This is a genomic window from Chryseobacterium flavum, from assembly GCF_003385595.1.
GTDB classification, from domain to species: Bacteria; Bacteroidota; Bacteroidia; order Flavobacteriales; family Weeksellaceae; genus Chryseobacterium; species Chryseobacterium flavum.
This window is the reverse complement of the sequence record NZ_QNUE01000006.1, coordinates 115343-173013: the sequence shown is the minus strand read 5'-3', so window position 1 is coordinate 173013 and position 57671 is coordinate 115343. Positions and strand designations below refer to the sequence as shown.

Here is a 57671-nt window from a genome sequence, read left to right as displayed (position 1 = left end):
AAGCAATGCTACTGACCTTGATGAAGAACTTTCTGCAGAACCTGAAGAGAATATAGCCAGCATTGAGGAGGCTACAGACCCTAGCCACATTCACACAATAACAGATACTGAAGACACTGAAGATTCAGAGGCCTATGATCTTGATATAGATGATAATGATATTGATATTAACCCAAAACTTGTAGAAAGTATTCTTAAAGAGCTGGAAACATTTGAAAAAAACAGAGGATTTTTAAAGAAAAAGGTAAGCCTGGAAAGTCTTTCCTTACAATGTGGAACCAATACAGCTTATCTTTCAAAGATCATCAATCATTATAAAAAGCAAAATTTTAAAACCTATCTAAATGATTTAAGATTAAACTACGTTATGAATCTTTGGAGAGGCAGTGTAAAAAGCAGAAAATATTCTATCCAGGAAATTGCAAGTAAAGCAGGATTCAGCAATTCACAAAGCTTTTCAAAAAAATTTCAAGAAAAATTTGGAGTTTCCCCCTCATTTTTCTTGAAAAAGCTTAACTCCAACAAAGAATTGGAGAGCGATATAATCGCCGTGGATAATGAATTAAAAAATGATTAATATGTTTGTTAATATGAACTGTGATCTTTTTTATAAAACAAACAGTCAAGTTTTTTTAAGTGGTTCTGTTTTGTTTCTGATGCTAAATTACTCATTCTGTTCAAACATTACACAAACCACCAGCTCCCAGAAGCTTAAAAACTTAAAAAAGAAGGCTTAAAAACTTAAAAAAAACAAAAATAAGATTCTTTTAAACCCTGATTTACAACACCATAAAAAATAAAGACCTATTAATTATCCCAACCATCATACCAGATGTATAATCTAGTATTATAACCCTACTTTTATGGTAGGAAATGGTTTTTCCGAAAGAAATCTGGCTGAACATTTATGATTTTCGACAAAAGAAACAGACTGGTTTGGCAATAATCAATCAGAAAAAATATGTTTTTTAAATAAAAAGGACCAACTTAAAAAGTCGGTCCAAACATTAACTGTTTATTGATTGAATTATGATTTTTTATTTCCAGCCACCTCCTAAGCTTTTATAGATATCCACTACAGTACTCAGTTGTTTTTGTTTGGCTTCAATCAGTTCCATTTTAGCATCCAAAGCATCCCTTTGGTTCAGAAGTACCTCAAGATAGTCTGCTCTGGAATTACGGAATAACTGGTTAGCAATATCAATTGACTGATCCAGTGCTTTTGTCTCCTGAGACTTTAACTGATAATACTGATCTATATTTTTGATCTTTGACATCATATTTGCAACATCCAGATAGGCATTTAAAATAGTTTTGTCATATTCATACAAGGCCTGGATCTGTCTGGCATCAGCCGTTTGAAAATTGGCTTTAATAGCACTCTTATTGATCAGTGGACCAGCCAGTTCACCTGCTATATTATAGGCTATGGATTCCGGCATTTTAACTAAGTAGGATGGTTTAAACGCTTCCAGCCCTAAGGTTGCAGAAATTTCCAAGGAAGGATAAAATTCTTTCCTTGCTGCTTCTACATCAAGTTTAGAAGCTTTTAGTTCCAGCTCTGCCCGTTTGATATCGGGACGATTCGATAATAATTGCGAAGGAATTCCGGTATAAACAGTCTGTGGAATTGTTGACATAAAGCTTTCTTTAGTTCTCACAATTGGCTGTGGATATCTTCCAAGTAGAGCATTAATTTCGTTCTCCTTTTCGGTAATCTGCTGGCGTATTGTATATTCTGAAGCTTTTGATTTGGCCAGTTCCGCCTCAAATTTTTTCACTGCCAGCTCTGTTGCAGCTGCAGCTTCCTTCTGAATTTTAGAGATCTCTAAAGCCCTTTCCTGCAACTTAATATATTGCCGAATAATATCTAACTGATTATCAAGAGCTAATAATTCATAATAATTGTTTGCAACTTCTTCAATAAGATTAGACAGTACAAAATTTTTCCCTTCAACTGTAGAAAGGTAATGAGCCACTGCTGATTCCTTTTCCGTTCTGAGTTTTTTCCAGATATCAATCTCCCAGTTTGCCGTTAATCCCCCTTCGAAATTCCCTAGCGGATCAGGCATTTCTTTACCGGGTTCTATTTCTGTAGTTGCATCACCAGCTCCTTCACTGGTATACCGGCCGGCTTTTTTTAAACCTGCCCCTACTCCCGCAGAAACGGACGGACTAAGTTTGCCTTTTTTTGCCAGAACACCACTTTTTGCGATTTCTATTTCCTGAAGTGTAATTAACAGCTCCTGATTATTTTTTAAAGCAGTTTCAATAAGACTTACAAGGTTAGGGTCGGTAAAAAACTGTCTCCATGGAGTTGTACCACTATTATTATCGGTATTTTCCTGTTCCTGATTAAAATTCTGAGGTATATTTTCTTTTACCTCATCTTTTATGACTGTTGCCATGGGAGCTTTACAACCTGCCAGAACAAGACATAAAGTTATAGTTATAATTATATTTTTAATCTTCATATTTACCATCATGTTCATAAGGTTCAGTTTGTTCTGTTAAAGGATTTTCTTCTTCGTATCTTGCTAATCTTGATTTTTCAGCAATTGTACCGAAAATATAATACAACCCCGGAATGATCATCAGCCCGAAAACAGTTCCGATTAACATTCCTCCTGCAGCGGCTGTACCAATTGTTCTGTTTCCGATAGCACCAGGCCCTGTTGCTATTACCAGAGGGATCAGCCCTGCAATAAATGCAAAAGATGTCATCAGGATCGGGCGGAAACGGATAGCAGCTCCTTCAATAGCAGCCTTCATCACAGGAATTCCTTCTTCCGCTTTTTTCTGCACAGCAAATTCCACAATCAGTACTGCATTTTTACCTAAAAGCCCGATAAGCATAACCATTGCTACCTGTGCGTAAATATTGTTCTCCAGTCCCAGGAGTTTTAAACATAAAAATGCTCCAAAAATACCTACAGGAAGGGAAAGTATCACCGGAAGCGGAAGAATAAAGCTTTCATATTGTGCAGAAAGAATCAGGTAAACAAACCCCAGGCAGACCAGAAAAATAAATACGGCTTCATTTCCACGGCTTACTTCATCTTTGGAAATTCCTGCCCAGTCAATACCAAATCCTCTTGGAAGAGTCTTATCCGCAACTTCCTGAATGGCTTTAATGGCCTGACCACTGCTATATCCCGGAGCAGGAGTTCCGCTTACCTCTGCAGAATTATACATATTATGTCTTGTAATCTCAGACAATCCATATACTTTTTCAAGTCTCATAAAGTCTGAATAAGGCACCATCTGATCTTTATCATTTTTAACGTACAGTTTAAGCAAATCTGTTGGTAAAGCCCGATATTGAGGGCCAGCCTGAACGATTACCTTGTAAGGTCTGTCAAACCGGATAAAGCTCGTTTCATAATTAGATCCGATAAGTGTTGATAAATTATCCATCGCTTTTTCAATCGTCACTCCTTTCTGTTCTGCAAGATCATTATCTATTCTAAGCATATATTGTGGAAAACTGGCAGAATAAAATGTAAATGCAGATCCCAGTTCCGGCCGTTTTTTCAGCTCTTTTACAAAATCATTGCTTACCTGCTCCATTTTATGATAATCTCCGCTTCCTGCCTTGTCCAGCAAACGAAGCTCAAAGCCTCCTGCGGCACCGTATCCCGGAACGGACGGAGGCTGGAAAAATTCAATATTAGCCCCTGGAATATTTTTCGCCTTTTCTTCCAGTTTTTCAATAATCTCAGCTGCAGACTCTTTCCGCTCTTCCCAGCTTTTCAGATTGATCAGGCAGGTTCCGGAATTAGACCCTGTCCCTTCAGTAAGTATTTCATATCCTGCTAAAGAAGAAACTGACTGTACCCCGTCAATATCTTCAGATTCTTTCAAAAGTTCTCTTGCAATCTGATTGGTTCTTTCCAATGTAGATCCCGGAGGGGTTTGAATAATTGCATAAATCATTCCCTGATCTTCTGCCGGAATAAATCCGGAAGGAAGAGAATTGCTCAGAAAATAAGTACATGCACAAAAGGCTAATAACAATGGCAATGTAATGGCTTTTTTTGTTACTGTCTTATTCAATAACTTCTCATACTTTCCAGCACCTTTTGTAAACAGATTATTAAACTTATCCAGAAAAACTGTAACCGGGGTTTTCTTTTTTGCTTTTCCATGATTATTCCTGAGAATCAACGCACATAAAGCCGGAGTCAGAGTAAGAGCTACTACCCCGGATAAAATGATTGAGGAAGCCATTGTAATAGAAAATTGACGATAAAATACTCCAACCGGACCGGACATGAATGCAATGGGAATAAATACTGATGCCATAACCAATGTAATGGCAATAATTGCCCCGCTGATCTCATGCATCGCTTCTTCCGTTGCTTTTAAAGGTGAGAGGTGTTTCTCCTCCATTTTGGCATGAACAGCCTCAATTACTACAATGGCATCATCCACCACCACCCCAATGGCCATCACCAGAGCAAAGAGCGAGATCATATTCAAAGTAATCCCAAATGCTGACATTACAGCAAAAGTACCAACCAATGAAACCGGGACGGCCAATGCGGGAATTAATGTAGAACGCCAGTCACCCAGAAAAAGAAATACCACAATTGCCACCAGCACAAAAGCTTCAAAAAGAGTATGGATCACTTTCTCCATAGAAGCATCCAGGAATCTGGATACATCATAACTGATATCGTAGTGCATTCCTTTTGGAAAGTTATTTTTTTCAAGATCTTTCATTAATGTCTTTACGTTTTTAATCACGTCGCTTGCATTTGATCCATAGGACTGTTTTACGGTAATCGCAGCAGAAGGTTTGCCGTTCAACGTAGAATATATGTCATACATTGAACTCCCGAATTCAATATCAGCAACATCTTTCAACCGTACAGATTCACCATCCGGTTTTGCCTTCAAAATAATATTTCCATAATCCTTTTCATTATTAAAGCGGCCCGGATATTTTAAAACGTATTCGAAAGATTGAGAACGCTTTCCTGAGCTCTCACCTGTTTTTCCCGGAGAAGCTTCTAAACTCTGCTCATTCAGCGCCTCCATTACTTCATCAGCTGAAATATTATAAGCAGTCAGTCTATCCGGTTTCAGCCAGATACGCATAGCATACTCACGGGTTCCCAGGATATCTGCAAAGCCAACCCCACTTACCCTTCTCAATTCAGACATAACATTGATATCCGCGTAGTTAAAAAGAAACTTCTGATCTGCTTTAGGATCATCACTGTACAGGTTAATGTACATAAGCATATTAGGTTCTTCACGTGTAATTTTAACCCCTTCACGTACAACCAGAGGTGGTAATTTATTGACAACTGAAGACACCCGGTTTTGTACATTAACTGCTGCAACGTTAGGATCGGTACCAAGATCAAAGACAATCTGAATGGAAGCTTCTCCGTCGTTTCCGGCATCTGAAGTCATATATTTCATACCCGGAACCCCATTTAAACCTCTTTCTAATGGAATAACTACAGATTTGATCAGCAGCTCGTTGTTTGCGCCGGGATATTCTGCTGTAATATTTACTTTAGGAGGGGAAATCGATGGAAACTGTGTCACCGGAAGTTTAACCAGGGACAAAATCCCTAAAAACACAATAATCAATGAGATTACAATAGACAGAACAGGTCTGCGAATGAATTTTTTAAACATACTTCTTCATTTTAGAGTGTATTACTCTGCTTTTAATTTCAATGATTGAAGAACCTTTTTAGGATCCTGGAACTTTGTTTTTATTTTCTGATCGTCTTTTACTTTCTGAACTCCTTCCAGCAGGATCTGATCTCCTTTTGAAAGACCTGAAGCAACTACATACAAGTCTGGAAGTTCATAGGAAATCCGGATATTTTTAGATCTTGCTACTCCGTTTTTATCAATAACAAATACATATTTCTGATCCTGGATCTCATAAGTAGCTTTCTGAGGAATGATCAGTGCATTATGAATTGGCATAATCATCTGAACTTTCCCGGTTTCTCCATTTCTCAAAAGCTTATCAGGATTTGGAAATTTTGCACGGAAAGCAATATTTCCAGTTTCATTGTCAAATTCACCTTCAATAGTTTGAATCTGCCCTTTTTGAGAATAAGTTTCCCCATTCGCAGTGATTAAGGAAACCTGATCACTACCTCTGTCTGCAACATGAGTCTGATAACTTAGATATTCAGGTTCCGACACATTGAAGTAAGTATATATACTGGTATTATCAGAAAGCGAAGTAAGAAGATCACCTTCATCCACCAAACTTCCGAGTTTTAAAGGAATTCTGTTAATTACCCCTGAAAACGGAGCCTTAATATCAGTGAATGAAAGATGAATCTGAGCCAGTTTCATTTCAGCATTGGCAGCATCCAGCTTAGCCTTCGCCATCGCTCTCTCATTTTTAGATACAATATTGTTACCAGCTAATGTTGTGGCATTTCTCAATTCTATTGACGCCTGTTCTACTTCAGCTTTAGCCTTTAAAAGCTCTGCCTGATATAATTTAGGCATAATGCGGAATAAAGTCTGCCCTGCATGCACGTACTGACCTTCGTCAACAAATATTTTTTCGAGAAATCCTTTTTCCTGTGCCCGTATTTCAATATTTTTTACTGACTGAATCTGAGCTACATATTCTTTATTAATCACAGTATCCATTACTACCGGAGCTGTTACCGGGTATACTGCGGGTTCTTCTTTTTCCTCTTTTTTCTTATTACAGCCAACAGCTAATAACAGGACACTTAATGTAATTCCCGAGGCAACTCTTTTAATCATAATTCTAGAGTTTATATAAATCGTTAATGTTTGAATAGAAATAAATGGTAATTAGAGCGTATATAGTGTGATCATTACCGGTAATCACGGCATAAGGGTCTTTTCCGTCTGAGCTCAGACAGAAAAATAAACAGAATGTGAAATTTTAAATTCTAATGGAACGGATAAGAAGGAATTTCTTGGTAGTAATCCCTAAAATAAAACCGTGAATATTCGGTTTAAATTGTTTATGGCTTTTTAATCCAAAAATATAGACCAGACTGAAAACACTGGCAAAAATGACAATAGCCTGAAGTACATCAGACAGCTGAAAATCATTTTCCGCAAGTTCTAAACTTGAATTATCCATATTATCAGCCATTTGCTGAACAGATAATTTTTCGTATGTTTGATTCAGACGGTTAACTCTTTTCGGCATATGATGAGAAACCTGCCCTGAATAATCATTTCGCAGGGTTTTAACATTAAGTCTGCTTTCCACCACAAACAGCAGAAAAAGACCTGTTAAAAAATATACTATAAAGTTTCTCATTTTGAAGTCGCAAATGTACATTTAGATTATGATACAATCATAACGGATTAACAAAATTTAACGCTCCTTTATATTAACTTAATTCTAAAAAATAAGATTCTGTTACTATATATATTGGTTATAACCATATGTTTAAGAGTAAATCAAAATTATCCAAAGTCAATCATTAAAAAAGCAAAACAAAATTGTATAAATCATTAAAATAATTGTATATTTATAAAAATGCAACAACACAAAGGCATATAATTTAAATTATACCACAATTTATTTCAAAAAAACTACATCTTTAACATCCTCAATCAAATAAACAGAGATTTTTAAATCAAGACCAATATCATCATAAATTAAGGTATTAATGTTAACAATTACAATAACTATAAAATATATTAATAATGAAAAACAATTTATTTTTAGCAGTATTAGTATTTGTATCTGTAATTTCTAATGCTCAAGTAGGGATAGGAGTACCTAATCCCGATCCTTCTGCCATGCTGGAGGTCAATTCAGGCAATAAAGGTATTCTTCCGCCAAGAGTAACCCTTACCTCTGCAAATATGCAGTTGGGTACAAGCCCGAATGCCACAGGATTATTGGTTTACAATATGTCAACAGTTCCATTGAAAGCCGGCTATTATTTCTGGGATGGAATACAATGGCAAAAGTTGGACTCTACTTCAGACAATAGTGGTGGTAATGCAACTGTAGAAACAAAAGCAGTGATGGGTCCCCTGGTTGCAACTGCTGATAATGGGAGGGCCGGGTACGCTATTACTATCACAACACCTGACGGAAGATTCTCTGTACGATGTTTTATTCCTACAGGAAGCTTATTTGCTGATGTTAATTTACAAATCCGAAATAACAATATTTCAACAACAGATATTATTTCCAATGGCCACTATTTATGGTCAGGAGCAGGAGGCTATCAGCAAAATCAGCTCAGGCTTCCTGCCGATGCATGGGCCGGTGATAATGCTACTACTTCATCTTCGCTAATTGATGCTACTACAGGTGCGAGAATACAAACAGCTTCCACAAATCCATATTGGGGAGACCCCGGAGTTTATGCCAGTGGAGTACCTGAACAAAGGTTTTATTCATGGACTACAACCGATGGGAATGATAAAGTTTTTTATAAAATGTATTTTATGATGGGATCTTCTACTCCATCCAGTGCAGGAAACGCCACCACATGCCCCGGGGGCATATGTAATACTACTAAAGCATTTTTCACCATTGATCAGGTTAAAGCCCCATAAATTACAATAGATGCCTGACCTTTATTTATCATGAATAAATCCTGTAATCTTCTGAACGAAAGCTAAATTTTATCATATTAATTATTTGTAATAAATATTGTATTCTCTGTTTTTTGAATTAATTTTGCAAAAAATTTAAAAAACAAATGTTCAATGAAAAAATCTTACTTTATCTCCTGTGAAATAAACGTTAAATAATTTATCCATATTTAAGCTCAATCCTTAGATTTCAACATTTATTACGAATATTTTGTTTCAGAAATGAAATGTTAATGGATATTCACGCCCCTTTAATTTAAATACACTGTTAATTTCACATAAAGTAACATATTTTTATTAAAAAAAACCGTATATTTATATAGCATTAACACCATATTTATGAAACACTTTAAAATCACTTATTCCTATGAAAAAATTATTAGCACTGATTCTTTTAATCATTCTTATCCCAACAGCGTGTAAACATCCCGGCAAAGAGGCTGAAACTATAGCCAGTGCTCTTCCGGAAAATAAAGATAATATTACCAAAAATATATATGTTGACAGCTACGGAGAGAAAATAGAAGTAATTATTAACCATACTAAAAATACTGCAACCGTACATCTGAACGGCAAAACCTATGATCTTAAAAAAAGTGATGCCCTGCCGGAGTACACCGCCTCAAATGAAGAGTATCAATACTCTGAGATCAAAGGTAACATCACTTTTTTGAAAAAAAATGTAGATATGGTTCTCTTCCATCTGAAAAAGAACAAGAAAGACGCAGGTCCTGCAAAAATGGCATCATATTAGCTAAAAGTATTAAACGTACATTTAAAATTAAATTATGAAAAATTTGTATTATTATCTATCAGCCCTTTTCCTGGTTGCATTTCTTGTTGCTTGTAAAGCTCCTGCTTCTGCACAAAAATCTGAAGACATCACCGGGAAAACATGGAAACTTGTTGAGCTCAACGGCCAACCTATTCAATTAAAAAATCCTAAAAATAATCCTCATTTTAAACTTGACATGAATGGAATGAGATATGAGGGACACGCAGGTTGTAACGGTCTGGGAGGTACATTTGAAATAAAACCTGATGTAATGAGAATAAAATTCAATCAGGGAATGTCTACGATGATGGCTTGTGAAGATCTGGATATTGAAAACCAGTTTACAAAAGCATTACTCTCCGCAGACAATTATTCTGTTAACGGAAACACTTTAACGCTGAACAAAGCAAGAATGGCTCCTTTAGCTAAATTTGTTCTTCAGTAATTAAAAATCGACAATAAAGACAATAAATAAAAAGACGTTTTGTATATGCAAAACGTCTTTTTATTTTCTGCTTATTTTTTCTTGTTATATATGCTGTAACAAAATAAAAGACATAAGTTAACTCCAACTGCAAAAGAGTTTGATAAAATTATAGGCAGTTCATCTTTCATAAAGCCATACCATACCCAGAGAGAAAGCCCACAGATAAGCACCAGAAGCATTAGAAGAGAAATATCTTCCACATTCTTTTCCCTGATTACCTTTACAAGTTGAGGAATCATGGAAATTGAAGTCAGAACTCCGGCAATGATACCCAATACGTTTTCATTCATAGTTTTATATTATGCCACAATGTTTAAAGTTACTTAAATCTGTTTAAAGAAACCTCGTCATGAAGTGGAATATCTTCTTCTATGAACTGATAGAGGCTTTTTGAAAAATAGCAGCCGTTCAGTATTCCTCTCGCCCCCAATCCATTAAAAACATACAAATTATTATATTCATCATGCCTGCCAATAATTGGCCTTCTGTCTTTCACTGTGGGACGAAATCCAAAATGTACTTCTTCCACTTCAAAGTCATAAGGATAAAATTCGGATAATCCACTAACCAGCTGTTCTACCGCAGTTTCATCTATATGATGGTGAAGCTGTTCTCTATCATAGGTTCCTCCATAAAAATGAAGTCCATTACCTAAAGGAAACAGAAAATGCTTCTTTTTAATGGTTACATCAGGAACAGTTTGAGAAAGTCGTACTTTTATGTGATGCCCTTTATTAGGATTTACAGCTATCCCCGAAAAATAAGGGTTTTCTTTAACCCCTATCCCCTCACAAAAAATTACATGTTTAAATATGAAGTCTTTATAGGATGATGTAGATGGATAAAGTTTATCATACTCAAATTTTTCTTTCAGCAAAAAGCCTTTTTTTTCAAAAAAACTAAATAAACCCGCAAAAAAACCATTAACATCTAATCTTGCAGACTGATTTACCTTTCCACAGAGAAACTCATTTTTTACGGTATTTAAAAGCTCAAATTTTTTATTAAGAAACTCTGTCAGTTCTCCATTATCCGATTTTTTCAACCATAGTTTCTGTTCATTTTCATCATGAAAAATCCTGTGAATAGCTTTATCGATAAGATAGTTTCCGCCGGTATATGATTCTATTTCCCCGAGAGTCTTCTTAAGCAGATCAATTTGTTCCTGGGCTTTCCAGAACGTTGTAAACTTTTTAAGTACCACAGGATTTATAATTCCCGCTGAAACCTGGGAAGCACTTTTCCTGCCTTCCGAAAATATAACAAAGGACTTATTATTTTTAATTAACTGGTGAGCAAAGAAAAGTCCTGCATATCCATCTCCCACAATAATATAATCTACTTCTTTTTTCATAATAAAAAAACCTGAGTAAAAATACTCAGGTTTTGTATAAATATCAAATGAAATTTAGTAATTCCACATATCATTTTCCATTTCAAGAATCTGTGTCTTGATTCTATCACTTTCTTCCAGCTGATCGTCAGCATCTCTAGGAATATAGTCTTTAATTGTACCGTCTCCTAAGCCATTTGAAGATTTATAAATTACAGAAGAGAATCTTCTTGCATTAATAATATCATCAAAAGATAAATCTGCGGAAGAATTTTTTCTATTGAATACATAATTGTTCGCTAAAACATCTCTTGCATTTGGATAGAAAATCCAGAATAAGTCAATAAGTTCATCATTTCCTGCAATAGGCTTTCCATCAGGACCTATTACACCTTGTACAGCTGGATCTGGTCCCATAGCTGCAATACCAAGAGGTCTGTATTTCATTTGTCCGTCTCTCTTATCAATGAACCACATTCCCATTATTTTAAGAACCTTTACTTTATCAGTAGTTGTTTCAATAATATCGGTATATTCCTTTTTTTCCTGTTCTGTTAGTTGTCTTCCGGAGTTTAAGATATCAATAGCTGCATCACTGATCTTAACGTTTACCAATCTTTTCTTTATTGCTTCAGGTGAAAGTTTTAAAGTAAAGTTCTCATCATCGTAAACCTGTTCAATCTTACCACTCAAAGCAGCATCCAGTAACAATTTATATAAAGATCTTGTAGGAGTTGCAAGAAGACCATCAGGATTATCATAATAAAAAGGCTGGTTGATCTTATCATTCATATCAATGATTTCCCAGACAAACATACTCTTAAGGATATCTTTATCTTCTACAAAACCATATTCAAGAGGTTTTACTGTTTTATCAATAATAGTATCACCAACTTTTTGTTTATTCTCCTCTCTCATCTGTCTGAACTCTTCCGGAGAAGAAGCGTTCAGAATAGTCTGGGAAAAAGCAAATCCCGAAACCAGTACTAAAAGGGTGCTAATATATTTTTTCATAATAAGTTACAATTTTAGTCCTATTGAACATTAATTAATATAGGAGTAATGTTTTTAATCTGTTGTCCTTCCAAGCCTTGAGCTGTTGCCTTAATGTCAAATACAGATACTACATCTCCGCTTCTCAGGTTTCTTATTAACCCTGCTGCTTCGCTTAATGTATTTCCGTGAATCAACAATGCTGCTCTTCCAGGTACTCTAACCATAAACTGTGTTACAGTAAATGAAACCGGGAAATCAAAGTCAGGAATAGCTGCCTGTACGGATTGATTAGGAATTGAAGTTGCCGGCATAGATAATACATTTTGTCCTCTCATCTGACCCTGAGGTGGCGGAACGTTTTTAATTCTGTACTCAAATACCTGAGATACCGTTTTGCCATAAGGGTCTATACCTGATAAGGTTAATTTAACTGTAGTACCTGTTGTAGGCTTAACACTCCATTTTCCTGGACCTGTATTTCTTACAGAAGCTCCCGGAGCTGATAAGGAAAGCTTAGAATTGTCTGCACCTAAGATAGATCCTGAAACAGGATTCTCAAGTCCTCTATACATTACATTCATTTTATCAGCTGAAAGTAGTAATCCTTTTTCAAGTTTTACTTCTCTCGGACCAGCAATTACATTATAAGTATGAGTCCAAGGGAAAGTCTGAGGTTTTCCTGAAGCATCTGTTAATGTAATTGTACCGCCTAATTTATGTTCTCCAAGTCCTGCACCGGAGATTGGAATAATACCTTTTCCATTCTCTACTCTGCTTACACCAGAGATATTGATTTTATTACTGTTAGAATAAGTTCCCAACATTACTTTTACTTCAGCTTGTTTTCCTGCCTGAATATCAACCGGACCGGAAACAATTGGTTCGTAACTTGTAAATTTAATACTCGCATCTACTTTTTCCTGAAGTAGTAATGCCAATGCATCAGATTGTACATTTCTTGCATCATTTTGAATAATTTCCAGATTGGAAATTGCTGCAATTAATGGCTGATGGTAAAATTTATTTTGGAACCAGGTCTTCTCATTCGGAGATGTTCCTTTAGGATACTCTGCAATAAGAGACTTATTAGCTCTTTCAACTAAATCTTTTAGCTGGGCATTATTTCCAAAAGTAGTATTGATGTAGTTTCTTACATCATCAATTTTAGCTTTCAGATCTAATGCATTCTTTGAAGGGGTATTTTCATCTCCTTCTTTAAAGAAATATTCAGTAGTCGCTTCATTATTATTAAGTGCAGCAAAGTTCTCACTTACATCAATGTCTTTTCCTGTTTTAGGATCTTTGTCATGAAACTCAGATTGTTTCTTTAAAAGAGTTTTGATTTCCTGAGCAGAATTTACCAACACATCAATTTTGGTTTTCAATACTTTGTACTGAGCCCAAGGCTGTGCATAGGTATCCGGAACTTGCTGGGCCTTAGCTTCCAATGTTCTTTCAAAGATCTTCTCGTTCTTCCTTTCTGTTAAAGTTCTAGTTTCATTCAGCGCTCTGGTGGAGTCATAGTATGACCTGATGATTTCTGCATCAATATTGAGGGCCATCATCGCGATGAACACCAGATACATCAGGTTGATCATCTTCTGACGAGGGGTCTGTTTTCCTTGTGCCATTCTCTTTTCTTTGTTTTTTGATTAAGTAGTTAAATTTAGAAATGGTTAGGAATTAAGACTTCATCGCAGTTAGCATACCACCATAAACTCTATTTAAATTATTCAGATTAGATGTTAAACCTTGTAGCTCTTGATTGAACTTTTCAGAATGCTCTACGGATCTCTGCATATCTGCAACATATTTAGTTGCAAACTCAGCCTGCTTTTTACCGCTTTCAAGTTGCATCGCATACAATGCATTCATGCTTTCCATATGTTGGGCAGCTTTGTTTAGCTGATCATTATATTTATGAGTAGAAGCTGAAACATCAACTGTTTGGTTAATCTGGTCAACAGAACTTGAAAATTTATCAATTCCCGTTCTCAGTCTTTCAAATAATTGAACGTCTAATTTAGCGTCTTCAAGCATTTTGTCTAATTTACTGGAAAGAGAATTTTCCAATTCAGCAAATTGAGCACTTGTATTTTTAGTAGTTATATTAGAATGCAGAGGGTTTGGATTAGCATGTTTGTCTAGCAGTTCAGGATAAACATTTTCCCACGCATAAGACTCTTCAGTTTTTGGAGGGTCAAATGCAAAGATAATAAAGATAATAGCCTCTGTAATAAGCCCTACGGTAAGGGCAATATTACCGTTAATTGGTCCCAGGGTAATGTGAGTAATTTTAAGCCAAGCTCCAAGAATTACAATTGCAGCACCGAATGAATAAAAGAAATTCATCCAAGCATCTTTAGTCTTAAACATATTGAGTTAGTTTTTTTTAATGTTAAATAAAATTGTTATTGAAAAATAATTATCTGGTTATTATCTGTTAACTCTTCTTGGTTTAACAGCTGCTTCAGGAATATCCTGTACAGTCCTGAATCCGATATAACTTCTTGCTGAATCTTTTCTTTCCCAATCTCTGGCCCCTGTCATTAATGCATATCCTATATCTTTCCAAGATCCACCTCTTACAGATTTTTTAGTATCCTTTTTATCTTTTGTAGAAGGATTTAATGTAGAAGAGAATCCATAAGATGAGTTGTTATATGCAGATTCTGTCCATTCAGAAACGTTTCCAGCCATATCAAATAACCCAAATCCATTTTTCTTAAATTTCTTAACTGGAGCGGTATATGTATAAGTACCTTTTTTCTCGTCTTCCATATAGTTACCTCTCTTAGGTTTAAAGTTTGCTAAATAGCAACCTCTGTCATCCATTAAATACGGACCTCCCCAAGGGTAAGTAGCATTTTGCATACCACCTCTTGCAGCATATTCCCATTCGATTTCTGTAGGAAGACGGAACTGCAATGGTCTTTGTTTTTTTCTTTTTAAACTTTCGTTATAATCAGTTTTCAATTTAGATCTGAAGTTACAATAAGCTCTTGCCTGATCCCAGGTTACTCCAACTACAGGATAGTCTTTGTATGCTTTATGCCAGAAGTATTGCTCAAATAACGGTTCATTGTAAGCAAAGTGAAAGTCTTTTACCCAAACTGTGGTATCAGGATAAATTGCAATACTTTCACTTTTCAAATAATTAACTCCTCTTTCATTATCTGCAAGTGCAGCGTCCATATCTCCCCAACGGTATGTATACTTTAGCTTACTTACATCTAAAATTCTTTCGTTTCCTATTCTGGATGATGCAGGTAAATACATAGACTCCAAAACTTCAGCATATTCTACATCCGGATATTTTGATGTATTCCAATGTAAAGGAATTTTCCAGTCTAATCTTTTACTTGCATCATAAGTTCCGTCTTCACGGCCACCCTGGCCTTCCATATATTCCTGATAAGGTGTTAAATTTTCTTCTTTTTTAGCAAGGTATGCATAATCTCCTATGCCTGTTCCTCTACCACCTCCTTCGTCACCACCTTCTCCGGCAGCTTCAGCGAGTAAAGTTCTTGCGATAGAATCTCTTACATAATTGATAAATACCCTGTATTCTGAATTGGTAGTTTCTGCTTCATCCATGAAGAAAGAAGAAACAGTAACAGTCTTCAATGATGCTTTTTCAGGTGTATTTGTAGGATCCTGGTCTGCTAAACCAGCAACAAATGAACCTGCAGGAATTGCAACCATTCCGTATGGTCGTTCCGCAACAAATGATTTCGTTTTTTCTCTTGGTATCAATTCTCCTTTTGTTCCTGGCTTCCCTACAGAAGAGCTGCCACCACCTGAACAAGATACCGATGCTACCGACGCAGACAATAATAAAAGAAATATCCTTTTCATGTTAATTTTTATAATTAAGCCGTAAATATATAATTTTTTTAAGAAACTTTTAAGATTTTTTTTGAAATAACGGAAGAAATCTAAATTTATTTTATTTACAACAACTTTTTATTCCACAGTCACAGATTTTGCTAAGTTTCTCGGCTGATCTACATTCGCACCTCTGTAAACTGCGATGTAATAAGCAAGCAACTGTAGAGGCACTGATGCTACAATTGGAGAGAAACATTCTGAGGTTTCTGGAATTTCAATAACATAATCAGCCATTTCGCTTACCTGGCGGTCTCCTTTATTGACTACAGCAATAATTTTTCCTTTTCTCGCTTTAATTTCCTGAACATTACTTACAATCTTATCATAATGCCCTTTTTTAGGAGCAATAATAACAATTGGCATATTTTCATCAATCAAAGCAATTGGGCCATGCTTCATTTCAGCTGCCGGGTAACCTTCTGCGTGGATATAAGAAATTTCTTTTAATTTTAATGCACCTTCTAATGCTGCCGGATAATTGTATCCTCTTCCTAAATAAAGGAAGTTTGTAGTTTCTACAAAGTCTTTTGAAATTTGCTGGATCTGCTCATGAGTAGAACTCAGAACTTCTTCAATTCTCTTAGGAATAGCATCTAATTCAGCAATTAAACTCATAAATTCAGCATTTCCTAAAGTACCATTATGCTTTCCTAATTTAAACGCAATCAGTGTAAGAATAGTAAGCTGGGCAGTAAATGCTTTTGTAGAAGCAACACCAATCTCAGGACCGGCATGAGTATATGAACCCGCATCTGTAATTCTGGCAATTGAAGAATCTACAACATTACATATACCGTATATAAATGCACCTTTCTCTTTTGCTAATTTTAACGCTGCCATGGTATCAGCAGTTTCTCCTGATTGAGAAATAGCAATTACTACATCTTTATCTGTAATGATTGGATTTCTGTATCTGAACTCTGAAGCATATTCTACCTCAACAGGTATTCTTGCATATTCTTCAATCAGATATTCTCCGATAAGACCGGCATGCCATGAAGTACCACAGGCAATAATAATAATCCTGTTAGCATTTTTAAATCTTTCAACATGATCCCAGATTCCTGCCATTTTAATTACCCCTTCATCTACAAGCAATCTCCCTCTCATCGTATCATGTACAGACTTAGGCTGCTCAAAAATTTCTTTAAGCATAAAGTGCTCATACCCTCCTTTTTCAATTTGCTCCAGGCTTAATTTAAGCTTCTGGATTTCCGGTTCTATTTTAGAGTTATCATTAATGGTTCTGATATCCACCCCTTGTTCAAGAGAAATAGTTGCCATGTGCCCTTCCTCAAGGTAGATGGCTTCTTTTGTAAATTCTACAAAAGGAGAAGCATCAGATGCAATAAAATATTCTTTATCCCCAATTCCTATAGCTAAAGGAGAACCTAATCTTCCTACCACCAATACTCCCGGATAATCTTCATGAAGCACTGTAATTGCATACGCTCCATATACTTCATTCAAGGCATATCTTACTGCAGTTGGAAAGTCAATTTCAGGATTCAGATCCATGAAATACTGGATAAGGTTCACCAATACTTCAGTATCTGTTTCCGACTGAAAAGTAAATCCTTTTTCAGTAAGCATTGTTTTAATAGTATCATAATTTTCTATAATACCATTATGTACAATTGCAATTTTTCCGTTGTTTGACAAATGCGGATGAGAGTTTCTGTCACTTGGTACTCCATGAGTAGCCCAACGTGTATGTCCCATTCCTATGTTGGCTCTTCCCTTCAGCTCCTTAGAGATATTAACCAAATCATCTACTTTTCCTTTTGTTTTTTCTACTTCAAACTTATTAGCTGAATCTTCCAAAACAATTCCAGCACTGTCATAACCTCTGTATTCTAATCTTCTAAGACCGTTGATTACTATATCGTAAGCGTCCTGAAAACCTGTATATCCTACTATTCCGCACATATTTTTATTTTGTCTAGTGTTTATTTATTTTGTTCTATTTTTTCGTACCGTAAGTGACTTTCAATTGAATTCTGTTAGCATTTAGTTTGTCAGTCCCTGTTAATATCACCCTGTTCATATCAAATGCTCTCGTTGTATATTTAGCTCCAAATGCTGCCCCTGTGCTTGTTCTTACAAAAGATCCGAGATTAACAAGCAACGGTTTGTTCTCCTTAGCATTTTCAATGATGTCTTTAACCGTTTTTGTAACCACAAAGTCATAATAAACCGGTTTTTCATTTAAGTTATATAATGGGAATCCTGCTAAAAAATCAGGTGTAAAGTCATTTGAAATAAGTTCTCCTTCTTTTCCTTTTTCATCAATCGGCAGAATTGTGAACTGACGGTCTCTTAATACAGAATGTTTGTTTTCCCAGCTTAAAGGATCAACATACATCCTTATTCGGGCACTTACAATTCCCGTCTTGTCTTTCTGATATAAACTCTTAAGCTTATTAACAGCATCCTCTGGAATTTTAATTCCGATAGAAGGACCTCCCATACCTTGAGCAAAAAGCTTTGAGTCTCCATTTATTTCACTGCTTCCTGCTATTGCAGATGAAACTGCAGAGCCAGTTCTGTCATACGTATATTGTCCTATATGTATATTTTCACTTCCCAGCTTAAAGTTAAGGGAAGTCTGCGGTCTTGTGACTGCACCATTATCTGTCTTATCATATTTATAATACATAATAAGTTCCATATTATTAGGTAAAAACTGGAAAAGATAACGATCTGTCTCACTTACAGAGATTCTGAGTCCTCTGAAATACCGGATAAAATTAGCAGTATTCTGAAGCTCCGGCATACCTTTCTTATCAATAATTTTAGTCTGAAAGAAATCTTTATCCAATTTCATTCTAAAATCATTACTTGATGTAAAGACACTGGTATTATCAGATTTCTTGGTAATTGATATTGAACTTACAGTTCCGTCAAAAACTGCTGACCCCAGTAATTGTCCGGTACTTACATTTACATTTGAACGTGTAAAATCTTTATTATTGGCATCCAGAAAAGTGGTAACTTCATGAACATTTAAAGTCATTGAATTATATTTTCCACCTATCTTACCATATTTGTATACCGGATATGTTTTTTTATCTATAGAAACAGCTATCTTTTCATTCCCTACAGGAAAGTCCTGCTTATCATATGCACCAGGTGCTTTCACTGAATCGGTAATATAATTAGGTGCCTTAATTACTAGAACTACAGAGTCTACCTTTGCATTGGGTCCGGAAAAGTCAAAATTATCCTGATTCATTCTCAACTGGGTAATATAGGAGGCTTTTTGTCCCCCGAATTGTCCTTCAGTAAAAGCTCCCAAAATTCCTACTGCCGTGAATCCTCCCTGAGCATTCTGTTCGCTGATGAGTTTGGAAGCATCACTTCTTATAGAGTCGTGATTATTAATATTGTAAGCAATAATATCATACGAAGTTTCATTGCCGTTCACACCATCATTTATAAACAATTGCTCACCAAGAGAATCTGGATCCGGTTCGCAGTTATAAAGGATCGTACTTCCGAAAATCGCCAATAAAAGTATAGCGAAAGTCTTTTTAAGATTATGAGTCATTAAAAATGTGTTTTTTTAATAAAGTTGGTTTATAGAATCTACGTCAAGATACTCGGATTTCTGGGTTGCCGTTTCATTGAATGCTTTATCCAGATCTTCATCCAGGAACTCATCTCCCTTTACTACAGTATCTACATAGTTCATACTCTCAATAACAAAACTTTTTATTGTTGGGTTATCTAACGCTTTTAATCCTGAAATATTATCAAACTTCAGTTTTTCGTTAATATTCTTATCCAGGACCGCATCTTTCTCGTTATACAGAGAAAGTACTATTTTAGCGTCTTTGAAGTAAGTATCGGACTCGTAATAAGTTTTAAGATAAATAGGAACAAAAGAAGACATCCACCCGTTAAGATGAATTACATCCGGCACCCAGTTCAGTTTTTTGATGGTTTCAATAACACCTCTTGCAAAGAAAATAGCTCTCTCATCATTGTCATCAAAAGGATTTCCTTCATCATCAAAATAGTATTGTTTTCTTTTGAAGTATTCTTCATTATCAATAAAGTAAACCTGAAGTCTTTCCCCCGGAAGAGACGCTACTTTAATAATTAGAGGCTGATCAAGATCATTGATAATAATATTCATTCCCGAAAGACGGATCACCTCATGAAGCTGGAACTTTCTCTCACTTATTTGTCCAAATCTTGGCATAAAAACTCTTACATCATTGCCTTCATTGTGCATCTTAAGTGCCATTTTGTTAACCACTGCAGCCATATTTGTATCTTCCTGATATGGATACATCTCTGTAGTAATGTACAGTATTTTTTGATTCGGCATAAACTTTCTATCTAATTTTTGTAAAAATGCTTTAATGTGCAAAATTACAAAAAAACATCCAACATTATTTTAATTAACATTTTTTTACGAAATTTCCCATTTCCAAATTATTAAAAACACATTTTATTATGTGATATTTTTAGTATTTTTGAATTAGTATTAAAATAAGCTATGGAAGTTATAAAAAACAGAAAAATCCTTCAGGATTTCATTGAAAGACAGAAAGAAATGGGAAAAAGAATAGGCTTCGCACCCACTATGGGAGCTCTTCATAAAGGCCATCTTTCCCTCTATGAAGAAGCAAGAAAGGAAAATGATCTGGTAATTTCTTCAATTTTTGTAAATCCAACCCAATTTAACAATCCGGAAGACCTTGAAAAATATCCAAGAGATATCAACAGAGACATTTTAATCCTGGAAAATTCAGGACTTGTAGATGCTGTTTATATTCCTGAAGTTTCAGATATATATCCTGAAAAAACAGAAAGCCGTCATTATGACTTTGATGGTCTTGAAGATGAAATGGAAGGAAAATCAAGACCGGGGCATTTTGATGGTGTAGGAACTGTAGTTGAGGAGCTTTTCAGGCAGGTACAACCTGATAACGCTTATTTTGGTGAAAAAGATTTCCAACAACTCGCCATTATAAAAAAAATGGTTGAAAAAAAGAAACTTCCGGTAAACATTAAAGGTGTTCCTATTTACAGGGCTGAAAACGGACTTGCCTTAAGCTCCAGAAACCAGAGGCTTCAGGACAACAGGAAGGAAGCTTCAACAGTCATTTATCAAACCCTTAAAAAAGTGAACGATTGGTTCAGGACAGTAACTATTCCGGAAATCAAGGAAAGGGTAACTGATATTTTTGACCAGCAGCAAGGTATGAAACTTGAGTATTTTCTGATTGCAGATGAAAAAACCCTGAAAGAAACGGACTTTTTTTACAAAGACAGGAGTTTCAGAGCGTTTATCGTAGTAATAGTAGACGGAGTAAGACTTATTGACAACATGCATTTAGATTAATTACATTAAATAAAGAGATACGGAAAAATATTTTTCCCCATAAGAAACTCTGTTCACTTATGAACAGAGTTTCTTATTCTGAAAGCTTCTGTAATTATGCAATAGAATAAAAAATCAAAGGCCTCCTGGAGGAGACCTTTGAAACACCAAATCACAAAATATTAATATGAAAAAAATTTACTTTTCAGTAAACTTGTGACCCGGCTGGGATTCGAACCCAGGACCCATACATTAAAAGTGTATTGCTCTACCAGCTGAGCTACCGAGTCGGCCACAATCAAAATGAATTATAATTCACTTCAATTATTAATTTTTCTTTGCAGTGCCTGCGACTGGACTCGAACCAGCACATCCTTAGGAAACCACCCCCTCAAGATGGCGTGTCTACCAATTTCACCACGCAGGCAATAAAATTACAAACCTGAGTAATCTTCTTGCTTGTGACCCGGCTGGGATTCGAACCCAGGACCCATACATTAAAAGTGTATTGCTCTACCAGCTGAGCTACCGAGTCGGCCACTTATCATACAAGTTTTCATTTAAGTAATGTCCCTTGTTTTAAGTGGTGCAAAGATATGACTTTTTTCTTTATCTCAAAACTTTTTCGCAAATTTGTTTAAAAAAAATTCATGATAATTTCACTGATCGGATACATGGGGAGTGGCAAATCTCACATTTCCAAAATATTAAGCGAAAAATTAAATTTTAAGCTAATTGATCTTGATAAAGAGATTTCCAGAAGGAATAAATTAACCATTCCGGAGATATTTGAGCAAAAAGGGGAAATTTATTTTAGAAAACTGGAAAGAGAAACACTGGAAGAAATCCTTGCTTCTGAAGAGAATGTTGTTTTAAGTCTTGGTGGAGGAACACCTGTATATTATAACAATATGGAAATTATTAATCATAATTCGAAAAGTGTATTTTTAAGAACTTCAGTGGCAACTTTAGCAGAAAGGCTTTCCAAACAGAAAGACAAAAGACCTTTAATAGCCAACATTTCAGAAGAAGATCTTCCGGAATTTATTGCCAAACATTTATTCGAAAGAAATCAGTTCTACAGCAAAGCACAGTTCAGCATAGGAACAGATTCAAGGGAACCGGAAGATATTGTTCAGGAAATAATAGAAAAGCTCTATCTCTAGAGCTTTTTACTTTAATCTTCATTTTCATCATCATCATCATTCTCTCCGAAAAAGTCATCCCAATCAGTAAAATCTGAAGTAATATCATTCCCCACATATTCATCCATTTCTCTTCTGTCTTTTTTAGTAGGTCTTCCCTCTCCTTTATTTCTATAGTAATCCTGTGACATTTTACGAAGTTTCAGCAATTCGTACTGTTCTTTATCTGTTACATCCTGTATATGCAGAGGGACCAATTTTGCACCAATCCTGCTTTTGGGAATCTGGATTACTTTTATTTTATAATCAATCTGATTCTTACGGATCTTAATAATATCTCCTTCTTTTACCTCCTTAGATGACTTTACGGCAGACGTTCCCATAGAAACCCTGTTCTTTTTAATCTCCTCTGCTGCAATACTTCTCGTCTTATAAAAACGAATGCTCCATAAAAATTTATCTATTCTCATATTTTTTTATACTTTTGCCGTTATATTATTTGTAAAGTAATTAAAGTTTTTTGAAATGAAAAAAATATTTTTATATATCCTCGCAGGTTCTTTGTGTTTTACTGCCTGCAAAAAAGATGATGTAGTAGATGATACCATTAATGAACCTGAAGATATCAATGTTCAAAACAATTATGATGATCAGGCTATTAAAAAATTCATGGATGAAAATTATCTTGACACCCAAGGAAATATAAAAGCATTCAGCTCTACTGACACCGGTGATGATAATGAAAAAAAACTGTCACAACTTCCACATGAAACTTTACCTTCCGGGACGATTTTTATTACAAGACCCGATGCCCAGCCTTCTCCGGGAACTTCTATCGGACCAAGAGACAGTATCCGTATTATGATGAATGCTCAAACTTATGTAGCTAATAACAACAGTGGAAATGTTGCATTTGGCTTAGGTCTTCCCATGACTAATTATAACACAATCAGTGAGAAAGGAATACCAGTTGTAGATCCTAAATTCTATTATATAAGAAAAGATGATAAATTAATTAAGGAAGCAACTACAGATGCAGCCAGACAAAAAAGCTATTATATGATTGAGGGTTTCAATGAAGCTTTACAGAAATTCAAAGCTTTTGACAAAGCTGATTCTGAAGAATATAATCTTCAAGGAGTAATTATTGTGCCATCAAGAGCTGCTTTTGCAAGAGATTCTCATTACAATTACAGCGGATATTCTTTCAGAAACAGAAGTTTTGTATTCAACTTCCAGGTATATAAAAATATCCCAAGAACTAACGATTAAAATTAGAGAAACATAATAATAAAATCCCCACAATATTTAATTGTGGGGATTTTATTTATCTGAATATACTACCTTGCTTTTTGCTTTACATTTCCTAAAATATCCGGGAAATACAAGTCTGCAAGATGCTCAAACTCATCTCCTCTCATGAACATGGTAGCATCAACTTCTTCATAGGAACTTCGTCCCGCTGCAGCAATAAGCTCATTGCATGTATGCAGTGTATTTTTATGAAAGTGATATACTCTTTCACTTTTGTCTGTCACATCCAATCCTTTAATCAACATTTTATCTTGAGTTGCAACTCCTGTAGGACAGTTATTAGAATTACATCTTAATGCCTGAATACATCCTAAAGAAAACATAAATCCTCTTGCATTGTTACACATATCTGCTCCCATTGCGATAGCCCTTAAAATATCCAGGCTGGTCAGCACCTTACCACTTGCAATAACTCTTAATTTCTGTCTTAAATTGTAATTATTAAGGGTTCTGTTTACAAATATTAATGCAGGCTCTAAAGGCATCCCTACACCGTCTGAAAATTCCGGAGGCGCTGCTCCAGTTCCTCCTTCTGCGCCATCTATTGTAATAAAATCAGGATAGATTTTCAGCACATTCATTTGTACACATATATCTTCAAATTCTTTTGTATCACCTATACAAAGCTTAAATCCAATTGGTTTTCCTCCTGAAAGCTCTCTTAGCTGCTGTACAAACCTCAACAGGCCTGCGGCATCAGAAAATGCAGTATGTGATGGCGGCGAAATAACAGTCATCCCAGGAGTGACGTGCCGGATGGCAGCAATTTCAGGAGTGTTCTTTACTCCCGGAAGAACACCTCCATGCCCCGGCTTGGCTCCCTGTGATAATTTGATCTCAATCATTTTCACATTAGGCAGCGTTGAATATTTTGTAAATAATTCAGGATTGAATTTTCCTTCTTCATCCCGGCATCCAAAATAGCCGGTTCCAATCTGCCAGCATAGATCCCCTCCTTCCAAATGATATGGAGAAATTCCTCCTTCCCCTGTATTATGATAAAAATTTCCTTTTTTAGCTCCTCTGTTAAGGGAAATCTGAGCCCTGTCACTTAGTGCTCCAAAACTCATTGCAGAAATATTAAATAAAGATGCATGATAAGGCTGTGTGCATTGCTCACCTCCTACCCATACTCTCGGAAGCTCTTCTGATGGTGATTTGGCATAAATAGAATGCTTAATCCCTTCATATTTTCTATGATTAACTTCCAACTGGGTTCCAAAAGCTACTGTATCACTTAAGTTTTTAGCACGTCTGTACACTGCTGAACGCTGATTCCTGGGAAATGGTTTCCCATCAGTCTCCCTCTCAATGAAATACTGCTGCATTTCCGGAGAAATACTCTCAAAAAAATAGCGGAAATATCCTAAAACAGGAAAATTCCTTAAAATAGCATGTTTTGACTGATAAGCATTGTAAACACCCAATGCATAAATAGCGGACAGGAGTATTGGTATCCAATAGTGCGCTCTGATCAGCAATGCCACAATCCATGTAGCAATTACTAATACAATTCCCCAAGATAAAAACTTATCTCTCATGAATGTAGTATTTAAAGTTAAAAATAAATTTAGTAGAAATTTTACAAAGAGCCTACGCTTTTGCTAAAAAATTTTGGTAAGAAGATTGCACTGAAACCGTGCCATCTGACAGTATTTTTTCTAAATTCAGAAATTCGATTTTATTAACTGATGCCTGGTCAAAGTCTTTCTGGACTCTCACATAATTTTCTGTGAAGCCGAACATCTTTCCATCTTTATTTTCATGCTCCCAGAGAACAGGAAGCGTTTTTCCAAGCTGAGTCTGATAAAATGCCATTTTTTTCTTTTCAGAAAGAATACGAAGCATCTTATTTCGTTTTTTTCTTTCAGATACAGGAACTATCTCCTCCATTGCTGCAGCTTCTGTATTTTCCCTTTCGGAATAAGTAAATACATGGAGATAAGTAATGGGCAGTTCATTAAGGAAATTATACGTTTCCATAAACCGCTCTTCTGTTTCCCCCGGGAATCCTACAATAACATCCACACCAATAGCAGCATCCGGCATTACCTCACGGATCTTATATACTCTGTCATGGTACAGCTTTGTCAGATAACGGCGTTTCATTTTTTTCAATAAATCATCACATCCTGACTGTAGTGGAATATGAAAATGCGGAACAAAGCTTCTGCTTTTAGAAACCAGTTCGATACTTTCATCTTTCAAAAGATTGGGTTCAATAGAGGATATACGGATCCGTTCTATTCCTTCTACTTTATCCAGCTCAGAAATAAGATCCAGGAACGTATGTTCATGTCTTTTATTTCCAAATTCTCCCTTACCGTAGTCACCAATATTTACACCAGTAAGAACAATTTCTTTGATATCTTTTGCTGCAATTTCCGTAGCATTTTTCAGAACATTTTCAATAGTATCTGAACGTGAAATCCCTCTTGCCAATGGAATCGTACAATAAGTACATTTGTAATCACACCCATCCTGAACTTTCAGGAATGCTCTTGTTCTGTCACCAATTGAATAACTTCCGATAAAGAAATCTGTTTCTTCGATCTCACATGAGTGAACAATTCCTTCATTGTCTGATTTTTCCAGGTCATCAAGATAGCTTAGAATATTAAATTTTTCTTTAGCCCCTAAAACCAGATCTACTCCTTCAATCTGTGAAATCTCTTCAGGTTTCAGCTGTGCATAGCATCCTACAATCACCACAAGCCCTTCCGGATTGGCTTTCATTGCTCTTTTTACATGAAGCTTACATTCACGGTCAGCATTTTCTGTCACTGAGCATGTATTGATTACATATACATCAGCCTTATCATCAAAACTTACCTTATCATATCCTGCATCTGTTAATTGACGGGCAATAGTAGATGTTTCTGCAAAGTTTAATTTGCAGCCAAGTGTATGAAACGCGGCAGTTCTGTGAAAAGTAGACATTTGTTACTCCTGAATTTTATGGGTGCAAAGATAGTAATTTTAATAAGAAATAAAGATTGATTCAATCTATTGCTTGTATTCATCCCTTACTTCAGGGCTGCTCTGAAAACAAACAGGTGAAGAATTGGAAGATGGTTCATTGTCATGAAATTTATTTTTCATTTCTCTGTTAAATTCCTGTGATTTATTTCTGGCTATAGAAAGCGTTTGCCATTCATTATTCTTAATCATCTTAGCAATATATACAATTTGCCCTATATGATAAGGATAGTGAGCAAGCTGTCTGAGAACAGCATCAATAACGGTATGGGCTTCGCCACGAATATAAATTGTAGAATAGATATTGTCATCATTAATTTGGTTCAGGGCATCAAAAAGACACTTCCATCCTTTTTCCCAGTAATCTTTTACCTCCTCTTTTGTTGTAAAAGTATTAACAAACTCTTCATCACGGTGACGCCACGACTTTTCTCCATCCTCCGTTAAAAAACGGGTCCATCTTGAAAGCATATTCCCGGCAATATGCTTTACAATAACAGCAATAGAATTACTTTCATCATTATATTGCCAGAAAACCTGCTCACCGGATAACTGTTCAAAAACCCTGTCACCTAAAGATTTGTAATATTCAAAACGTTTAATAAACAACTCTTTCATTTCTTTAATTTTATTGACTAATGTAACCTTTTTTAAAGATAAAACCACCTCAGCTGAAGTGGTTTTATCTATGTAATATATTTATTGCCGTTATTCTCTGTTTTTGACAAGTACCCATCCTGAGAATGTAACCGGCGTATTCTTTTTATCATTTTCTTTCCAGGTCACAGAATACCAGTAAGTACCTGTAGACACTCTTTTTCCTCCTTCGGTACCATCCCATTTGTAGCCGTTAGATCTATCTGCACGATACACTCTGTTTCCATACCGGTCAAAAATATCCATAACCAGATTTTGCTTACCTGCCAATGCAGAATAATCTATAACATCGTTCATACCATCATCGTTCGGAGTAATCACATTAACAAGATTTGGAACAACAATTCCGATCTCTACAGGATCACAATCATAAGAATCCTTAACAAACACTTTATGATCCCCTCTTGAAATATTGGTAAACACATTAGAATCCTGCCAGTGGATATTATCCATGGAATATCTATAGGCCGGATTTCCTCCCATCACTGATATCGTAACAGTATTATTGGCAATATCAATTCCTGAAACAACAGGCTGATCAGACGGATATACCGTAACTTTCTGCATAACGGTGCAATCTCCTGTTTTTAGTTTCACCCAATATGTTCCTATTCCCACATTATTAATACTCTGAGTAGTGGCTCCTGTATTCCATTCATAACTTTTAAATCCTGGTCCTGCATCTAAAGTTGTGGTATCTTCAGCACAAATGGTTTTATCTTTAAGAATAGCGGAATATACAGGGGGAATAACAACCAAAATAATTTTTGCCACAATATAACATCCCTGACTATTATAAACCCTTACATATACGGTTCCACTAGGAGCAATATAAGTTGTTTCATTTAGAATTTCATTGGTCTGATTAACAGCATCGGTTATTGAAGGATAATATTTCTTCAACACTCCGGTTTGGCTGGTTATACTTGCTGTAGTAAGATTAAAGGATGCTGTAGAGGGATTTTCTTCAATAAAACAAGATCTTATTGTAGCATCATTCACTACAATCACAGGATAGAATTTTAAAGTAATCTGTGCAATAGCACTACAGCCGAATTCGGATATTACTTTTACATAAATGACTCCTTCTGCTGATGCAAATGCTGCCGGAGTCGTAATTTCATTAGTGCCTGTAGTGAGGTCGGCCATAGAATGATAATATTTCTTGATCACATTAGGATTGGAAATAACATCTGCCGATGTAAGATCAAATAGAGCTGTTCCCGCATTATTATTGTTACAGGCTGTTAAAGTAGCATTTTTAACAGTAATAGATCCATCTTTAAACTTAAACTTTCCTATCTGTTTACATTTATTAAGCGGGTTATCCGGATTTGTTGCATCTGTATAACTGATACTATAATAGAAAACAGTAGTTGTATTAACAATCTGTGGAACAGTAATAGGATTAGCGCCTGTCAATGCCTCATTCTGACTTGTATGGTAGCTTACACTGAAATTCTGATTCCCATTAAGAATTCCAGGAGACAACGTAGAAAAGTCAAACAACTCACTGCTTGAGCATATAATGACTTCTCTTGGATCTGCCGGATTTACAGGAGCTACTCCCGGTGGGTTAAATGGATAAATCTGAATATTAGGATCTGTAAATGGTGAAGCTAGTGTTGCTGTTCCTCCCCAGGTTAAAGAAAAAGGTGCCGTTGTAGAACTCGTACTGCTTACCCAGTTATCAATGAACAGGTAATAAGTCTGGCCAGGCAAAACATCAAGATATTTGCAGTAAGGTGTTGTAGATCCACCTACAGCACTTAAAAGAGTACTGGTCATATTCAATCCTGTTGATGGTCCTACTCCGATAACTGTTGCAGCATTACAGCGTATGGGAGCGCCTAAATTCCCACAGGTAACATTAGGCCCATAAATAGCCCAGTCATAATCAGCGTCCGGATTATTGGGAACAAGATCAAAAGTCAGGGTTCCTCCTGTAGCAATTGTAATTTTATACCAAATCGAATTATGCTCTCCGCTTGCGTCCAAGCAGGTGCCCGAATTCACAAGTTCCTTGATATTACCATATCCTGTAGGACTATAGGTTATATCTGAATTTCCACAGACAGCCAATGCTGTAGCACAATCCGCCTGAGAATAAAAAGTCTGATAAACACAAAAAAGAATAAACAGTAAAAGTCTCCTCATAGATATATGTTTTATGGTTAAATTAGTTTAAATCAGAATGATAATAATTACACCAAATATACCTATAATTTAATTACAATCAATGATTTCATGAAAATTTTAAACTATTCAAAAACAAAACAATCAATCCTTATATAATTCCATATTGAAAACCGATTATTTTATACTTGTAATATTTCCGCAAAGATTTTCAAGATGAAATATTTTATGAAAAGGACTTTTTACTTCTTTTAAATGTTCCTTATCTTGAATAAAAGTATATCTTGAAGCAATAGAATTCATATCGGAAACAATCACCAGCCAACATTCATCCACAGAAGTATCATAATAAGGGAATTTTTCATTTTTTTTCTCAATAAGTTCCAGAATCTTTTCAGAACAGAGTTCATCAAAAAGATTCATACTGTACTCATGGGTAATGAAAACATTTCTTCGATGGAAAGATTTCCGGATCTTTTTCACACATCCTACAGCTTTGCCTTTTTTAATGCTTTTGTAAATATTGATAATATTTTCCTCCTGTTGTTCAAGATTATTAAACTTTATATCAGGATGAAACTCTAAAAAATAAACACCACGATATTTCGTAGTGTCTTCCTGTTCTAATAATATTTCTGCTTGGCGGAACATTTTATTCAAAGTGCTTTCCATTTTTTTCATTTCCAGATGATTGATTACCTCTGTCAGCTCTATTCCTATTTTTTTGTCATTTAATTTTGCGATAAAGTCAGGACTCTCGCAGGTAAGGTTTTCAAATTTCACCTCTGGAAAATGGTGCATAAAAGAGTTTAAAAGTAAAATTTCGGATTTCTTTCTATATTTTTCACGATCATGAAGCGGAGATTCATCTATTGTACGATGATATTTTTCTATAGGCTTCTTCTTCAAATGCCTGTTCAGATAATATAAACTCAGATTCTTAATTAAATCTTCATCAGAGAATGTCTTTTTCATGTGCGATTTTTTTATGAAATTAAAACACATGCAGCCATTGGCTTTCATCGTTAAAAGTTTTTGAAAATCAAAAATTTACACTCTTAAAGATAAACAAAAAAACAATTCAATATTTACTTTTTAAATTAATTTATCAAATAATTAATGTAAAGTTTATTTTCATAATTAATACCTTTGTCTGCTCTAACACAAACCAGCATATATGGATTTTAGGAATTTTAAAATACCTTATAACATCAATCCCCAATATTCAAAAAAAACAGCCTATTTTTCAATGGAATTTGCCATTGAACAGGTGTTAAAAATATATTCCGGAGGGCTTGGCTTCCTGGCAGGATCTCATATGAGGAGTGCTTACAATCTGAAGCAGGATCTTATTGGAATTGGCATTCTCTGGAAGTTCGGTTATTATGACCAGGCAAGAAATCACGATCAGACCCTACAACCTGTATGGACCAGAAAATTATACAGTTTTCTTGAGGACACCGGAATAAAATTTCAGATTGAAATTCATAGTGCCCCGGTATGGGTAAAAGTATGGTACCTTGATCCTGAAATTTTTAATACCGCACCTATGTTCTTCCTTTCCACAGATGTTCCGGAAAATGATCATGTTTCCAAAACCATCTGCCACAAATTATATGATGCCAATGAATCAACGAAACTTGCTCAATACATTTTATTAGGCAAAGGCGGAGCTAAGTTACTGGATGAAATGAATATTGAAAGGGAAGTTTATCATCTGAATGAAGCCCACGGATTACCGGCAGCATTTTATCTGCTGAAAAAATTTAATGGAGATCTGAATAAAGTCAAAGAAAAACTCGTATTTACAACCCATACTCCCGAGGAAGCAGGTAATGAAAAGCATAATTTAAAACTATGTTATGATATGTCTTATTTCTCCGGTTACAGTATGGAAGAAATAAAAAGTATAGAAGGATCCGATGATGACCGATTCAATCATTCCCTTTGTGCATTAAAAATGGCAAGAATAGCCAATGGAGTTTCTCAGCTACATGGTGTTGTTTCCAGGACTATGTGGAATAAATACCCAGGAATCTGTGAAATCACTTCGGTTACAAATGCGCAGGAGTTCAAATATTGGGCAGATAAACCTCTTTACAATGCTAAAGATGAAAATGATGCAACTGTTTTTGACTACAGAAAAAAACAATTAAAGAAGAATTTATTCAGCATTGTAGCTGACCAGACAGGAAATTTATTTAACCCGAATATTTTCACAATCGTATGGGCCAGAAGATTTGCAGGTTACAAACGGGCTGAGCTTCTCCTTCATGACAAAGACAGGTTTTACAGACTCCTTAATAATCCAGAATATCCGGTTCAGATCATTTGGGCAGGTAAACCCTACCCTATGGATTATTCAGCTATTTCTACTTTCAACACACTGGTTGAAGAAAGTAAGAATCATAAAAATATGGCAGTACTTACAGGATATGAACTTTCTTTAAGTAAATCTCTGAAACAAGGATCGGACCTATGGCTGAATAATCCGAGAGTTCCGCGGGAAGCATCCGGGACATCCGGAATGACAGCTGCAATGAATGGCTCCGTAAACTTATCTACCGATGACGGATGGATTCCTGAATTTGCAAAACATGGAGAGAACGCATTTGTTGTTCCAAAAGCAGATTACCTGAATATGAGTATCTACGAGCAGGATAATTATGATTTAAATAAACTATATGAAATCCTTGAAAATGAAATTATTCCGACGTATTATGATCATCCGGACCAATGGAGAAAGATTCAGCACAATGCCATGAATGATGTTAAACATCAGTTCAATAGTGATAGAATGGCAGATGAATATTATAAAGTGCTTTATAATGAAGCTGAATAACGAAGGTAAAGCTGAAATATAAAAAAACGGCCGGAAAATTCGGCTGTTTTTTTAGTTTATTTACTTTTCTTTTTTGCAGGCACTTTCATGCCTTTCTCTCTTGCTTCAGAAATCCCGATTGCTACGGCTTGTTTTCTGCTTGTCACTTTTTTACCGGAAGAAGATTTCAGTTTTCCCTCCTTAAATTCGTGCATTACCTTTCCTACTTTGTCCTGAGCTTTTTCTGAATATTTCGTTTTGCTCATGATAATTTTTTTAAGTTTTGGGCAGGGATACCCCTAATTCGTAAACTCTGGCGTGTTTCAAATACTTTGAACGTTCTCTTGAAGTAACCGACTCAAAATGATCATTTTTAATCACAATAATCGGATCTTCTGCATTTTCAATCTCAAAATTGGCTAAATATCTTTCATCAGGAGCATCCTGACGCATTTTAGCTTTTATTTTTTGCAATTCATCTGCATATTTCCTGAATCCCGGATCAGATGAATGGATAAATTTATATTCATCACCTGCATACACGTAATAATGAAGCTTTTTTTCTATCAAACCTGCCTCATCCGTAATTTCGGGGTTATCATTTCCATCTTTAAACCCTACTTCCACTAAAGTTCCGCCTTTTTTATGGGCACATTCTTCAGCATCTTTAAAGCTTGAAAAACCAGTATAAATAATTCGGTCATTCAATTTATAACAGTTCAGTTTCTGATTGTATGCATTAGTTTCCATAATTATTATTTGATTTGATTATGGTTAATTATATTCAATTTTTTTGCCAAAAGCCTCATTTAAAAAGCTTTTTTACACATTTTAATAAAATTATTATCTTTGAATTCCATTAATACTAGAAATGAAAAAACTCTTTTTAACCCTTACTATTGCCGCTGCATTTCAAAATGTATCAGCACAGGAAATTACTTTAGATAAAATATATTCAGGCTATTACCGTGGCAAAGGCATCGCCGGGATTACTTCCATGAAAAACGGCGAAAACTATCTGGTTATTGAACCCGCAGGAATTGCTAAATATTCATACAAAACTTCACAGAAAGAAGGAAATATTGTAGACGGACAATTTGAAAGCTATGAATTTTCAGATGATGAATCTAAAATTCTTTTACAAAAAGAGAGCCAGCCTATCTATAGACATTCTTTTCTTGGAAAATTTGAAGTGAAGGATTTAAAATCCGGAAAGATAACCAGTCTGAACAACGGAAAGCCTGTTCAGGAACCAAGATTTTCACCTGATGCCGCAAAGGTAGCTTTCATTTCTGATAACAATTTATTTTATCAGGATCTGACCTCAGGAAAAATTACACAAATTACCACTGATGGAAAGAAAAATTCTATTATCAATGGATTAGCAGACTGGGTGTATGAAGAAGAATTCGGGCATGCAAGACAATATGAATGGACAAAAAATTCTGACGCCATTGTATTTGTTAAATCGGATGAAAGCCAGGTTCCTGAGATTTACATTCCAATCTATGGAAAAAACCTTTATCCTGCAGAAATGCGTTATAAATATCCTAAAGCCGGAGAAAAGAATTCTGTAGTTTCAGCACAGTTATATCGCCTGGACAGTGGAAAAACAATACCACTTAACCTGAGTGCATTCAAAAACTATTATATTCCGAATGTTTTCAGGACGGCAAAAGCAGATGAGATTGTCTTAATAACCTCTGAAAGAATTCAAAATGCTTCAGATATTTTAAAGGTAAACACTAAAACAGGAGCTGTTCAGAAGCTATTTACTGAAACTGATGAAAAGTGGATTGATACAGACAGTCCCACTTTGGAATTCCTTGAGGACGATTCTTTCTTCTGGGCTTCCGAAAGAGATGGGAACAGACATTTATACTGGTATGATAAAGATGGTAAACTTAAAAAACAGATCACAAAGGGAAATTGGGAAGTAACTGATTACTATGGATTCAATCCTAAATCTAAAGAAATTTATGTTCAGACCACAGAAAAAGGCAGCATTAATAAAGTTATTTCAAAAATAAATATTGAAAACGGAAAGTCTCAGTTGATCTCGAATGCTGAAGGAAACAATTCTGCTAATTTCAGTAAGAATTATAATTATTTTATTGAAACATCTTCTACTGCTTCCAAACCATATACCTATGTTCTGAAAGACGGAAATGGTAAAACAGTAAAAGAACTGCAGAATAACAATGATCAATTACAAAAGTTAAAAGCTGATAATTTTGTTGAAAAAGAATTCATCACTATTCCCAACGCTGTTGGTGACCAGATGAATGCATGGATCATGAAACCTAAAAACTTTGATCCGAATAAAAAGTATCCATTGTTCATGTTCCAATATTCCGGGCCGGGGTCTCAACAGGTTGCAAACTCATGGGATAACGGAAATGCAATGTGGTTCAATCACCTTGTACAAAAAGGATACATTGTAGCTTGTGTAGACGGGCGTGGAACTGGCTATAAAGGGGCTAAATATAAAAAAGTAACCTATATGAACTTAGGAAAATATGAGATTGAAGATCAGATCACTGCAGCAAAATGGTTTGGAAATCAGTCTTATATTGACAAAAATAGAATCGGAATGTTTGGATGGAGTTTTGGTGGTTATATGACAAGTCTGGCCATGACTAAAGGAGCTGATGTATTCAAAATGGGAATAGCTGTTGCTCCGGTAACCAACTGGAGGTATTACGACTCAGTATATACAGAAAGGTTTATGAGAACTCCTCAGGAAAATGCTGACGGATATGATAAAAACTCTCCTACAGAATATGCCAATCTTTTAAAAGGAAAATTCTTATTAATCCACGGAACGGCTGATGACAACGTTCATTTCCAAAACTCTATGGAATTCTCTGAAGCTTTGATTCAAAATAAAAAACAGTTTGATTTCATGGCCTACCCTGATAAAAACCACGGAATTTACGGTGGACAGACAAGACCGCAATTGTATCAGAAAATGACGGATTTTATTCTGAATAATTTATAATATCCGCAATGAAAAAAATTATTTTATCGGCATGTATTTTATTATCCTTTTCTCTCCGGTCTCAGATAAAAGCATTAACAGAGGATGGAAAAGAAGTAGTTCTTTTAGAGAATAAAACATGGAAATTTGTAAACGAAAGTGACGAAAAAACTCTCGAAACAATTACGACCAATGATGAATTATTTGAAAAAACAAAAGAGTCTACCTTCATTGTAAAAAGTAAAAACGTTGATGGAGGATTTTATTATAATCCTAAAAAATGGAAAATCGTAAAAGCTCCTGAAAGCAGCACCTTCGTTGAATATGCATTCAACAATCTTTCAAACTCTACGGTGTATGCATTCTTTGGCAGTGAAATCATGCCGGTTCAGACCCTAAAAAACTTGAAGGATATTCTGATTTCCATTATCCAAAGAAATTCAGATTATTTTAAATTAAAAAAGTCTGAATACAGAACTGTTAATGGAATTAAAGTGCTTCATGTTGAATACAGTGCCAATGTCAAAGGGCTGGACTTTGAATATATAGCAAACCTCTACCTTACCAGCGGCGGTTACTGTAGCGTATCAACTCATACCTATGCCAATCAGTTTGAAGCTAATAAAAATGAAATGGAAAATTTTGTAAATGGTATTGTAAAAGCTGAAAAAAGAGGAACAGATGTGGTAGAAATCAAGACCTCTCCACCTCCTCCAATGGCTCCAAAAAAGTCTAAATAAAAGAACCCCCTCTATATTGAGGGGATTTTTTATTTATTTCATTAATCATTTGCGGCGGTATTATTTATTTTATCAATTAAAATTAAAAACCTATTTTTGGGAAATTTGAAAATTGATTATATGAAGACTAAACATCCTAAAGGACTTCCTTACCTCTTTTTCACAGAAATGTGGGAGCGTTTCGGGTACTATCTGATTCTTGGAATCTTTGTTCTGTATGTTATTGAACCTTCCGGTATGAAAGGAGGACTTGGATTGCCGGACAAAACAGCTGATGACATTTTCGGAACTTATATAGCACTGACTTACCTTACCCCCTTTATTGGAGGATTTCTGGCAGACAGAGTATTAGGATATATCAAGTCTATTTATCTCGGAGGTTTTTTAATGGCTGCAGGCTATATAGGAATGGGCGTTTTCAAGGAATTACCCCTGTTTTATACTTCTTTAGCTTTAATTATTATCGGAAACGGATTCTTTAAACCGACCATTTCTACTTTATTGGGAAATCTGTATTCCGAAGAACCTTACAAGGCCAACAAAGATTCCGGATACAATATTTTCTATATGGGAATCAATATCGGAGCATTTATTTGTAATATTATTGCAGCATTTATGCGGAATAAATTCGGTTGGGGAGAAGCGTTCATTACAGCGGGAGTGGGAATGCTGATCGGGATGGTTATTTTTACAATCGGAAGAAAACATTACATTCATGCAGCACAGATGAAGCCTGTACAGGAAGGTGACACTAAACTTTCAGAGATCCTGATCAAAGTATTTGTTCCTGCTATCATTGCCGGAGCAATAGGCTGGTTTATTCCTGATAATATCTTTGGCAGTGACAGTACAGATGCATTTATTTTTGCATGTATTCCTGTCATTTATTTTTATGCATCCCTTTACTTCAAAGCCAAACCGGAAGAAAAGTCTTCCATTGGTGCATTGCTATCCGTGTTTCTTATCAGCATGTTCTTCTGGGCTGTTTTCAAACAGAACGGAACTGCACTGACAAGATGGGCAAACTATTATACAGACAGAAGTGTTCCTGCTTCATTAGAAAAACCATTGGAAGGAATTTACATGGTGGAAGCAAAAAGCTATGAAGATAAGGAAGTGCCCGTTTATGACAATCAGTTCAGGGCTCAAAAAGATGAAAACGGAACACCTTTAAAAAGAACAGGTAAAGATGTTTATTTCGAAAATATTTCCGATTTAGATCGTAAGACTTTAGAGGGAACACAAAAGGTATATCTGTATAATACGGAATTATTCCAGTCTATTAACCCGTTCTGGGTTATTGCTCTGACACCGGTTATTGTTGGATTCTGGGCAATGTTGAGAAGAAAGGGAAAAGAACCGCTAACCCCTACCAAAATAGTTTTGGGGCTGTTTATTTCAGCACTTTCCTGCCTTGTGATGGTTTTAGCAGTAATGAACGGAGACAACGGAGCTGTAAAAGTTTCTCCTCTTTGGCTGGTAGCAAGTTATGGAGTTATTACCATCGGCGAGCTATGCCTTTCCCCGATGGGTCTTTCTTTTGTTTCAAAGCTTTCTCCTGCGAGAATTACGGCTTTAATGATGGGAGGATTTTTCCTGGCAAACTCTGTAGGGAATAAACTTTCCGGAATTCTAGCCAGTACATGGTACAGCTATGAAAACAAAACAAATTATTTTCTTGTTAATTTTGCATTGTTAATATTTGCAACACTTTTAGGCCTTTCTATGTTAAAAAGATTAAACAAGATCATGAAAGAGAAAGGGCATTAAACTCTTCTTTATTATAAAGAATATCAAGCTGCGAAACGATTCCGCAGCTTTTTTATTTAAAAATAAAATTAAAAACTTGCCAAAAACCCAAAATAAACTATATTTGTCAGTCTTAACAAAAATTAACAATAGAATGGATAATATTGAAGCAATAAATCCGAAACCGGATGAATTTGTAGAGAATAAGAATTCCAGACATCCCAAAGGGTTATGGGTTCTTTTCGGAACAGAAATGTGGGAGCGTTTCAACTTTTATGGAATGAGAGCACTTTTAACGCTCTTTATGGTAAATTCCTTATTGATAAAAGAAGCTGATGCAGCGATCATCTATGGTGGATTTCTAGCTTTATGTTATTTAACACCTCTTTTGGGAGGATTTATTGCTGATAAATATATCGGAAACAGATATGCCATCATCATTGGTGGATCTTTAATGGCTATCGGCCAGTTCTTATTATTCATCAGCGCCTCTACTTTCTCAGCAGATATTAGTAGTGCTAAGCTTATCATGTGGCTGGCATTATTTGTTATCATTTTTGGTAATGGATTCTTCAAACCGAATATTTCTTCAATGGTAGGAAGCCTTTATCCAAAACAGGAAAAATCCAAACTAGATTCTGCTTTCACCATTTTCTACATGGGGATTAACATCGGAGCATTTCTGGGTCAGTTCATCTGTCCATACGTAGGAGACGTAAAAGATGCTGCAACGGGAGTAAGAGATATCTTTGCTTTCAAATGGGGATTCTTAGCAGCTTCTATTGCAATGGTTATTGGAACAGTAACATTCTTTATCCTTAAAAACAAATATGTAGTAACACCGGAAGGAAGACCTATTGGTGGCTTACCTAAACACAATACAAGTGCTGATTTCGAAGAAGGCGAAACCCAGACAGCAAAATTCTCAGGTCAGTCTCTGGGTATTACCGGAGTTATATTTGTAGCTTTATTCTTTGTTTTCAGATATCTTCTGGTAGGAGAGCTAGGATTTAATTCCGTGGAAATGGGACAGCTGATCAAAGGAATCATTTATCCTTTCATCTATGCTGCCGGTATTTCATTGGCTTTCCTTATTATGAGTTCTGCAGAAAACAAAATTGAAAGGCAAAGAATCTGGGTAATTTATATTGTATCATTCTTTATTATTTTCTTCTGGGCTGCGTTTGAGCAGGCAGGTTCATCATTAACATTTATTGCAGATAATCAGACCGACAGAAATATCTTTGGCTGGAATATGCCTCCTTCAATGGTTCAGATCTTTAACGGAATCTTTGTTGTTATCCTGGCAGTTCCATTCAGTTTAATCTGGGATAAACTGCGTGCAAAAGGTAAAGAACCGGTATCTCCGTTCAAACAGGCTATGGGATTGGCATTGATCGCTCTATCTTATTTCATTATTGCACATAACGTAAAAGATCTTGGAAATTCAGGTTTATTAGCCATCAAATGGTTAATGTTACTATATTTCATCCAGACTTGTGGTGAGCTTTGCCTTTCTCCAATCGGACTATCATTGGTGGGTAAACTGGCTCCAAAAAGATTTGCTTCTTTACTGTATGGTGTTTTCTTCATTTCTAACGCTGCAGGTTATGCATTAGCTGGTTCATTAGGAGCGCTTATCCCTGCAACTGGTGATAAATTTAAAAAAGCACAGGAAATAGGGGTAAACCTTCAGGATGTTTTAGATAAAAAAGTAACGTTAACTGCTGATCAGGTTGCGGCATTTGAAAAAGCTCAATTACCTCTTCACAATCCTACATTTGTAGGTTTTGAGATCCACAACTTATTTGAATTCTTTATGGTATTCGTAGTACTTTGTGGTATTGCTGCTGTAATTCTGGGTTTAATTTCACCTATCTTAAAGAAAATGATGCACGGCGTAAACTAATTGTATCAACAAAATATTATAAAACCTCTGCCAAGTCAGAGGTTTTTTTTATTTTCGTATGATGGAAATTTCCGAAGATTCTTTATTCCAATCCGTAAAGGAAATCATTAGGCAGTCGCGCGAAAAAGTTTTTCGGCTAGCGAACTCTACTCTACTGCTTACCTACTGGCAGATTGGAAAACTTATTGTTGAAGATGAACAGCAGGGAAAAGAACATGCCGAATACGGAAAGTATACGCTGAGAAAACTTTCTCAGAAGCTTACCTTAGAATTTGGAAAAGGGTTTGATTATACGAACTTGTCTAATATGCGAAAGTTTTACACAGCGTTTCCAATTGTTGACACATTGTCTCAACAATTGAGCGGGTCCCATTACAGATTTTTCCCACTCAAAATGATAAAAACAATTTATTTGCCAGCAAATACCTGCTGTACCTCCCAAAAGAAGAAGAAGAATTAAACAAATTATTGACCAGGACAGAATCCGTTTTGAGCTGGATCAGGAAAATAAAAACCCTAATTAGAACTTAATCATATATCATTATGAGCTTAACTTTAGATGAAATACAAAATTTCAAAGGAAAATATCCCAGACAGATCTGGAGCCTGTTTTTCTCTGAAATGTGGGAACGCTTCTGTTTCTACGGAATGCGTGGAATGCTGGTCTTCTTCATGATCTCACAGCTTAATTTCCATGAAAAAGAAGCCAACCTTCAATATGGTGCCACACAAGCATTCGTATATGCCTTTACCTTTGTAGGAGGCCTTTTTGCCGATAAAATTTTAGGATTCAGAAAATCCCTGTTCTGGGGAGGTCTCCTGATGATCGTGGGAAGTTTAATCCTTGCTACAGATCCCCATAAATTCTTTTTCCTCGGAATAGCATTCACCGTAGTAGGTACAGGTTTCTTCAAACCTAATATCTCTTCAATGGTGGGACAGCTTTATAAACCTAATGATTCAAGAGCTGATGCAGGTTTTTCACTTTTTTATGCAGGGATTAACCTTGGAGCATTGCTGGGTGGTTATTTATGCATTGCCATTGGTAAAGGAGAATTTTTAAGTAATGTTATTGCGGAAGAAATGAGATGGCATATTGCTTTTGGACTGGCTTCAATCGTAATGGTAGTAAGCTTAATTAACTTTGTATTTACCCAAAGAACATTAGGAACTATCGGATTACAGCCCGGACATCCTTTAGCAGAAGTAAAAACAGCTCCTATTCCCAAATGGAAAGAATACGGAGTATATGTTCTGTCATTGGTTTTTGTACCTATTATTATGACAATGGTTGCTAAAACAGAGTATACAGATTATTTTATGTGGACAATCGGACCATTAACACTAATCTATTTATTCTATGAAATGTCCAAAGTAACCGCTTCTGAACGTAAAAAGCTTTGGGCAGCTTTGGTTTTCATTATTTTCTCTATCATATTCTGGGGAATTTATGAACAAAGCGGAGGTTCTTTAAGTATTTTTGCGGCTAAGAACCTGAACAAAGACCTTTTCGGACTGGATCCTAATGGTGTTAATAATTCAGGAGGGGCCTTCTTTATTATTTTCCTGGCGCCACTTGTAGGGCTGCTTTGGATCTGGCTGAATAAAAGAAAAATTGAGCCTAACACCATTATCAAATTCGGATTAGGATTTATTTTCCTGGGATTAGGATATTACGTCTTATTTGCAACCAGACTATTTGCAGATCTTCAGGGAATTACTTCATTGAACTTCTTCACTCTGGCATTATTGATCATTACTCTTGGGGAATTGTGTCTTTCTCCTATCGGATTATCCATCATGACAAAGCTTTCTACCAAGAATCTTCAGGGAATGATGATGGGAATGTGGTTCCTTGCTTCAGCCTATGGACAGTATGTAGCAGGAATTATCGGGGCCAGTCTTGCTACGTCAAAAGAGGGCTCCAGCAACTATGATGCTTTGATCACTTATACTGATGGTTATAAACAATTGGGATTGTATGCCGTAATTGCCGGAGTGGTATTAATTTTGATATCTCCATACGTGAAAAAATTAATGCAGGATGTAAAATAAAAAATAAGTTATTATGCTTATTTTTACACAAATATCACATTATGAAGAAAAGTTTAAGCATAATACTTTTATTATTATTCAGTTTAAGTTTTGCACAGATAAAGTGGATGACCATTGAAGAAGCTTTAAAAGCCCAGAAAGAACATCCTAGAAAAATCCTTATTGACTTTTATGCAGACTGGTGCGGACCATGCAAGATTATGGATAAAAAAACCTATGGGCATCCTGTAATTGCCCAGATCTTAAATGAAAGCTACTACCCCGTAAAGTTTAATGCAGAAGAAAAAAACAGCATCGAGATCTTTGGAAGAAAGTTTTCAAACCCTAATACAGAGCATAAAAAAGGAAGAAACTCCCTTCACGAATTCACTCAGTATATGAATGTAGGGGCAGTGCCTAGTACGGTTTTTCTGGATGATCATGGTGATCCGATTACAATCTTACAGGGAGAATTGTCTGCCAGAGAGCTGGAACCTTATCTGGAATTAATATCAAAGGATCTCTTTAAAAAGATCAAAACCAGAGAGCAATGGGAAGATTACCAGAAAAAATTTAAATCTAAAATCAAAGATTAGCATAAATCAAAGACTTTCAGAATCTGAAAGTCTTTTTTATATTTCCTCTTCAATATTTTTGTACTAAAAATTTCAAAATTCATCTATTTTACCGAAATTAGGGGTCATTTTTGAAATGACTTTAGATACTCCCATAGAATACGTGAAAGGAATAGGTCCGGAAAGAGCCAAACTCATTAAAAATGTTTTGGGGCTCTCTACTGTAGAAGATCTTCTGAACTTCTACCCGATCCGTTATCTGGACAAAAGTAAAGTATATACGGTCTCCCAGTTGCAGGAAAGTAATCTGGATATACAGCTTAAAGGAAAAATCACACAGGTGCAGGAAATTCAGACCGGCAAAACGAAAAGACTCTCAGCCAAATTTAATGATCATACCGGAAGTATGGATCTGGTTTGGTTTCAATATTCTAAATGGCTGAAAGAACAGATTCCTGTTAATCGTGAAGTATATATCTTTGGAAAAATCAATGTATTCAACCGTCAGTTTTCTATGCCACATCCCGAAATAGAAGCTGAAGAAAACAAAGAAAGTGATACCCGCCTGAAACCAATTTATCCTAGTTCCGAAAAACTTACTAAAAGAGGTCTGGGACAAAAATTTTTCCAAAATATATTAAGAAATGTATGTAAGGAAATTCCTAATCTTATTGAGGAAAATTTCCCTGAATATCTGATGAAAACCTTTGGGTTTATTTCCAGGCAACACGCTTTTCTCAACGTGCATTTCCCAAAAGATATGGAGTACTTTGAAAAAGCTGATTACAGGTTAAAGTTTGAAGAATCTTTTTTTTTCCAATTAGGATATGGTTTGAAAAAGCTACACCATAAAACCCAGTCATATGGAAACCCCTTTCCTATTATAGGTGATCATTTCAATAACTTTTATGAAAATCATCTGCCTTTTGATCTTACCAATGCTCAGAAAAAGGTGTTAAGGGAGATCCGCATGGATATGAAGAAACCCATCCAGATGAACAGGCTTTTACAGGGAGATGTAGGCTCCGGAAAAACAATGGTGGGATTACTGACGATGCTTATAGCAATGGATAATGGTTTTCAGAGTTGTATGATGGCTCCAACTGAAATCCTTGCACAACAGCATTACAATGGAATCAAAGAGTTGTTACGGGAAACAGACATTAATGTCAGGCTTTTAACAGGCTCCACAAAAGCATCCGAAAGAAAAATCATTCATGAAGAACTTGAAAATGGAATGCTCTCAATTTTGGTGGGTACCCATGCTGTTTTGGAAGATAAGGTTAAATTTAAGAGCCTTGGGCTTGCTATTATTGATGAACAGCATAGATTTGGTGTAGCACAAAGGGCCAAGCTTTGGGCAAAAAATAAAATACCTCCCCATATTCTCGTCATGACAGCAACTCCTATTCCAAGGACACTGGCTATGAGTTTTTATTCTGATCTTGACGTCTCAGTGATTGATGAAATGCCGGTCGGAAGAAAGCCTATTATCACTGCCCACAGACGGGAAAAAGACCGGTTGTATGTCTATAATTTCTGCAAAGATGAAATCAAGAAAGGCAGACAGGTTTATTTTGTATATCCTCTCATAGAAGAGTCTGAAACCTTGGATTATAAGAATCTGATGGAAGGACTCGAACATGTCATGGACTTTTTTTCAGAATATAATGTCACTATGCTGCATGGAAAAATGAAGCCAGATGAAAAGGATACCGCGATGAATTATTTTGCTTCCGGAAAAGCAGAAATCATGGTTGCAACAACAGTAATTGAAGTCGGGGTAAATGTTCCCAATGCATCGGTAATGGTTATTGAAAGTGCCGAAAGATTTGGACTTTCACAACTTCATCAGCTAAGAGGGCGAGTAGGAAGGGGAGCAGAACAAAGCTACTGTATTCTTATGACTTCTGACAAGTTATCCAAAGAAAGCAGAACACGGGTACGGACAATGACAGAGACTAATGATGGTTTTAAAATCTCTGAGGTTGATATGCAGCTTCGCGGCCCCGGAGATATTCTGGGTACCCAGCAAAGTGGTGTTGTAGATTTTAAAAGGTTAGACCTGATTAATGATTCTGCTATTATTAAAACGACCAAAAATACAGTAGAAAAGATTCTGGAAGCCGATCCCATGTTAACAAGACCAGACAATCTCATTATTAAAAATTACTATCTCAGATATTATAAAGGAAAAAATAAATGGAGTAAAATTTCATAAAAAAACCGCAGAAAATTTTTCTGCGGTCTCCTTATAAAACTGTTATTTAGAAGAAATTACTTTCCACTTTAAAAATTTATTTTAATAGTTTAGGCTTAATATTTTGTAATGTGGTGTGAAATATTTATATCTTATCTGAATGGTTAAAACCGCAACTATTAAAATAAATTATAAAAACAAAATGAATTATTTTTCCAACTTGCTTATTATAAAAACTAACTGATTTAGATTGGAGACGAGGGAATGAAACGAATAAAAATGCCTCCAACTACTTTCGAGTTTTCATGATTGTACCGTTTTGTTTAAAGATCTTCTATGCTTTCTAATTGGAAATTAATATAATTCATTTTGTTAACATCGTGATTTATATGATACTTGTTTACAGAAACAACTACTTTTCATTCATTTGTATCTTTCTATTTATATCAAATTTGTGTCACTGATTTTATACTTACAAAAGTCAGCATATTAATTGAGAATATTTTTATATTATTTCAATCATTAGTTATAAAATTTTCACTTATATGTGAATACAATATAATAAAAGATCTCCTCCTCTTAAAAAGAGATGGGATGAAAAATATTATACATCATATTTTAAGGATAAAATTTTCTTTGTTTAAACCGGAAGTATGATATTGCCAATTTACTGTAATCACTTCTGTAAGCACTTTTTTGAGCCCTTCAAAAGTTTCGGGTTTTTTCATGCAAATATTACCGCCTTTTACAAAAACTTCTTCTATTTCATTTTCCGGAATGCTTTCAGAGTATATAACAGTAACCATATTATTGAATTTTATATCTGTTCTGATTTCTTCAATACAACTTATACTGCTTTTGCCGGAGATGTTATATTTCAAAAATACAATTTCAGGGATAAATGTTTCGTCATTGTTCAAATACGTCATAACCTCTTTTGTATTATTAAAGCACTGAACTTTTATTGAAGTTTTTAGCTCTTTAAATATATTCTTAAAAAAAATTAATGTATTCTCATCATTATCTGCTACTATTACGTTCAGAAATTCTTTATTCATACTGCATTTTATGATTTGTAGCCGTACTTTGAGCTCTTCTTCGTTTTCCGACTATTTTTTGAAACTGGGATGGGGTAATTCCCGTAGTATTTTTAAATTGGGTGCTCAAATGGGCCACACTGGAATAATTTAGCTTATGTGCAATCTCTGTGAGACTTTGTTTATTCCGTATAATTAATGCTTTTGCATGCTCAATTTTTTGCAGAATTATAAAATTTTCGATAGAGGTATAAGCAACTTCAGAGAACAGGTTAGAAAGATATCCATAACTGTGATTCAGTTTCTCTGCAATATAAATAGAAGCTTTTACCGGGATTATCTCATCTGAAAAAACAAGTTCTACAATAGTATCTTTTATTTTCTGAACCAAAGCCGTTTTCTGGCTTTCTATAATTTCAATACCATAATCACCCAGATTTTTCTTAAAAAGATTGTGCTGTTCCTGAGTGAAAGGCTCATAAAACTCCACTTCTCCAAAGTTCAGAAGCCTGTACTTCAGTCCGTGCTCTTTAAGCTTTTCGTCCAACACCTTCTTGCAGAGGGCATTGAAATCAAATTTTACATACATTTTCATCCTAGTAGAAATAAGTCAAATTTTTAGTAAATATAATAATTTATTTCAAGTAAATGTGAAATAGAAAGTATTTTTTTAACATAATATTATAAAAAAAACTCCTGTATTGTTGAATACAGGAATTTAAACACTAAGGATGAAAAAAATATACTGATAAAAAGCTGGATCAGCTCAAAACCAAGCATATGAATGTATTATTATAAGTGATTTGGTTCTGTAACAAAGATGACTCAAAAAAAGAAATCACTTGTTATAGAATTACAAGATAAAGTTACAAAATTTTAAGTCAATTACTTGTGAATTAGAAACTCCATCAAATAGTCATCCATTACAAAACCATTGCCTATATCAAATACGCCTTCATCATAAACGCTGTAACCCTGGGATTCATAGAATTGTCTGGCTGTGTTATGTTTATTAACATTCAGAATAATTCTGCTATCTTCATTCTCTTTTACTTTTTCATTGAGAAATTGCAGCGCTTTTTTTCCAAATCCTTTTCCCTTGCTTTCAGGAACCAGGTAAATCCGGTGCAGTTTGGTGGTTTTATCGCTGTAATGATGCTCGTAACCAATAAAGCCCTCAAAAGAACCGCTATCTTCATCCTGAATCAAAAAATAATGATAATTGTGATTTCTCAGTTGGCTCTCAATTTCAGATTGGGAATACATTTCTGAAAGCATATATTTCATTTGCTCTTCTGAAAGTATGTCTGCATATGCACTTTTCCAGGACCTTCCCGCAAGCTCCTGAATAAGGGGAATATCTTTTTCTGTAGCTTCTTTTAATATCATAACTTAATTGAATTGTAATTAAAAAAAGTGAAAAGCCGCAACTTTTCACCTTTATGTTTTGATTATATTTATCCTGAATAGCTTAAATGTTATTCATTTCAGCTTTAATCTTAGAGTAAAGACCTTCTGAAGCCTGAACTAAGGGAAGTCTCAGATAATTCTTGATAATCCCTTTTTCAGCCAATACCACTTTAATTCCGCAAGGGTTTCCTTCAGCAAAAATCAAACGGGTAATTTCTACAAGTTTATTATGAATTTCATAAGCTTCTTTTACTTTACCTTCAAAAGCAAGCTGCACCATGGTAGAAAACTCTTTCGGATACCCCTGTCCTATTACAGAAATAACTCCATTTCCTCCAGCAAGGGTTACAGGAAGTGTAAATTCATCATCTCCGGAAACCAGTGAAAAGCCTTCAGGCTTTTTTCTTAAGATATCAAAATACTGAAGAATATTTGGTGCTGCTTCCTTAATCATAAATAAATTCGGAAATTCTTTTGCAATACGGATTGTTGTATCAGCTTCAATATTTTGTCCTGTCCTTGAAGGGACATTATAAATAATAATATTTTTCCCGGTTGAAGCTAAAGCCTTGTAATGCTGATAAAGTCCCTCCTGGTTAGGTTTGTTATAATATGGCGAAACAGAAAGTACAGCTTCAAACGCAGAAAGATCAGCTTCTTCTATCTGTTTCTTGACTTCAAGAGTATTGTTACCGCCTATCCCCAATACTAACGGAAGACGTTTATTATTTACCTTAATGATATGCTCAATTACCTGTTTCTTTTCCTCAGCAGAAAGTGTAGCAGCTTCCGCTGTAGTTCCCAATACTACTAAGTAATTGGTTCCGTTTTCAATATTATATTCAACAAGTTTTGTTAAACTGTCGAAGTCAACGGATAAATCTTCATTAAAGGGTGTTACCAATGCAACACCTACTCCTTTTAAAATGCTCATCTGTTCGAATTATTTTTGTCAAATTTAATAATTTACAATAAGAATTTGTAACAAATAATAATGTTTTATTATTCATATGGTTATATTTGCATATACTAAAAGATATTATGAAAAATAAATTCTTGTTACTAGGAATTGCTTTGGTGTCACTTACGGCCTGCAAAACAGCTTCCCCGCTGCAAATTGCAAATGTACAGACCCGGAAAAATATTTCTATTAATAACGAACTAAAAAATGATGAGGAGTTTGTAAAAGTGATTGAGCCCTATAAGCTGAAACTGGACAAAGAAATGAACCAGAAAATCTCTCACACAAGTGTAGATCTTACCAAGCAGGGAGACAATAGCAATCTGGGTAATCTTTTAGCAGATTATACATTTGAAGGTGGAAACGAATGGGCAAAAACAAACCTTAAGAAGAATGTGGATGCCGCATTAATCAATATCGGGGGGATCCGTACAACAATCGCGAAAGGTGATATCATGCTGAAAAATGTTTTTGAAGTTATGCCTTTTGAAAATGAAGTGGTGATTGTAAAAATGAAAGGAGCAGATTTACAGGATCTGTTTGAATATTATGCAAAAACACAGGTCAACAATCCTGTTTCTCATTTATATATTGAAACAAATAACGGACAGGTAATCAAATCTTTAATCAACGGAAAAACAGTAGATCCGGCTAAAGATTATTATATTGCCACTTCAGACTATCTTGCACTGGGTGGGGACAATATGAAATTTTTTGCCAAAGGAGAAACCATTGCTACAGGAATTAAAATGAGAGATTTATTTATTGATTATTTTAAAAAATCTCCTGAAGTTGTAGTAGGCTCAGATGTTCGTTTAAATTTTATCGGGAAGAAATAATGGATAGAAAAAGTTTTTTAAAAGCAATTGGCGGCGGTACTTTAGCAATGGCTTTAGCTCCCGGCATGATGAAGGCAGAGGAATTAGCTATTCCAGGATTAAAGTATGCCCATAAACTTACTATTCTCCATACTAATGATCAGCATAGCAGAATAGAACCTTTTGATTCAAGTTACACAAAAAACCCTGATCAGGGAGGCTTTGCAAGAAGAGCAAGCTTGATTCAGCAAATCAGAAATCAGGAAAGCAATGTTCTGCTTCTTGATTCAGGAGATATCTTTCAGGGAACTCCTTATTTTAACTTTTTTGGAGGAGAGCTGGAGTTCAAATTAATGTCTATGATGAAATATGATGCTTCTACCATGGGAAATCATGATTTCGACAATGGATTGGATGGATTCTTAAAAGTTCTTCCAAATGCAAAATTTCCATTCATCTGTTCCAATTACGATTTTAAAAATACCGTTCTGGACGGAAAGACTTCCCAATACAAAATTTTTAATAAAGACGGAATCAAAGTAGGTATTTTCGGAGTTGGAATTCAACTGGAAGGTCTTGTAGGTAAAAAGCAGTATGGAGAAACGGTATATTCTGATCCGGTAGATGTAGCACAACACTACTCAAATCTCCTTAAAAATGACTTAAAATGCGATCTTGTCATCTGCCTTTCCCATATCGGGTATGACTATAGAGACGAGCCTAATAAAATAAGTGACAAAATTCTGGCCGCCCGAACAGAGAACATTGATATTATTCTGGGCGGACATACCCATACTTTTCTTCCGGAACCTCAGACATATACCAACAGACAGGGTAAAAACGTATTGGTTAACCAGGTAGGCTGGGCCGGTCTTCTTTTAGGCAGAATAGATTTTCACTTCGATATCAATAAAAACGTACAGCATATCTCCTGGAACAACCAGGTAATTGACAGCAGCATAACCGTGTAATATGAAAAAACTCTCTTTAATTTCTCTTGGTATTTTAGCATCCCTGCAACTTACAAAAGCTCAGGTCATTTCATCAAAAAAATGGGCGGATCTTTTTTCCTACAATAATGTTCTGGCTATGAAGGAAGACAATGGAAAAATAATAGCCGCAACAGAAAACGGAATATTCTATTATACCATAGCAAGCGGAGAGATCACAAAACTGTCCAAAGCCAACGGACTGCATAATGTTGGAATAACTGCTTTTGATTATAATGCACAGACAAAAACAGGTCTTATCGGATATGCAGACGGATCAATGGATGTAATTACTCCCGATGAAATCAAATATATTGTTGATATTCCTATTGCAACAGGTTATAACGGCAATAAGAAGGTGAATCACATCTCAATAACAGGTGACCAGGCTGTTATTTCTGTAGGTTATGGAGTATCCATCTTTAACCTGAAGAAAAAAGAATTCGGCGATTCCGCATTCTTCATCAGTGCAGGTGTATATGAAGCCAGTAATGAAGCAACTATTTTTGGAAATAAAATATACTCGGTTACCAACACCGGGCTGAAAAGTCATGAAATCAACAATACTTTTCCGGTATATGCTACATGGACTACAGAAGTTCCCGGAGCATTCAATAATATAGATGCGGAAACTGAACTGGTATTTTCATCTGCTACCTCAGCATTTTTGTATAATAATGGTACCCCCACTCCACTTCCGGCAAGTTTTGCCGGTATTAAGGATGTTGTTGTAACCTCCACCAATATTGTAGTAACAGATAACAGAATATATACATTCGGTACCAATGGTATTTCTTTAGGGGCAGTAAGCCTTGGGGAATCCTGCAATACCGCTATCATGGCCGGAGGAAAAGTGCTTGGCGGAACTGTATTCTCCGGAATAAAAGATGAAAGCAACAATACTTATAAACCTTCAGGCCCCTATTTTAATTTTGCTTACAAATTAAATTTATACGACAATAATCAGTTGTTGGTTTCCACCGGGGCCAGAGCAGACATCTATAATTTCCCGGTTGACAACCCAAAGAAACCTGGTTTTTATTATTTCACCGGTACTGAGTGGGTTTATCCTTCATTCTTTATCAATAATGCCAGACAGACCAATGTTTTGGATGCGGTATTCAACCCTACCAATAATAATGAAGTGTTTTTTACCAACTACACGATGTTTGATAATGGAGTTTATAAAATGAAGTATAATGCAGGAAGCAAAGATTATGAATTCGTAAAATACTATAATCTGGGAGCAGAACCATACTACCGCCGGCCTGTAGGTTTTGCCACCGATGCCCAAAATAATCTTTTTGTATCGGTCGGATTTACAGACAGCGGCAGTCCTTCCATAGGAATCTATGATAAAGGAGCCGACGATTTTGTGGTTAAAAAATACAATTTTGCAAGTTCAGGAGTTCAGAAGCCAATTCTTCATGAAAATATGCTGTGGATCCCTTTGCCCAGAACAAATAACTTTTGGGTAAATGAATATAAAACGGCTGATAATATTTCTGATGATACAGATTATATGCTAAAGGAATCCAATGGGCTGGGAGGAGAAGGAACATTATCTGTGGCTTTTGATAAATCAGGAGATGCCTGGATTGGTACTGATAATGGTTTAAGAATTCTTCCTAATGCTGCCACCGAAATAAAGACCCCGGCTCCTACAGCCTCTCCTATTGTTATTGAACAAAACGGACTCGCTGAAGAACTTTTCAGAGATTCCCATATTTTACAGATAGAAGTGGATGGCGGAAATTACAAATGGGTTTCTGTAGAAGGGGGTGGTGTATATTATTTATCTTCCGACGGACAAAAAACAATAAAGCATTTTACAAAAGAAAATTCGCCTTTACCCACCAATAGTATCACAGATATAAAAGTGGATAAAAAAACAGGTAAAGTATATTTTGTTACTTATAATGGAATTGTAACCTATCAGGGAGATGTTGCAGATGTAAATTCTAATTTCGGAGATGTACTGGTATATCCGAATCCGGTAGTTTATTCTAATTTCAAAGGAAAAGTTACCATAAAGGGATTAGCAGAAAAAACCAATATAAGAATTGTAGATGCTGCAGGAAATGTAGTGCACTCAGCTGTTGCCAGAGGAGGATATTATGAGTGGGACCTAAATAATCAGAAAGGGACCAGAGTAGCATCAGGCATTTACTTTGTATTGATGACCAACGAAGACGGTTCTGATAAAGCTACAGCTAAAATAGGGGTGGTCAATTAATGAATTCACAAAACGGATTTTTACTTTCATTTATTAAATATGGGGAAAATGATGCGGTTCTGCATTGTTTTACAGAAGAAGAGGGTTTTCAGGCTTTCTTCCTGAAAGGGATTTATTCTAAAAAAAACAAAAAGAAAGCCCTGCTCCAACCATTGAACAGACTCAATTTCTCTATAAATCCTGCAAGAGGTAATGGCATTCCTTTGGTTTCAAAATTTGAATTGGTAAAAAACAACGATATTTATACTGATATTAAAGCTAATACGGTCATTTTTTTTATTGCTGATTTTCTGAACCAGATCCTTAAATATGAAAATAAAAACCCCGGTATCTTCCTCAGTATTGATGAATTCATTGAGGAACTGATCCATAAAAACTATCAGTCACATCTTCTTTTTTTACTGGCCATTTTAAAAATTCAGGGAGTTGCTCCATTACTCACTGAAGGAAATTTTTTAGATCCGGAAACAGGAACGTTTTCAGCAGGTTTAACTCATCAGCTCTTCAGTGAAGAGATTTCTGCGGTATGGAAAACAGCCCTTACCACCGAAAATTTTTATACAACCAAAGTTCATCCCTCGCTGAGAAAAGATTTTCTTGATAGTCTCCTGGTCTATTATCACTATCATATCACTGATTTTAAAATACCTGCATCATTGGAAATTATCCAACAGATATTTGAATAAAAACACCATAATAAAAGATCAGATTTCTTTATTATTATCACTATTCGCAGAGATCTCTGTTTCTGACTTGGCCATTTCTTTCCTTGAAAATCTCGGCTGTAAAATTTTTGCAATCAATCCGGTCCAGCCTGTCTGATGGGAAGCTCCTACTCCCCGGCCGTTATCCCCATGAAAGTATTCGTAAAATAAAATATAGTCTTTAAAGTCCGGATCAGTCTGGAATCTTTCATACTGTCCGTTTACAGGCCGTTTTCCATTCTCATCTTTTAAAAATATCCTGGAAAGTCTCTTACTTAACGAATCTGCAATCTGGTCCAGGTTAGAATAATTTCCGCTTCCGGTGGGATATTCAACTAAAAAGTCGGGACTATAATAAAAGAAAAACCGCTGGAGGCTTTCAATAATGAGAAAATTAATAGGAAACCAGATAGGTCCACGCCAGTTGCTGTTTCCTCCGAAAAGCCCGCTGTCACTTTCAGCAGGTGTATAGTGTACCGAATATTCTGTTTCATTCAGATTCAAAGTGTATGGCATCTGTTCATATTCTTTTGATAAAGCACGTACTCCATAATCACTTAAAAATTCTTCAGGATTCAACATCCTTTTTAAAAGCCTTTTTAAGCGGTGCCCACGCAGTAAAGACAGAAGATGCTTGGAGTCCTGCCCCTTTACCTGCCATCTGGAAACCAAAGCAGCAAGTTCAGGCTTATTATTCAGCACCCATTCCATTCTTTTCTTAAAGTCAGGAAGATTTTCAATCATTTCATCATCTATGACCTCTACGGCAAACATAGGGATCAAACCCACGATTGTTCGGAATCTTAAATACATATGAGTTCCGTCACTGGAAGCAATGGCATCATAGAAAAACTCATCTTCCTCATCCCAGAGACTGAATTTTTCATCTCCCATATTATCCAGTGAATTGGCAATAGCCAGAAAATGTTCAAAAAACTTTATCGCCAGTTCCTCATATACTTTATTATACAGAGCCAGTTCCAAAGCAATTCTCATCATATTGAGAGCGAACATTGCCATCCAGCTTGTTCCGTCCGACTGTTCAAGCTGTTCTCCATTGGGCAGTACTGAATTCCTGTCAAAAATCCCTATATTATCAAGTCCCAGAAAGCCTCCTTCAAAAATATTATTTCCGTTGCTGTCTTTTTTATTGACCCACCAGGTAAAGTTCATCAGTAGTTTCTGAAATGCGCTTTCCAGAAATTCAAGATCCGGCTTACTTCTTAAATATTCATCAATTTTAAACACTCTGAAAACTGCCCAGGCATGTACGGGAGGGTTTACATCACTAAGATTCCATTCATAAGCAGGAAGCTGGCCATTCGGATGCATATACCATTCGAACAGAAATAATTTCAGCTGGTGTTTGGCAAAATCCGGGTCAATCAACGAAAAACTAATGGTATGAAAGGCCAGGTCCCAGGTTGCATACCATGGGTACTCCCATTTATCAGGCATCGAAATAATATGTTCATTGTTCAGATGCTTCCAGTCATAATTTCTTATTTTTTCACGGGATTTCGGAGGTGGTATTTCTGCAGGATCTCCTTTCAGCCATTTTTCAACATTATAATGGTAGAACATTTTATTCCACAACATTCCTGCAAATGCCTGCCGCTGTACCAGCTTTTCATCTTCCGAAGCTATTCCTTTCTGAATATCTGCATAAAATTCATCTGCTTCAGTATGACTTACTTTAAAAACAGCATCAAAATCCCCGAAAGGATCTTTTAATTCTTTATCTGAAATTCTGAATTCAAATACTTTAGTTTCTCCGGTTTTGAAAGCTTCATCAATAAAAAAAGAAGCTTTTGTTCCTGTATTTTTTGGATTTATTGCCTGAGAATTTCCGTTTATCACAAAATTGTTGATTCCATCTTTACAATATTTTGACTCATTGGGTGCTTTATAAAGTCTCTCATTATTTGTTTCATTATTGCAAAACAGAACCTTTGCAGATTGCCGGGCATATATATTTCTGATTTCAAGATCCTGATGGCTGGCTCTGATCCGGTCCGCTTCTTCAGCATACAGCTGTGGTTTGTAATCATTATATCCCCAGTTCCAGGTATTACGGAATCAAACTGTTGGCAAAATAATGAGGAAAGCTTCTTTTTCAGATTTATTGACAATGGTAAGCCTGACCAAAATATCGTTCTGACTTTCTTTTGCATATTCAATAAAAATATCAAAGTATTCATTATGATCAAAAACGCCTGTATCAATAAGTTCATATTCCGGCTCTGTTTTATTTCTCTCTGAATTGGTTTTTATCAGGTCATCATAAGGAAATGCATTTTGAGGATATTTATATAGCATCTTCATGTAAGAATGCGTGGGAGTAGAATCCAGATAATAAAAATACTCCTTTACATCTTCACCATGATTTCCCTGGCCATTGGTGAGTCCGAAGAATCTTTCCTTAATCATTTTATCCTTCCTGTTCCAAAACCCGAAAGAGAAAACCAGTCTTTGAAGATCATCGCAAATTCCTCCTATTCCTTCCTCTCCCCAACGGTATGTTTTGGCTTCCGCTGTATCATGACCGGTATAATTCCAGGCATCACCATTTTCACTGTAATCTTCCCGCACAAGTCCCCATTCGCGGTTACTTACATAAGGCCCCCACTGCTTCCATGAAATATCCTGAATTCTTTGTTTTTCTGACATAGATGAGATTGTTTATACAATGGTAAAATGTATTTATAATGACAATAACCAGCTTTAAGTTTTCTTTACAGCATGAAAACCTGGTGATCCTATCCTCCTGTTGAAAAGCTTTCAAACGTAGTCATACCCCCGTCAACGAAAATGCTCGCCCCTGTGATATAATCAGCAAAATCACTGGCAAGAAATACAGCCAGATTCCCGATATCCAACGGTTGTCCGATTCTGTTATAAGGAATAAGAGTAAGAAGAGCACTGAGTGCTTCCGGAGTATTCCATGCATTTTGATTAATTGGAGTCTGAATGGCTCCCGGACAAATGGAATTGACACGGATTTTATCAGCTCCATATTCCTGTGCCAGGGTTTGCATCAGCATTCGTACAGCCCCTTTACTTGCCGCATAGTTGGCATGCCCTGCCCAGGGAATAATCTCATGAACAGAACTTATATGAATAATTTTACCACAGGCAATAGATCGTGCAGGATCTATTCCCCTCCGTAAAAATTCTTTAATAGCTTCCCTGGCACACAGAAACTGCCCGGTAAGATTGACCCCGATTACTGCGTTCCACTGATCAAGGGTCATATCTGTAATCCTGGCATCTTTCTGAATCCCTGCATTATTGACAAGAATATCTACTGTTCCCCATTCAGCAATAACCTCACTAAACATGCTGATCACCTGATCCTCCTTAGAAACATCACATTGATAAATCATTCCCTGCCCCCCGGCATCTGTGATCTCTTTCAAAACAGCTTTGGCTTCTTCAATAGATCTTTCCGAAGAGTGATTGACAATAACCGTTGCCCCTGCTGAAGCTAAAGATTTTGCGATTCCTGAGCCAATTCCACTGGAAGCACCTGTAACTACAGCCACCTGATTATGAAGTGATATTTCCATGTTTTATAATTTGATGTTACTCAAAGTTATGGAAAGAATCAGCAGGATAACAATTTTTGAATTTAAAATTTTCTTAAAGCTTTTTGTACATCAGATACTGAAGTCCGCTTTTTCCTATTCTTGTTTTTCCGTCATGCAGATATCCCGATTTAAGATAAATATGATAGGCAGATTCATTTTTATGGTTTACAGCCAAGACAATTTCATTACAGCTCTTAAAATGTTCTCTGATGAAATCATCTACCTTCTGCATAGCAGCTATTCCAATACCTTTTCCCTGCATGGACGGATTTACAGATAATGACCTTATCAAAACAGAGTTAGCGTTATCAGTAAGTTCAAACTTATCTTTTCCAAAGTCAAGCACAAAGAAGCCAACGGGTTGTTCGCCTTCCAGAATAGTCACCGGAAAAGCATCATGATCTTCCCTTTCTTTAATTCTCTGGAGGGCTTCTTCTGCTGTAGCTGTAAATTGTGACTGCTCATCATTCAGCACATAACAGATTGATGAAAGATCGGCTGTATCAAAAAATTCAAGACTTACCATATTATGATTTAATGATGATAAATATCTTCATACATGACTCCCGCCCGTATTTCTACAGGAAGTTTATTTTCCTGAGGAACAATAGGACAGTTATAATCGTAAGCATTATAAGCACAATAAGGCTGATAAGATTTATTAAAATCCAATATGATGGTATTCCCTTCCGGAATTTTCAGGTCCATATATTTACCCCCTCCATATGTTTCTTTTTCATTGGTAGCATCTCTGAATGGAAGGAAAAGATAGTCTTTATATTTTTTTTGTTTAATCAGATCCAGGCTTTGATATAAAGTCAGTGTATATGATTTTTCATCCAGATCAAATGTAGCTTTTCCATATTCTCTGTAAGATTTGGTTTTGCCTGAAGAGGTGGGAAGATCAAAAGGTTGGGCATCTTTTGTCTTAATAAATTTAGCTGTGATCCTGTATTTGATATCAAACGGAAAGAAAGGATGGCCTTTGAAATTCTTAAAATTATCATCCCGCAGGGGAGTTTCTTTCGGGTTTAGATATTCTGCGTTAAGTTCTTTCCGGAATTTTTCCACTTCTGCTTCTTCCTTTGATTTTTTCTGAGAAAAGAAACACATTGGAATAATTAAAAACAACAGGATATATTTTTTCATAGAACCTAAATTATAAGTAAAACTATGAATTTTTCATTGTATAAAGAGTTAAAATTATAATAAAAAGTATAATCTATTTTAAATAAAATAAGTAGCGGTTTGTGTAGCATACTTTTTGAAAATTAAAGC

Annotated in this window: 48 protein-coding genes, 3 tRNA genes and 1 pseudogene (1 of these 52 cut by a window edge); 20 read left to right on the top strand and 32 right to left on the bottom strand. The window is 35.7% G+C overall.

Annotated features, from left to right (window positions below; translation table 11 throughout):
• On the top strand, window positions 1-577 hold the 3' end of the coding sequence (locus DRF59_RS09480; protein ID WP_157967447.1) for a response regulator transcription factor. It extends 1178 nt beyond the left edge of the window; 577 of the gene's 1755 nt are visible here — the last part of the coding sequence; its start codon lies beyond the left edge, outside the window; its stop codon occupies window positions 575-577.
• Between the two features lie 460 nt (window positions 578-1037).
• Here the strand turns inward: DRF59_RS09480 and DRF59_RS09475 are convergent, their stop codons facing one another.
• From DRF59_RS09475 to DRF59_RS09460, 4 genes are all read right to left on the bottom strand, one after another.
• A complete protein-coding gene (locus DRF59_RS09475; protein WP_115959054.1) occupies window positions 1038-2492 on the bottom strand; it encodes a TolC family protein in 1455 nt (484 codons plus the stop codon).
• Window positions 2464-5655 (bottom strand): efflux RND transporter permease subunit, encoded by a 3192-nt coding sequence (locus tag DRF59_RS09470; protein WP_115959052.1) that lies wholly within the window; start codon window positions 5653-5655, stop codon window positions 2464-2466. The genes DRF59_RS09475 and DRF59_RS09470 overlap by 29 nt, the downstream gene beginning before the upstream one ends.
• A gap of 21 nt (window positions 5656-5676) precedes the next feature.
• A complete protein-coding gene (locus DRF59_RS09465) occupies window positions 5677-6759 on the bottom strand; it encodes an efflux RND transporter periplasmic adaptor subunit (RefSeq protein WP_115959284.1) in 1083 nt (360 codons plus the stop codon).
• Window positions 6760-6907: 148 nt separating this feature from the next.
• Window positions 6908-7294 carry a hypothetical protein gene (locus tag DRF59_RS09460; RefSeq protein WP_115959050.1) on the bottom strand — a complete coding sequence of 129 codons (387 nt, stop codon included), beginning with the start codon at window positions 7292-7294 and terminating at the stop codon, window positions 6908-6910.
• A gap of 392 nt (window positions 7295-7686) precedes the next feature.
• Between DRF59_RS09460 and DRF59_RS09455 the strand changes: the two genes are divergently transcribed.
• The 3 genes from DRF59_RS09455 to DRF59_RS09445 all read left to right on the top strand — a co-directional run bounded on the left by DRF59_RS09455 (window position 7687) and on the right by DRF59_RS09445 (window position 9812).
• On the top strand, window positions 7687-8553 hold the full coding sequence (locus DRF59_RS09455; protein ID WP_115959049.1) for a hypothetical protein: 867 nt from the start codon (window positions 7687-7689) through the stop codon (window positions 8551-8553).
• 406 nt (window positions 8554-8959) lie between these two features.
• Window positions 8960-9346: a hypothetical protein gene (locus DRF59_RS09450; protein WP_115959047.1), complete on the top strand. Its 387-nt coding sequence runs from the start codon at window positions 8960-8962 to the stop codon at window positions 9344-9346.
• 34 nt (window positions 9347-9380) lie between these two features.
• Window positions 9381-9812 carry an META domain-containing protein gene (locus tag DRF59_RS09445; RefSeq protein ID WP_115959045.1) on the top strand — a complete coding sequence of 144 codons (432 nt, stop codon included), beginning with the start codon at window positions 9381-9383 and terminating at the stop codon, window positions 9810-9812.
• A 71-nt stretch (window positions 9813-9883) separates the two neighbouring features.
• Here DRF59_RS09445 and DRF59_RS09440 read toward each other — a convergent pair whose 3' ends face one another.
• The 9 genes from DRF59_RS09440 to DRF59_RS09400 all read right to left on the bottom strand — a co-directional run bounded on the left by DRF59_RS09440 (window position 9884) and on the right by DRF59_RS09400 (window position 20410).
• Window positions 9884-10144: a SemiSWEET transporter gene (locus DRF59_RS09440; RefSeq protein ID WP_115959043.1), complete on the bottom strand. Its 261-nt coding sequence runs from the start codon at window positions 10142-10144 to the stop codon at window positions 9884-9886.
• A gap of 29 nt (window positions 10145-10173) precedes the next feature.
• Window positions 10174-11208, bottom strand: a complete 1035-nt coding sequence (locus DRF59_RS09435) for an NAD(P)/FAD-dependent oxidoreductase (protein ID WP_115959041.1) — start codon at window positions 11206-11208, stop codon at window positions 10174-10176.
• 54 nt (window positions 11209-11262) lie between these two features.
• On the bottom strand, window positions 11263-12201 hold the full coding sequence (gene porN, locus DRF59_RS09430; RefSeq protein WP_115959039.1) for a type IX secretion system ring subunit PorN/GldN: 939 nt from the start codon (window positions 12199-12201) through the stop codon (window positions 11263-11265).
• 20 nt (window positions 12202-12221) lie between these two features.
• Window positions 12222-13814, bottom strand: coding sequence for a type IX secretion system motor protein PorM/GldM (gene porM, locus DRF59_RS09425; protein WP_115959037.1), 1593 nt, complete (start codon window positions 13812-13814; stop codon window positions 12222-12224).
• Window positions 13815-13866: 52 nt separating this feature from the next.
• Window positions 13867-14559: a type IX secretion system motor protein PorL/GldL gene (porL, locus tag DRF59_RS09420; RefSeq protein WP_115959035.1), complete on the bottom strand. Its 693-nt coding sequence runs from the start codon at window positions 14557-14559 to the stop codon at window positions 13867-13869.
• Between the two features lie 60 nt (window positions 14560-14619).
• On the bottom strand, window positions 14620-16041 hold the full coding sequence (porK, locus tag DRF59_RS09415; RefSeq protein ID WP_115959033.1) for a T9SS ring complex lipoprotein PorK/GldK: 1422 nt from the start codon (window positions 16039-16041) through the stop codon (window positions 14620-14622).
• A 108-nt stretch (window positions 16042-16149) separates the two neighbouring features.
• Window positions 16150-18003 carry a glutamine--fructose-6-phosphate transaminase (isomerizing) gene (glmS, locus tag DRF59_RS09410; RefSeq protein WP_115959031.1) on the bottom strand — a complete coding sequence of 618 codons (1854 nt, stop codon included), beginning with the start codon at window positions 18001-18003 and terminating at the stop codon, window positions 16150-16152.
• Between the two features lie 34 nt (window positions 18004-18037).
• Entirely contained in the window at window positions 18038-19624 is a 1587-nt protein-coding gene (locus DRF59_RS09405) for a DUF4270 family protein (protein WP_115959029.1), read from the bottom strand.
• Window positions 19625-19639: 15 nt separating this feature from the next.
• Window positions 19640-20410, bottom strand: a complete 771-nt coding sequence (locus DRF59_RS09400) for a glycogen/starch synthase (RefSeq protein WP_115959027.1) — start codon at window positions 20408-20410, stop codon at window positions 19640-19642.
• Window positions 20411-20581: 171 nt separating this feature from the next.
• On the opposite strand from DRF59_RS09400, the gene panC reads away from it, so the two are divergent.
• A complete protein-coding gene (gene panC, locus DRF59_RS09395; protein WP_115959026.1) occupies window positions 20582-21430 on the top strand; it encodes a pantoate--beta-alanine ligase in 849 nt (282 codons plus the stop codon).
• A gap of 196 nt (window positions 21431-21626) precedes the next feature.
• Here panC and DRF59_RS09390 read toward each other — a convergent pair.
• The 3 genes from DRF59_RS09390 to DRF59_RS09380 all read right to left on the bottom strand — a co-directional run bounded on the left by DRF59_RS09390 (window position 21627) and on the right by DRF59_RS09380 (window position 21944).
• Window positions 21627-21699, bottom strand: a tRNA-Lys gene (locus DRF59_RS09390).
• Window positions 21700-21753: 54 nt separating this feature from the next.
• Window positions 21754-21836, bottom strand: a tRNA-Leu gene (locus DRF59_RS09385).
• A gap of 35 nt (window positions 21837-21871) precedes the next feature.
• Window positions 21872-21944: transfer RNA gene (locus tag DRF59_RS09380), tRNA-Lys, on the bottom strand.
• A gap of 115 nt (window positions 21945-22059) precedes the next feature.
• On the opposite strand from DRF59_RS09380, the gene DRF59_RS09375 reads away from it, so the two are divergent.
• Entirely contained in the window at window positions 22060-22575 is a 516-nt protein-coding gene (locus tag DRF59_RS09375) for a shikimate kinase (protein ID WP_115959024.1), read from the top strand.
• 11 nt (window positions 22576-22586) lie between these two features.
• On the opposite strand, the gene DRF59_RS09370 is transcribed toward DRF59_RS09375, so the two are convergent.
• Window positions 22587-23024 (bottom strand): RNA-binding S4 domain-containing protein, encoded by a 438-nt coding sequence (locus tag DRF59_RS09370; protein ID WP_115959022.1) that lies wholly within the window; start codon window positions 23022-23024, stop codon window positions 22587-22589.
• 55 nt (window positions 23025-23079) lie between these two features.
• Between DRF59_RS09370 and DRF59_RS09365 the strand changes: the two genes are divergently transcribed.
• On the top strand, window positions 23080-23826 hold the full coding sequence (locus tag DRF59_RS09365) for a hypothetical protein (protein ID WP_115959020.1): 747 nt from the start codon (window positions 23080-23082) through the stop codon (window positions 23824-23826).
• A 68-nt stretch (window positions 23827-23894) separates the two neighbouring features.
• Here DRF59_RS09365 and DRF59_RS09360 read toward each other — a convergent pair whose 3' ends face one another.
• The 5 genes from DRF59_RS09360 to DRF59_RS09340 all read right to left on the bottom strand — a co-directional run bounded on the left by DRF59_RS09360 (window position 23895) and on the right by DRF59_RS09340 (window position 30615).
• Window positions 23895-25409: an FMN-binding glutamate synthase family protein gene (locus tag DRF59_RS09360; RefSeq protein ID WP_115959018.1), complete on the bottom strand. Its 1515-nt coding sequence runs from the start codon at window positions 25407-25409 to the stop codon at window positions 23895-23897.
• A gap of 52 nt (window positions 25410-25461) precedes the next feature.
• The gene (gene mtaB, locus DRF59_RS09355) at window positions 25462-26808 is read right to left on the bottom strand and encodes a tRNA (N(6)-L-threonylcarbamoyladenosine(37)-C(2))-methylthiotransferase MtaB (protein ID WP_115959016.1); all 1347 of its coding nucleotides are present in this window, start codon (window positions 26806-26808) and stop codon (window positions 25462-25464) included.
• A gap of 66 nt (window positions 26809-26874) precedes the next feature.
• Window positions 26875-27465 (bottom strand): DUF1572 family protein, encoded by a 591-nt coding sequence (locus DRF59_RS09350; RefSeq protein ID WP_115959014.1) that lies wholly within the window; start codon window positions 27463-27465, stop codon window positions 26875-26877.
• A 90-nt stretch (window positions 27466-27555) separates the two neighbouring features.
• Window positions 27556-29661, bottom strand: coding sequence for a T9SS type B sorting domain-containing protein (locus DRF59_RS09345; protein ID WP_115959012.1), 2106 nt, complete (start codon window positions 29659-29661; stop codon window positions 27556-27558).
• Between the two features lie 156 nt (window positions 29662-29817).
• Window positions 29818-30615, bottom strand: coding sequence for a hypothetical protein (locus DRF59_RS09340; protein WP_115959010.1), 798 nt, complete (start codon window positions 30613-30615; stop codon window positions 29818-29820).
• A gap of 202 nt (window positions 30616-30817) precedes the next feature.
• Between DRF59_RS09340 and glgP the strand changes: the two genes are divergently transcribed.
• Window positions 30818-32482 carry an alpha-glucan family phosphorylase gene (glgP, locus tag DRF59_RS09335; RefSeq protein ID WP_115959008.1) on the top strand — a complete coding sequence of 555 codons (1665 nt, stop codon included), beginning with the start codon at window positions 30818-30820 and terminating at the stop codon, window positions 32480-32482.
• Window positions 32483-32538: 56 nt separating this feature from the next.
• Here the strand turns inward: glgP and DRF59_RS09330 are convergent, their stop codons facing one another.
• A complete protein-coding gene (locus DRF59_RS09330) occupies window positions 32539-32727 on the bottom strand; it encodes a DUF6496 domain-containing protein (RefSeq protein ID WP_115959006.1) in 189 nt (62 codons plus the stop codon).
• A gap of 10 nt (window positions 32728-32737) precedes the next feature.
• Window positions 32738-33211: a hypothetical protein gene (locus tag DRF59_RS09325; protein ID WP_115959004.1), complete on the bottom strand. Its 474-nt coding sequence runs from the start codon at window positions 33209-33211 to the stop codon at window positions 32738-32740.
• A gap of 121 nt (window positions 33212-33332) precedes the next feature.
• Between DRF59_RS09325 and DRF59_RS09320 the strand changes: the two genes are divergently transcribed.
• The 8 genes from DRF59_RS09320 (at window position 33333) to recG (ending at window position 44669) form a co-directional block, all read left to right on the top strand.
• Window positions 33333-35462: a S9 family peptidase gene (locus tag DRF59_RS09320; protein ID WP_115959002.1), complete on the top strand. Its 2130-nt coding sequence runs from the start codon at window positions 33333-33335 to the stop codon at window positions 35460-35462.
• 8 nt (window positions 35463-35470) lie between these two features.
• Entirely contained in the window at window positions 35471-36181 is a 711-nt protein-coding gene (locus DRF59_RS09315; protein ID WP_115959000.1) for a hypothetical protein, read from the top strand.
• Between the two features lie 120 nt (window positions 36182-36301).
• Window positions 36302-37951, top strand: a complete 1650-nt coding sequence (locus DRF59_RS09310; RefSeq protein WP_115958998.1) for a peptide MFS transporter — start codon at window positions 36302-36304, stop codon at window positions 37949-37951.
• Window positions 37952-38084: 133 nt separating this feature from the next.
• Entirely contained in the window at window positions 38085-39839 is a 1755-nt protein-coding gene (locus DRF59_RS09305) for a peptide MFS transporter (RefSeq protein ID WP_115958996.1), read from the top strand.
• 58 nt (window positions 39840-39897) lie between these two features.
• Window positions 39898-40299: a DUF1016 N-terminal domain-containing protein gene (locus DRF59_RS09300; RefSeq protein ID WP_241505514.1), complete on the top strand. Its 402-nt coding sequence runs from the start codon at window positions 39898-39900 to the stop codon at window positions 40297-40299.
• A gap of 83 nt (window positions 40300-40382) precedes the next feature.
• Complete coding sequence (locus tag DRF59_RS09295) at window positions 40383-41894, top strand: peptide MFS transporter (protein ID WP_115958992.1); 1512 nt, start codon at window positions 40383-40385, stop codon at window positions 41892-41894.
• Between the two features lie 41 nt (window positions 41895-41935).
• Window positions 41936-42469, top strand: coding sequence for a thioredoxin family protein (locus tag DRF59_RS09290; protein WP_115958990.1), 534 nt, complete (start codon window positions 41936-41938; stop codon window positions 42467-42469).
• 115 nt (window positions 42470-42584) lie between these two features.
• Entirely contained in the window at window positions 42585-44669 is a 2085-nt protein-coding gene (gene recG / locus DRF59_RS09285; protein WP_115958988.1) for an ATP-dependent DNA helicase RecG, read from the top strand.
• Window positions 44670-45259: 590 nt separating this feature from the next.
• Here the strand turns inward: recG and DRF59_RS09280 are convergent.
• The 4 genes from DRF59_RS09280 to dapA all read right to left on the bottom strand — a co-directional run bounded on the left by DRF59_RS09280 (window position 45260) and on the right by dapA (window position 48029).
• Window positions 45260-45706 carry a response regulator gene (locus tag DRF59_RS09280; protein ID WP_115958986.1) on the bottom strand — a complete coding sequence of 149 codons (447 nt, stop codon included), beginning with the start codon at window positions 45704-45706 and terminating at the stop codon, window positions 45260-45262.
• Entirely contained in the window at window positions 45699-46280 is a 582-nt protein-coding gene (locus DRF59_RS09275; protein WP_115958984.1) for a helix-turn-helix domain-containing protein, read from the bottom strand. Before DRF59_RS09275 ends, DRF59_RS09280 begins: the two co-directional genes overlap by 8 nt.
• Before the next feature lie 290 nt (window positions 46281-46570).
• Window positions 46571-47074 carry a GNAT family N-acetyltransferase gene (locus DRF59_RS09270; RefSeq protein WP_115958982.1) on the bottom strand — a complete coding sequence of 168 codons (504 nt, stop codon included), beginning with the start codon at window positions 47072-47074 and terminating at the stop codon, window positions 46571-46573.
• Between the two features lie 82 nt (window positions 47075-47156).
• Window positions 47157-48029: a 4-hydroxy-tetrahydrodipicolinate synthase gene (gene dapA, locus DRF59_RS09265; protein WP_115958980.1), complete on the bottom strand. Its 873-nt coding sequence runs from the start codon at window positions 48027-48029 to the stop codon at window positions 47157-47159.
• Window positions 48030-48136: 107 nt separating this feature from the next.
• Between dapA and DRF59_RS09260 the strand changes: the two genes are divergently transcribed.
• The 4 genes from DRF59_RS09260 to recO are packed head-to-tail and all read left to right on the top strand — an operon-like array spanning window position 48137 to window position 52785.
• The gene (locus DRF59_RS09260) at window positions 48137-48895 is read left to right on the top strand and encodes a 5'-nucleotidase C-terminal domain-containing protein (RefSeq protein ID WP_115958978.1); all 759 of its coding nucleotides are present in this window, start codon (window positions 48137-48139) and stop codon (window positions 48893-48895) included.
• Window positions 48895-49845 (top strand): bifunctional metallophosphatase/5'-nucleotidase, encoded by a 951-nt coding sequence (locus DRF59_RS09255; RefSeq protein WP_115958976.1) that lies wholly within the window; start codon window positions 48895-48897, stop codon window positions 49843-49845. The genes DRF59_RS09260 and DRF59_RS09255 overlap by 1 nt, the downstream gene beginning before the upstream one ends.
• Before the next feature lies 1 nt (window position 49846).
• Window positions 49847-52099: a type IX secretion system anionic LPS delivery protein PorZ gene (gene porZ / locus DRF59_RS09250; protein WP_185144912.1), complete on the top strand. Its 2253-nt coding sequence runs from the start codon at window positions 49847-49849 to the stop codon at window positions 52097-52099.
• Window positions 52099-52785, top strand: coding sequence for a DNA repair protein RecO (recO, locus tag DRF59_RS09245; RefSeq protein WP_115958974.1), 687 nt, complete (start codon window positions 52099-52101; stop codon window positions 52783-52785). The genes porZ and recO overlap by 1 nt, the downstream gene beginning before the upstream one ends.
• A gap of 18 nt (window positions 52786-52803) precedes the next feature.
• Here recO and DRF59_RS09240 read toward each other — a convergent pair.
• The 4 genes and pseudogenes from DRF59_RS09240 to DRF59_RS09225 form a co-directional block, all read right to left on the bottom strand.
• Window positions 52804-55473: pseudogene (locus tag DRF59_RS09240) on the bottom strand (MGH1-like glycoside hydrolase domain-containing protein).
• Window positions 55474-55562: 89 nt separating this feature from the next.
• Window positions 55563-56372, bottom strand: a complete 810-nt coding sequence (locus DRF59_RS09235; RefSeq protein ID WP_115958972.1) for a glucose 1-dehydrogenase — start codon at window positions 56370-56372, stop codon at window positions 55563-55565.
• Window positions 56373-56445: 73 nt separating this feature from the next.
• Window positions 56446-56919 (bottom strand): GNAT family N-acetyltransferase, encoded by a 474-nt coding sequence (locus tag DRF59_RS09230; protein WP_115958970.1) that lies wholly within the window; start codon window positions 56917-56919, stop codon window positions 56446-56448.
• A gap of 8 nt (window positions 56920-56927) precedes the next feature.
• The gene (locus DRF59_RS09225; protein ID WP_115958968.1) at window positions 56928-57542 is read right to left on the bottom strand and encodes a DUF1684 domain-containing protein; all 615 of its coding nucleotides are present in this window, start codon (window positions 57540-57542) and stop codon (window positions 56928-56930) included.
• Window positions 57543-57671 lie beyond the last annotated feature (129 nt).

Coding starts and splice junctions, on each gene's coding strand:
- DRF59_RS09310 (WP_115958998.1), top strand. CDS start 36,302: ATGAAGACTAAACATCCTAAAGGACTTCCTTACCTCTTTTTCACAGAA.
- recG (WP_115958988.1), top strand. CDS start 42,585: ATGACTTTAGATACTCCCATAGAATACGTGAAAGGAATAGGTCCGGAA.
- porN (WP_115959039.1), bottom strand. CDS start 12,201: ATGAAAAAATATATTAGCACCCTTTTAGTACTGGTTTCGGGATTTGCT.
- DRF59_RS09375 (WP_115959024.1), top strand. CDS start 22,060: ATGATAATTTCACTGATCGGATACATGGGGAGTGGCAAATCTCACATT.
- DRF59_RS09300 (WP_241505514.1), top strand. CDS start 39,898: ATGATGGAAATTTCCGAAGATTCTTTATTCCAATCCGTAAAGGAAATC.
- DRF59_RS09360 (WP_115959018.1), bottom strand. CDS start 25,409: ATGAGAGATAAGTTTTTATCTTGGGGAATTGTATTAGTAATTGCTACA.
- DRF59_RS09450 (WP_115959047.1), top strand. CDS start 8,960: ATGAAAAAATTATTAGCACTGATTCTTTTAATCATTCTTATCCCAACA.
- DRF59_RS09440 (WP_115959043.1), bottom strand. CDS start 10,144: ATGAATGAAAACGTATTGGGTATCATTGCCGGAGTTCTGACTTCAATT.
- DRF59_RS09325 (WP_115959004.1), bottom strand. CDS start 33,211: ATGGAAACTAATGCATACAATCAGAAACTGAACTGTTATAAATTGAAT.
- DRF59_RS09455 (WP_115959049.1), top strand. CDS start 7,687: ATGAAAAACAATTTATTTTTAGCAGTATTAGTATTTGTATCTGTAATT.
- DRF59_RS09475 (WP_115959054.1), bottom strand. CDS start 2,492: ATGAACATGATGGTAAATATGAAGATTAAAAATATAATTATAACTATA.
- DRF59_RS09340 (WP_115959010.1), bottom strand. CDS start 30,615: ATGAAAAAGACATTCTCTGATGAAGATTTAATTAAGAATCTGAGTTTA.
- DRF59_RS09345 (WP_115959012.1), bottom strand. CDS start 29,661: ATGAGGAGACTTTTACTGTTTATTCTTTTTTGTGTTTATCAGACTTTT.
- DRF59_RS09320 (WP_115959002.1), top strand. CDS start 33,333: ATGAAAAAACTCTTTTTAACCCTTACTATTGCCGCTGCATTTCAAAAT.
- DRF59_RS09470 (WP_115959052.1), bottom strand. CDS start 5,655: ATGTTTAAAAAATTCATTCGCAGACCTGTTCTGTCTATTGTAATCTCA.
- DRF59_RS09255 (WP_115958976.1), top strand. CDS start 48,895: ATGGATAGAAAAAGTTTTTTAAAAGCAATTGGCGGCGGTACTTTAGCA.
- DRF59_RS09225 (WP_115958968.1), bottom strand. CDS start 57,542: ATGAAAAAATATATCCTGTTGTTTTTAATTATTCCAATGTGTTTCTTT.
- porM (WP_115959037.1), bottom strand. CDS start 13,814: ATGGCACAAGGAAAACAGACCCCTCGTCAGAAGATGATCAACCTGATG.
- panC (WP_115959026.1), top strand. CDS start 20,582: ATGGAAGTTATAAAAAACAGAAAAATCCTTCAGGATTTCATTGAAAGA.
- recO (WP_115958974.1), top strand. CDS start 52,099: ATGAATTCACAAAACGGATTTTTACTTTCATTTATTAAATATGGGGAA.
- DRF59_RS09315 (WP_115959000.1), top strand. CDS start 35,471: ATGAAAAAAATTATTTTATCGGCATGTATTTTATTATCCTTTTCTCTC.
- DRF59_RS09405 (WP_115959029.1), bottom strand. CDS start 19,624: ATGACTCATAATCTTAAAAAGACTTTCGCTATACTTTTATTGGCGATT.
- porZ (WP_185144912.1), top strand. CDS start 49,847: ATGAAAAAACTCTCTTTAATTTCTCTTGGTATTTTAGCATCCCTGCAA.
- DRF59_RS09370 (WP_115959022.1), bottom strand. CDS start 23,024: ATGAGAATAGATAAATTTTTATGGAGCATTCGTTTTTATAAGACGAGA.
- porL (WP_115959035.1), bottom strand. CDS start 14,559: ATGTTTAAGACTAAAGATGCTTGGATGAATTTCTTTTATTCATTCGGT.
- DRF59_RS09275 (WP_115958984.1), bottom strand. CDS start 46,280: ATGAAAATGTATGTAAAATTTGATTTCAATGCCCTCTGCAAGAAGGTG.
- DRF59_RS09445 (WP_115959045.1), top strand. CDS start 9,381: ATGAAAAATTTGTATTATTATCTATCAGCCCTTTTCCTGGTTGCATTT.
- DRF59_RS09260 (WP_115958978.1), top strand. CDS start 48,137: ATGAAAAATAAATTCTTGTTACTAGGAATTGCTTTGGTGTCACTTACG.
- DRF59_RS09280 (WP_115958986.1), bottom strand. CDS start 45,706: ATGAATAAAGAATTTCTGAACGTAATAGTAGCAGATAATGATGAGAAT.
- DRF59_RS09290 (WP_115958990.1), top strand. CDS start 41,936: ATGAAGAAAAGTTTAAGCATAATACTTTTATTATTATTCAGTTTAAGT.
- DRF59_RS09330 (WP_115959006.1), bottom strand. CDS start 32,727: ATGAGCAAAACGAAATATTCAGAAAAAGCTCAGGACAAAGTAGGAAAG.
- DRF59_RS09270 (WP_115958982.1), bottom strand. CDS start 47,074: ATGATATTAAAAGAAGCTACAGAAAAAGATATTCCCCTTATTCAGGAG.
- mtaB (WP_115959016.1), bottom strand. CDS start 26,808: ATGTCTACTTTTCACAGAACTGCCGCGTTTCATACACTTGGCTGCAAA.
- DRF59_RS09365 (WP_115959020.1), top strand. CDS start 23,080: ATGAAAAAAATATTTTTATATATCCTCGCAGGTTCTTTGTGTTTTACT.
- DRF59_RS09435 (WP_115959041.1), bottom strand. CDS start 11,208: ATGAAAAAAGAAGTAGATTATATTATTGTGGGAGATGGATATGCAGGA.
- DRF59_RS09400 (WP_115959027.1), bottom strand. CDS start 20,410: ATGCCGAATCAAAAAATACTGTACATTACTACAGAGATGTATCCATAT.
- DRF59_RS09235 (WP_115958972.1), bottom strand. CDS start 56,372: ATGGAAATATCACTTCATAATCAGGTGGCTGTAGTTACAGGTGCTTCC.
- porK (WP_115959033.1), bottom strand. CDS start 16,041: ATGAAAAGGATATTTCTTTTATTATTGTCTGCGTCGGTAGCATCGGTA.
- DRF59_RS09230 (WP_115958970.1), bottom strand. CDS start 56,919: ATGGTAAGTCTTGAATTTTTTGATACAGCCGATCTTTCATCAATCTGT.
- DRF59_RS09350 (WP_115959014.1), bottom strand. CDS start 27,465: ATGAAAGAGTTGTTTATTAAACGTTTTGAATATTACAAATCTTTAGGT.
- glgP (WP_115959008.1), top strand. CDS start 30,818: ATGGATTTTAGGAATTTTAAAATACCTTATAACATCAATCCCCAATAT.
- DRF59_RS09295 (WP_115958992.1), top strand. CDS start 40,383: ATGAGCTTAACTTTAGATGAAATACAAAATTTCAAAGGAAAATATCCC.
- DRF59_RS09305 (WP_115958996.1), top strand. CDS start 38,085: ATGGATAATATTGAAGCAATAAATCCGAAACCGGATGAATTTGTAGAG.
- dapA (WP_115958980.1), bottom strand. CDS start 48,029: ATGAGCATTTTAAAAGGAGTAGGTGTTGCATTGGTAACACCCTTTAAT.
- glmS (WP_115959031.1), bottom strand. CDS start 18,003: ATGTGCGGAATAGTAGGATATACAGGTTTTCAGGACGCTTACGATATA.
- DRF59_RS09460 (WP_115959050.1), bottom strand. CDS start 7,294: ATGAGAAACTTTATAGTATATTTTTTAACAGGTCTTTTTCTGCTGTTT.